Origin of the sequence: Spirosoma liriopis (genome assembly GCF_023196085.1) — a bacterium.
In the GTDB taxonomy this organism is placed as follows: Bacteria; Bacteroidota; Bacteroidia; order Cytophagales; family Spirosomataceae; genus Spirosoma; species Spirosoma oryzicola.
Genome location: NZ_JALPRF010000001.1, coordinates 2,133,435 through 2,176,857 on the forward strand (window position 1 = coordinate 2,133,435; position 43,423 = coordinate 2,176,857).

Consider the following 43,423-nt stretch of genomic DNA (forward strand, 5'->3'; position numbering starts at 1 on the left):
ACCGACTGGTATGATCCCGTTGTTGGTGGGCATCAAATGCAGGATACCAAAGGGTACGGTCGTATCTATCGTATAACGCCAAAGAGTAAACGCCTAAGAACGCCAAAAATCGATCTTAAAACGACGCAAGGACAGATCGCGGCTTTATTAAACCCCGCCGTTAACGTACGGACGCTCGGCTTCGACGCGTTGCAGGAGCAGGGTGACAAGGTCGTTGAGCCAGTGCTCGCGTTACTGACTTCGCCAAACCCGTATCATCGGGCACGGGCCATTTTTCTGCTGGCTCAGCTCGGTCCTGAAGGACAGTTTGAAGTGGAACGTCTGCTAAAAGCACCGGATGCACCCGTACGTATTACGGCATTGCGGGCATTGCGGAGCATTACACCCGAAAATTCAAAATCAAACCCAACGCTCACCGCTTCCCAACAAGCCCTTTTACCCTTGCTGGGCAACCTGTCAAGTGATCCAAGCGCAGCTGTTCGGCGCGAAGTTGCGGTTGCCCTGCGCGACATTCCCTACAATGAGTGTCGGTTAACACTCCTTAATCTGGTCAAGGGTTACGATGGACGAGATCGTTTTTACCTGACAGCGCTAGGGGAGGCCGCCGATGGCAAAGAAGAAGCTTTATTTGCTGATATGCTCCAGACAATGCCCAAAGATCCGCTCGAATGGGATCAGCGTACGGCCAATTTGGTTTGGGAACTTCACCCCGCTTCGGCAGTTGCATTGCTAAAAAAACGAGCTGAAGCACAAACGCTCACAACAGAAGCCCGTCGGCAAGCCATTACCACGCTTGGCTTCATCAAGACCCAGGCAGCCGCTAACACAATGGTCGAACTGACAAAATCATCCGATAAAGCAATTGCTGACGAAGCTACGTATTGGGTCGGTTTTCGGCGAAGCAATGATTGGGCAACGTTCCTCAATTGGAAAGAATCGGCACCCGTAGTAGCGGCTTCAACGACATCAGACCAGAAACTGCTTGATAAACGGCAGCAGCTACTTAGTGATAATGTTTCGGAGAATGAAAAGCGGAAGATCGCCGTCGAACTGTCACGGGATGCAGAGGGAGCCAGAATCTTAATCGACCTGGCAGCGGAGAAAAAACTGTCAGAAGAGTTGATCAAAGCAGCCGGGCCCGGTATTCGGACCAACAAGGATCAGGAAGTTCGGACACTTGGTAAAGTAGATTTCCCTTGGAAGCGGCCAACGACAACCACGTCAACACCGAAATCGATTTCGCAGCCGGTTTCGGAACAAGCCACATCGACCAAACCTACCTCTCAGGTAGCGGTTGAACCGACCGTTTCAACAAAGGCAGTGGTTGAAGCCACTACCGAACGAAACGTATCGACCAAACCAGACACTCAACTAGTTGTGGAGCGTAGCGCACCAGCAAAGCCAGCAACTCGGCCTGTTGTAGAGCAACCTACATCGCCAAAACCCGCTCCGCCAGCCGTTGCTGAACAAACGGCGTCAACGAAGCCATCGGCTCCTGAACCGACGGCGGTTAAACCGGCTAAGGTAGCAACGGCGGATGCTTCGACCGCCAAAATAGCGATGCTCTCCGGCGATGCCAAGGCGGGCAAAAGTCTGTTTAAAGCGATGTGTGCAACTTGCCATCGGTACAGCCAGCAGGGTACCGACGTTGGCCCTGACCTGACGCAGGTTCACCAGAAATTCGACAAAAGTGGTTTGCTTGATGCCATCATTCACCCAAGCGCGGGCATTGCCTTTGGCTACGAGCCCTGGCTTATTACCACGAAAGGCGGGCAAACGTATTACGGTTTCCTGGTCAGCGATGGATCACAAGCCATCGTTATCAAAGGCATCAAAGGTCAGCAGCATACCATTCCGACCAATCAGGTGGCATCCCGCCGTCAATACAAAACCAGCCTGATGCCAGAACCTTCTTCAATGGGTTTAAGCGATCAGCAAGTTGCGGATATAACGGCTTTTTTGTTGAAGCAGTAAGTTTGGTGCAGGGTTCTTATACGCCATATCTTCGAGACATGGCGTATAAGAACCCTACACCAAACCCTCACCGCCAAACTTTTAACCCATCTCACTTCACTGCGTAGCCGAGCTTTTTCAATTCACCAGCTGTCAGGTTAATTACGTTGACATCAAGTTTTATCGGTGATAGTGGCGTATTTGTCGAGTCGGTCTTCACGGCGACAATCGCGTCTACCACGTCCATTCCTTTGAAAACCTGCCCAAAAACCGTGTACTTATCGTCGAGACGGTGTTCGCCTTTTTTGTTCTGTACAATGTAGAACTGGCAACCCGCCGATAGCATTTCCGGGTTATCGTCGCGTCCGGCTCCCACCGCTCCGTAAACGTGCCGGATCGTTGGTCGAAATTCTGGTTTCAGTAAGTATGGCGAATCAGCAAAACCAGCCGGTGTATCCGGGCAACCACCCTGCGCGACAAAATTCTTGATCACCCGGTTAAACGTCAGCGTATCCCAATAATTCTGGTTAGCTAGCTTAACAAAACTGGCTTTGTGAGTGGGTGTTTCGTCGTACAGCCAAAAGAGAATTTCGCCCATACTGGTTTTAATCTGCCCGACCGGATAGGTCTTTGGTGGCTTCGGCGGTGCGGAAAATGACAGGATGTAGGCGATTAGAAGAACGAACGTTGGCATTGGAGTAAAAGAAGAGAAGTTAGCGAATCACAATGGCTTTAAATGTACGCAACTAAAAACAGCTATTAAACCATTTGACTTAAATCAGAATCATAGTTACAAATGTTGTGGAAAGACAACCGGATTTTCATCAATCCCAACGACCCACTTACGCTGTAAACTATGAATCCCATTCTGACATTGTTTTTTGTCTTCATTGCTCTGGCTGCTTCCGCCCAGAAGAATTCAAACACTCCTGCTAACCCTCCAGACTACGCCCGCGACTGGAAACGGGCTGATTCACTGGCGGCTAAAGGGTTACCCAAATCAGCACTCAGCATTGCGAACCGAATCTATAAGGAGGCTAAAACTACGCGTAACTATCCGCAGCTAGCCAAAGCCGCTATGCACCGGATGATCTTTCGCAGCTATTCGGATGAAGACGCTTATGTCGAACTCGTTCAATCCATCGAGGCTGACATTCGTGATACACCCGAGCCGTCGAAGTCGGTATTGGAATCAGTATTAGCCGATGTTTACTGGCAATATTTCCAGCAAAACCGTTATAAATTTTATACCCGGACTCCGATTGGTCAGCCTACGAGCAAGCGGGGTAAACAAGGTTCGGTATCAGCAACGACAACAAAAACCACCGACACTACCGCTGATTTCAGGATCTGGGATGCGCAGCGGCTCGTCGGTGCTGTAACCCAGTCGTATCTAGCTTCAGTGCAGCAAAAAACCCTCTTGCAAAAGACGCCGATAGCGGCTTTCGATGCCCTGTTGGAAAAAGGAGATGCTGATACGCGTCCGCTTCGGCCAACCCTATACGACCTGCTGGCGCACCGGGCCATTTCTTTTTTTGAGAATACAGAGCCTGATCTGCTGAAGCCGATTTTCAAATTCGAGTTGAATCAGCCTGACTACTTCGCCAGTGCCGATGCGTTCGCGAAGCTGACTATTCAAAGTCGTGACTCATTATCGGGCCGTTATCAAGCCCTGCGTTTGTACCAGCACTTATTGGCGTTCCACCTAACAGACGCAAACCCAATCGCGCTGGCCGATGCTGACGCCTTGCGGTTGGCCTTCGTCTATCAGCATAGCGTTGTACCCAATAAAGATTCGCTGTACCGCCAAACGCTCGATCAACAAATCGTTCGTTACAAGAATCAACCAGCAGAGGCCATCTACGGCTACCAGCTCGCACAATTTTTAGTAAACCAGGGACAATCGGTCCGTCCGTTAGACGATACTGATTCCGCCGGCGACTCAACTAACGAAAGCCCTTACCGTTGGAACAAAAAACAAGCCGCGGATATCTGCCGGGACCTCATCAAGCGCTTTCCAGCAACGACTTCTAGTCAGCAGGCAAGCGTACTACTAAACCGGCTTTTACAGTCTTCTTTTTCACTACAGGTAGAACAGGTAAACGCACCCGAGCAAGCTTTCCGAGCCCTTGTGAGCTACCAAAGCGCTTCTAAAATCACCTATCGGATTGTGCGGCTGAGCGTTACAGAACTCGAAACAAGTCGTATCAATATGGGTGAAGACAGCCAGCAAAAGAAATACACTGCCTGGTTAAAACGTCCTATTGTTGCTGAGAAATCCGTGATGCTACCCGACGACGGCGATCTGAACCAACATACCGTTGAAATTCCATTGGCGGGCTTACCAACCGGCCAATACGCGGTACTAGCGACCTCCGCTGATAAGTTCAGCGAGAAAACAGAATCGGTTCAGTACACCGTTTTTTCCGTTTCCAAACTCAGCTACTTGCTACAACCCATATACAGCGGAGGCTCTCGTCAGCAAGTCATAGTCACCAATCGACTGACGGGTGCGCCATTGCCGAACGTAGCCGTTACCGTAGTGGAAATCGAAAGACAGAAGGCTACCGGTAGCCTACAATCCCGCCGAACGGATGCAAATGGAATCGCTTCATTCGACAAAGCAGAAATGCCCGTTCAGAACGCTTTCGCTTATCAGCTTACAGACGGATCGGACACGCTGTTTTCGGATCGCCAGTACCATAATCGGTTTACGAACGAGCAAGCTCCAGCCCAATCGCAAACGTACACGAAGTTGTTTACCGACCGGGCTATTTATCGGCCAGGGCAGCTGATTTACGTGAAAGGACTGGTCTACGAAGGCAAACCAAACCAATACGGAGTTATTTCAAACCGGGAGGTTGCCATTGAGCTCATCGATCAAAATGGCGAACGAGTTTCGAAACAAACGCTGAAAACAAACGAGTTTGGTACGTTTGCGGGTAGCTTCACGGCCCCCGTGGGTAAACTGTCCGGTCAGATGTCGATTCAGACTGCTTTTGGCTCGGCTAGTATTCGTGTTGAGGAATATAAGCGGCCCACGTTCGAGGTTAAGATCGATCCAGTTAAGCAATCCTTCAAACTAGGCCAGACCGTCACGCTGACGGCGGACGCAAAAACATTTTCCGGAGCGGTCGTTGATGGCGCTGCCGTTCGCTATCGGGTTGTGCGGAAACTACAGCAACGTTGGCTGTGGTACGCCCGAATTGGTGGTCCACGCAATGAGAACCAAACTGAGATTGCCAACGGTACTGCTCAAACCGACGCAAACGGCAACGTAGCAATCACGTTCGACGCTACTCCCGACCGTGAAAAGTCCCGTCAGGATAATCCGGTTTTCGAGTTCGACGTTACCATCGATGTTACGGACCGGGCGGGCGAGACGCGCAGCGCAACGCAAACGCTTCGCATCGGCTATACCGCTTTGCAAGCCGAATTGACGGTTCCGGAACAGGTAGAAAAAGACAAGCCAGTGACGGTTCCCGTTAAAATCACCAACCAAGCCGGGCAAACTGTATCCGCGAAGGGCCAGCTGACGATTTACAAACTACAGTCGCCAACGAAGTTTCTCCGCAACCGGCTTTGGAATCGTCCGGATCGGCAGTTGTTGAGCCGAGCCGAGTTTGAACGGTTGTTTCCCAATGACCTGTATAGTAACGAAAATGATCCACGCTCCTGGAAAAAGGGGCCCGCTGTGCAACAACAGGCAATCACGACACCAACGGATTCACTCGTCAAACTCAGTCTGGCTAATTTTACTGCCGGGGAGTATGTAGCCGAACTGACCGTTACTGATTCGGCTGGCGAGGCCACAAAAGATCGATCCTTCTTCACCGTTATCGATGAAAAAAATCCGGTTGCCTCCGTACGACCAGAGGGCTGGTTGCAGGTGCGGAAAGCGACGGCGATACCGGGCGAAGAAGCTGTTTTCTGGGTGGGCACAGACCAAAGCTGGGTACGCATGATCGTCGAGCAGGACCATGCTGTCGTCCGGGAAGAATGGATTAAAACAGAGGGAGGCCCCCGACGGGTTGCTTTACCCGTAACGGAACAACAGCGCGGTGGATTTGCCGTACACTTCACCATGATACAAAACGGTCGGCTGTACCAGAAGTCGCAGGTAATTGCGGTTCCGTTTACCAACAAGCAGTTGACAATCGAAACACAAACGTTTCGTAACAAACTCAAACCCGGCCAACAGGAGGAATGGACGCTAAAAATTAACGGACTTGACAACGTACCTGCCGAACTGGTAGCTACGCTATACGACGCATCCCTGGATGCATTTGCCCCGCTGGAATGGCCAACGTCGTTTTATCAACCTTACTTTCCTGTGTTTTACGGCTGGCAATCGGGTGCGTTTAGCATTCAGTACAGTAACGGCCTGCGCTATCCTTCTCGTCTATTGGTGGATGACGTTATCAGGCATTACGATCAGCTAAGCTGGCTGGGTTACCAGTTCTCACCCAGCGGCAATCGTCCGTTCGTGCGTGTAACACCCGCTGAGTCAGAAATTATTCGAGCAACGGTTCGTCGAGTGGGTAAAGTCGTTAGTGGTACCGTAAAATTCAAAACGGGATCGGGCGTTCCGGGTGTCAACGTGTTGATAAAAGGGACAACTACCGGAGCCGTTACGGACGAAAAAGGCCAGTTCTCTATTTCAACCGATTCAGCCAGCCAAGACGTGACGCTGGTGTTTTCCACGGTTGGTTATGTAACGAACGAAGTAATCCTCAAGCAAAAAGCGGTATCATTCCAGATGAAGCCCGACGCGCGTTCACTAAATGAAGTGGCGGTAGTTGGTTACGGAAGAACACTAGCTAGAAAGGGAATGGTCGCTGGCGCACCGACAGAAGCTATGTTTGATGCTGCTGCGCCTGCATCCGCTGAACTCAAACGCAGCGATTTTTCTCAGAGCGCGGTCAGCGAGCCCACTACGAAGGCAGAGCCCGTCAACCCCCGCCGAAATTTCAACGAAACGGCTTTCTTTATTCCACAAGTAAAGACTGATGAACAGGGAAAGGTTGTGCTGAAGTTTACGATGCCCGAAGCGCTCACGCGTTGGCGTTTGCTGGCGTTTGCGCACACGAAAGACTTAAAAACGGGTACGTTAGAGCGGGAAATCATTACTCAAAAGGAATTGATGATTACGGCCAATGCACCCCGGTTTTTCCGGGAAGGTGATACCATCCGCGTAACGGCTCGTATCAATAACCTGACCGATAAGCCGATGTCGGTACTAGCAAGTCTTAACTTGTCCGACGCGTTAACGGGTGAGCCCATCACTCAGCAACTTATGCGTACCAGCCCACAAACATCGGTTAGCGTGGCGGCTGGTCAGGGGCAAGCGGTTGGCTGGACGCTTGTTGTTCCAAAGGGTCTGGAAACGGTAACCTGTCGCTTAACGGCTCAATCCGGTTCGTTTACCGATGGCGAAGAGTTTACGGTTCCTGTATTGCCCAACCGGATGCTTGTCACGGACACACAACCGTTCTGGGTGAATGGGTCGGAGACGAAGGAGTTTAAGCTTAAAGCGTTGACTAACCTCAATCCGGAGTTACCCGTTCAGCACGAGCGACTAACCGTAGAGGTTACCAGCAACCCAAGCTGGTATGCCCTACAAGCGTTACCTTATTTAATGGAATACAGCTACGAATGTGCCGAACAGTTGTTCAGTCGGTTGTACGCCAATAGTCTTGCGGTTCACATCGTCAACAGCAAGCCATCATTCAAGCAGGTCATAGCCGAGTGGCAGAAAAATCCGCCCAAAAATCCTTTACAGGCGAACGAAGAAATGCGGTCCATTGCGCTGGAGAACTCACCCTGGCTAGCCGACGCACGATCGGAAGCGGCTCGGCAGGCGCAACTAGGCCAACTCTTCGACCAAAACCGAATGACAACCGATCAGGAACAGACGCTCGAAAAGCTCCGTCAGTTGCAGACAAGTGAAGGCGGTTTCCGGTGGTTTGGCGGTATGGAACCCAGTCTGTCGATGACGCTGCATGTATTAGGTGGCTTTGGTCATTTGCAAAGATTAGGCGTTCGTTTTCCAGAAGCGCTCCAATCCGAGCTAAACGAGATGCAAATCAATGCAATCCGCTACGTCGATGTCGAGATGAAACGCTTGGTAGAGGAACAGAAGAAAACGAAAGCTAACCTGTCCTGGGACTTTTCAGCCGCTCAGTACCTCTACGCACGAAGCTTCTATATGGACAAGCCAGTAGACAAGGCCTTGCTGACTTATCTAAAACAGCGGGTAGCCGATAACTGGCTCAAACAAAGTCTGCAAGGACAGGCACTTTCCACCATGGCTTTGCATCGGTTTAGTGACACTCAAACGGCGGATAACATTCTGCGTTCGCTGCTCGAACGGACGCGCCATTCAGACGAACTCGGTACTTACTGGCCTGACAATAAAAGTGGTATGTTCTGGTACCAGACACCAATCGAAACGCAGGCGTACTTGATTGAGGCTTTTGACGAGATCAAGCAGGATCGTACCCTTGTGGATACCATGAAACGCTGGCTCCTGCGACAAAAGCAGACCCAGTCGTGGTCATCAACAAAAGCAACGACGGAAGCCGTCTACGCCTTGTTGCTGCGCGGCACCGACTGGCTCGATACAAAGCCCGGTACCCAGGTTAGTTTAGGTGGTCAGCCCATTGAAAATCGGGTTACTAAAACAGAAGCGATTACGGGTTATCAGAAAGTGACCTACGCTGCCGCTGAAATAAAACCCGAAATGGGCGTTATCCAGATCACAAAAAAAGCTGCCGGTCCAGCCTGGGGAGCTTTGTACTGGCAGCACTTCGAACCACTCGACCGGGTTATGCCGGGTAGTGCGGGGCTATCGGTTCAGAAAACGTTGTACGTACAGCATGATTCGCCAACGGGTCCAATCATCGACCCCGTGACACCCCAAACGTCGCTTAAGCCGGGCGATCTGATCAAGGTTCGACTGATTTTAAAAACGGACCGGGCAATGGAATACGTTCATTTGAAAGATGGTCGTGCCTCAGGTTTCGAACCGACTGCGGCTTTGTCAGGCTACAAGTACCAGAATGGATTGGGTTACTACGAATCGCCCCGTGATGCTAGTACCGACTTCTTTCTGAGCTATGTCCCGGTAGGAACTCACGTATTCGAATATGATTTGCGGGTAGCCCAAACCGGTGATTTCTCGGCAGGTGTAGCTACTGTTCAATGCTTCTACGCGCCTGAGTTTTCGGCCCACTCAGCGGGCGAGCGGGTTAAAGTGAAACCGTAGTAAACCATCGTGTTTTCATCAAACAAAAAAGCATGGCCTCTCACAAGGCCATGCTTTTTTGTTTAGTATGCTATTCTTATCTGGGTCCTCGACTACGTCCACCACCGCGATAACCACCATTATTAAAGCCACTACGCGCATTTGGACTATTATAACGGGGGGATGAATAGTAACGAGGAGACGAGTAACGCGGGCGAACGACAACCGGCGGTCTTGTGACCACTACAGGCGGACGGTAATAACCGTAGGGTCGGTAACCGTAGCCGTACCCATAGTTATAGTAAGGGCGAGGAGCATACCCCGGACCTGTGCTTACATAAGAAGGACCACAACTTGCCATCAGAACGACCAACAAACCAGCCGTCAGTAAAGGCATTCGTTTTATCGTTTTCATGATTTCTGTTTACTGTTTTGTTATTGAACCATCTGTTTATCATTTGGTTCGAAAAGCTTTATTGACAAAGAACCTTTCGAAACCATCGTCGGGTTACGCATCCACCTACCAACGACGCCAGCCGTGCCCAACCCATCCTCCGCGAGATCGATACCCATAACTAGGGTAGGGACGAACAATAACAGGCGCAGGTGACACCAAAACCGGTGGCGGAACGACGATAACACGTGGAGGCACCACCACTACCGGAGGCTGTACAACAACGGGTGGATAAGGCCGCCCATATTGGTCATAGCGACTATAAGGACTGGGAGCAGGACAATTTGGATCATAGCCATTCCTGTTCGGGTATGTTTGTCCATAGCCATTCGGATAATTTTGGTTAGGGTAATTTTGGCTATTAGGATACCCGTTTGGATAATTTTGGTCGTAACCGTTGTTCGGGTAGCTTCGATCATAACCAGGACCGTACCCTTGCCCAAAACTGACAGTAGCCATGCTTAACAAAAGCCCAGCTACTCCTGCAATCAACCTTGTTGTTTTCATCGCTATGGTAGGTTTTACCCAATTTACTCATTAGACTAAATTCACCTGCCAGCGTTTAATTGAAAACGGCTGGCATTCGGTTAAAGTATAATTAAAAAGCCTGACCGCATAGTTACGGTCAGGCTTTTTAGTGATCAGAAATACAACTTAGGCTTTCAATTTATTTTTCAGATAGCCCAGCGCCAGCTTGTACGCATCAGCGGCTGCTTCTTTGTTGTAAACTGGATTGCTTGGGTTGGCAAAACCGTGACCAGCATCGTACATTTTTACGGTTACTTTTTCACCCGCCTTCTCCATGTTTTTCTCGAATTCTTTTACCGATTCGGGCGAAATCCCTTTGTCCTGACTACCGAAAATACCCAATACATCAGTATCGAGCGTTTTTAGTTTGTCAACATCCTGCTCCGGACGACCGTAATACATCACGCATCCTTTAGCCCGATTGCCTTCCAGCATGGCCGATTGCAACGACAGCATACCCCCAAAGCACCAGCCGACGCTAGCGAACTCAGCTTTTGGACCTGCGTAGGCAATGGCGCCTTTCATAATGCTGCTAAGCCGGTCCTTGCTGGCTGCCTGCATCAGCTTTCCGGCTTCGGCGGGTTCGGTAGCCACTTTACCGTCATACATATCGACCGCCAGTACGTTCACGTCTTTGAGATCGTTGTAAAACGTTTCTGACTGCTGCTTAATATTGTCGTTCAGGCCCCACCACTCCTGATAAACCAGGAGCCATTTGTTGGAAGGCTTTTTTGATTTTAGCAGAAACCCATTAGCCGACTGACCGTCGGGTGTTGAGAATTTAATCATCTCGCCTGCACCCGTATACGTAAAGGGTAGGGGCGCTTCGTGCAACCGCTGGAAAGCTGGATCGGCAGCCATCGCCGACATATCATTCCCACTAGTGTGGCAGACAGGAATCGTTGCGGCTTCCTGCTTAGCCAATGGGAGCCCCGGAATAAACCAGGAATAGATCGACATAAAAAAGGAAAGTCCAGTAATGAAAACGATTTTCATGTGTTTGGTGATTGGTTATTGAAATTGTCGAGATAACGGAATGAGTAAGTGATTGGTTAGCACCCGATACACAAAAGGAGCAGATTGAGCGCTTAATGCGGCCAATTTACTCCTTTTGATTGTTTGATTGATTAAGCTTTGATTAACTCGAAGATCGTAATCTCGGGCAAAATACCTACCCGGCCTGGATAGCCGATGTATCCATACCCTCTGTTGACGTATAAGCGCTGGTCACCTTCCTGATAGAGTCCTGCCCATTGCTTGTAGAAATACTGCGCCGGACTCCAACGGACATCTCCCAGGTCAACGCCGAACTGCGCGCCATGCGTGTGACCGCTGAATTGAACGTCGATATCCGGATATTTAGGGCGCACCTCCGCATCCCAGTGGGTTGGATCGTGCGACAAAAGTAATTTGACCGGGTAATCTTCTACACCGCTATACGCTTTAGCGAGGTTACCAGCCCGCAGTGCCGCAGGACCAAAACCAAGGTTCTGAACACCAATCAATGCGATTTTATCGCCATTCTGTTCGAGAATCTTGTTCTCGTCCATCATAATATTCCAGCCCATCTGTTTGTGAGCAGCTACGACATTCAGCACGTTCTGTCGCTCCGCCTGTGCGCTCGGCCAGGCTACATATTTCCCGTAGTCGTGATTACCAAGCGTCGAATAAACGCCTAATGGTGCTTTGACCTTATCGAAAATATTGATGAACTCGTTTACTTCTTCGGCTCGGCTATTGACCAGATCACCGGTAAAAAAGACAAGATCCGGTTTCTGTTTCAGAAGCAAATCAACTCCTCCGCGCACTGCGGTCCGGTTAAAGAAACTTCCGGTGTGAATGTCCGAAATTTGAGCGATGGTCATACCGTTGAAACCCGAGGGTAGGTTTTTCATCGGTAATTTGATCCGGCGGACGCGGTAATCGTGAGCGCCCGACAAGATTCCCCACGTAAAGCCAACCAAGGGGACTGCTCCAACAACCAAGGCCGTTTTCATCAGGAAGTCAGACCGGGAAATCGCGTCGGAGGGCGTTGTTCCATTCGGTGCAATGGTTTCGCGCGTGTTTTCGACCACTGCTTCCCGAACTTCGGGTTTGTAAAAAAAGGAAACAACCCAGCGGAAAAGCCGGCCAAGATCATCGATAAAAAGGATGAGAACGGCGAAGATCTTCGAGAAGTACGGAATGGCAATACTTGCCCACAAAAACGTCCGTGTATTTTTTCCAATCGAATCGGGTGGCATGTACTGCAACACGACGTATAGCAGCAGCGAAAGCACGGTGAAGCCCCAGAAAATGATTGTGATAATTCGCTGGGTGCTTTCAGAAGCCGAACGGCTCAGCGTTTTAATGGCCTGCCATACGTACCAGTCGATCAACAGCATGAACGCTGGCAGGGCAAACAAGAAGGCAGCACGATTCATAAGATTGCTAATGGATATAGGTCAACTTGGTTGACGAGATAATAGTTTAAAAAAGAAACCAGCAACGAACACGCTTTGGCTTTGGTGTTCATTACTGGTTTGTTTCATAGAATCGAAAAGTTAGGCTAATTCCTCTTCCAACTGTGCTTTACGTTCCAGAGCAGGGTCTTTTTTGCCGAAGTACTTCATCCGGACGCGCTCATTGATCCAGTATAAACACGGTACAATCACGAGCGTAAGTACCGTTGAGAATGTTAGACCGTAAATAATCGTCCAGGCCAGAATATTCCAGAATACAGAGCTGTCGCCACCGATTACCAGATGCGGATTAAAGTCACGAAAAAGCGTCACAAAATCGACCGTCAAGCCGAACGCGAGCGGAATCAGACCAAGTACAGCGGCTGACGCAGTTAACAATACGGGCGTAAGACGAATCCCGCCCGCATCAATGATAGCTTCGCGCAGGGGAACGCCCCGACCGCGCAACTCTTCAATAAATTCGATGAGCAGAATCCCGTTTTTCACCACGATACCCGCCAGCGCGATAATACCAACGCCCGACATGATAACCGAGAAAGACTTACCTGTAATCACAAAGCCCAGCAACACACCAATTAGCGACAGCAGGATGGTTACGAAAATAATCAGCGGCTTGACGACGGAGTTAAACTGGGTTGCGAGAATCAGGTAGATTAGCAGAATAGCGATACCAAAAGCTGAAACCAGGAAGTTCATCGACTCCTGCTGATCTTCCTGTTCACCACCCATCTTAATGGTGTAGCCATTCGGTACTTCCATTTCCTGCACAACATTCTGAATCTGGGCCACGATCTCGTTCGCGTTGTAACCCGGCACTACATCGGAACTCAACGTAACGATCCGCTCCTGGTTTTTGCGGTTGATCTGGCTGAATGTTGTCGAATAGTTGATGTTTGCCACCGACGTGATCGGAACCTGCCGTAACTGTCCACCCGCTGCCATGTCGCGGTATACGATGTTCAAACTCAGGAGCCGGTCAATCTGGCTACGGTCATCCGGTTTCAGGCGAACCATGATTGGGTATTCGTCTTTCGCATCCCGAAACTTCGACACTTCCAGCCCGAATAACGCCGTACGAATCGCCAAAGCGACCTGACCCGACGAAATACCTTCCCGTTCGGCTTTGTCGCGATTGATATCGACGACAATTTCGGGCTTGTTCGTGATCAGATCCGATTTTAACTGATCAATTCCTTTGATACCCGCCTGACTGATTTTCTGCCGAACTTTCGTTTCCAGCGTTCTCAGTTCGTTGAAATCGTCACCGGCTATTTCGATAGCGATTGGCTTACCCGTTGGTGGTCCGTTGGCTTCGCGTTCTACCGAAATCTCCGTACCAGGAATGCCGTTCATCGCTACCCGGACTTTAGCCAACAGTGAATCCGTCGAAATGCCTTCTCGCTCTTCGTTACCTTTGAACGCAATGGTCACCTTCGATTTTTGTGGCGTAGCGGCCCGGTCGGGGTTTTGCGGATCACCCGCGTTTTTACCGACGTTGGAAATTACCGAGTTGACAATATCCGTCGCGTGGTTCTGGTCGAGGACTTTAAACACCCGTTTCTCGATTACTTTCGTTACCGAATCCGTTACGCGAGCGTCGGTACCTACCGGCATTACGTTATAGACGTAGATATAGTCCGGCTCTCCGCTAGGAAAGAAAATAACTTTGGGCTGCGCAATACCGGTGATAAAGAAAGTAGCAATCAGTAAACCGAAGGCCGCGAGTACCGCAAACACAGGCCGCCAACCCGTCAATACCCACGAAATAAGTCGGCGATAACCGTTTTTCAACGCGGGCAACAGCCGCTCCTGAAACGGTACGATCAGTCTTGGCGTCAGGACATAGTGGTTGAAGACGTACAGGATGATCAACAGAACGAACAAATTGCCGATACCCCGGTCTATGACGTAGCCGATACCGGCTAGTACGGTCATAATGATCAGTGGACGCTTAATTTCCGCAAAACTCTGCTTGTCTTCGTGGTTATCATCTTCGTGCCGTTTCATAAACGTGACGGCAAAAACGGGGTTGATCACATACGCCACGAACAACGATGCAAACAACGTCAGGATCAGCGTCAGGGGCAGAAACTTCATAAACTCACCGACAATGCCCGGCCAGAACAACAGCGGAAAGAAAGGCGCAATGGTCGTCAGCGTTCCCGAAAATACGGGCACAAACACTTCGCCCGCTGCCGCTTTCACCGCCTGTTTGATATCCCAGTCTTTATTGTCGTTAAACAACCGGTGCGAGTTTTCGATAACTACAATAGCGTCATCAACCACAAGCCCCAGACCAAGCAGGAAGGCAAACAGTACAATTGTGTTGAGCGTAAACGCCGTCCCGACTACAGGTCCAATTACCGGCATCAAGACGAAAGCGACCAGCGCCGACAAGGGTACCGATAGACCGACGAATATGGCGTCGCGTACACCCATGAAAAACATCAGGACAAGAACAACGAAGATAAATCCCAGGACAACCGTATTGATCAGGTCATTTACGTTTTCGCGGGTTGGCTCCGACTGATCGGCGGTGATTTTCACGTCCAGTCCCTGCGGAAAGCGGGTTTCTTTATATTCCTCAATCGTTTTCTCGATGTTATCGGCGGCAGAAATCAGGTTAGCACCCGCCCGTTTGATCACGTTCAGGGTAACAACCGATTTGTTGTTCAACCGGGCGAAATCCTGCTGCTCCTCAAAATTGTCCGTTACTTCGGCAATATCGCCGAGCCGAACGGTAGCACCCGTTGCCGTTCTGATTTGCAGATTCTGAAGTTGTGTTACGTCCGTAAATTCGCCCTTCACGCGGACCGTCCGACGAACGCCGTCAACGTTCAGATCGCCACCCGATACGTTAATATTTTCGCCCTGAACCGCCTGTTGAATATCCGAAAAAGCGAGTCCCGCCGATTGCATCCGGGGTAGATCGACGTTAATCTGAATTTCCCGTTCGAGCGCCCCAACGATATCGACACGACGAATTTCGGGCATCCCTTCGATTACATCCTGCAAATCTTCGGCGTATTCTTTCAGTTGCTTGAGCGAGAAGTTACCGGCCATGTTGATGTTCATAATCGGAAACTCCGAGAAGTTCACATCCTGCGCCGTTGGGCCTGCATCCAGTTTTTGGGGCAAATCCGGCTTTGCTTTGTCGATCGCATCCCGAACCCGCTGCAAGGCTTCTGCCGTCTGAACATCGGGATTGAACTCAACCAAGATAACCGATACGTCCTGCAAGGCATTCGACTTAATCCGCTTTACGCCCGAAATCGACTTGAGCTGCTTCTCGATCTGTTTATTGATCGTGTTCTCAATATCAGCAGGAGCCGTTCCAACGTACACCGTATTGATGTACACCTGCGGAATCTTGATATCCGGGAACTGCTCCTTGGGTAAGTTATTGTAAACGAACAGCCCACCCAGCGTAATCAGGATCGTGAAGATGTAAATCGCCGTCCGGTTCTCAACGCACCAGTTGGTGAATCCTAAAGTTTTATACTGTTCAAATTTCATGGGAAAATGAGTTTTCAGTTTTCAGTCTATCGCTCTCAGCCGAAGTACCGCATGGTCCGGCAGCCGAAAACAGTAAATTGAACGCTCACTTAAAAATTGATTGGTTGTCCATCAACTAAATCCTGGTAACCGACCGTAACGAGCTGATCACCGGCCTTGAGCCCCTCCGTAACCGCGATTTTACCACCGTACGATTCACCGGTTTTCACCGTCCGTGCTTTCGCTACTTTTTTACCACCTTCGTTCACGGCTACGTAAACCAACTGACCATTTTCCGTGCTCTGAATCAGATTTTGATTGATTACAATGGCATTGCCAACCGTTTTATCATTGATTTTCACCTGAGCCAGCATGTTCGGTTTCAGGCTATTGTCCGATGGGAGAGGGGCTTCGATGGTAAACGTCCGGCTCAACGGATCTACGGTAGTCGAAACGAAGCTAACGCGTGAGTTCAATTCCCGATTCAAATCCGGAAACCGGATCATAACGTCATCCCCTTTACGAACACTCCCTGAATACGTATCCGCTACTTTGGCAACAACTTTCAATTGCGACAGATTAACAACCCGAACCAGTCCGACGCCCGGCATAGCCGATTGGCCGATCTTTACGTTGACCTGATCAACAACGCCCGAAATGGGAGAGGTAACCGAGGATTGGCTCAATTGCGCATTAAGCGTCGAGAGACGACGTTCGAGCGTCTCTTTGTTGTTTTTAGCCTGTAAGTATTGAATCTCGGTACCGATCTGCTGTTTCCAGAGCGCAGCCTGTTTTTCGTACACAGTGCTGGCCAGCGATAACTGCGTTTTTACTTCGGCAATTGATTCGCGTAGAAGCTGGTCATCTACTTTAGCAATGACTGAACCAGCGCGCACATTATCGCCTTCTTTGACATACACCGCCGTAACGACTCCGCTCGATTTTGGCGAAACCTGTACGTTGTTTTTCGCGTCGATTGTGCCTTGTAGCTCAACAAAATGACGGAATGTCGTCGCGGTGACGGGCGCTACCGTCACATCTTTAACCCGCGTAACCTCTTCGTTTTTCGGCTCAAGTTTAGCCAGATCGCCTTCCAGCGTTTTGATCTTCGCGGTCAGCTCCGACTCCTGCTTTTTCAGTTCGGTAAGTTCGTCGCGCTTACTTTGTACATCCGATTTTTTTTCCTGCGAACAAGCCGCCAACAGGCTCGTTGTTAAGGCAATTGCGTAATATACTTTCATCGTAGATATTCTTTTGATAGCGTGTTATTGGGAGAGTGGGTGTAAAAATTACTGTTGTCCAGTGTATAGTTTACCGCTGGCTTTATCTGCGTCTACCTTGGTTTGCAGGAAGTTGTAGAGCGACACGAAATAGTTGTTCTGTGCCTGCCGGAACGAATTCTCGGCATCCAAAACTTCAATATTAGAGCCGACGCCTTCCTGATATTTGATCTTGGCTACCCGCGCTACTTCCTTAGCCAGATCAACATTCCGTTGTTGGGTTCTTAAGGTTTGTAGGCTGTTTCGGAGCGTAACCGACGCCTGCCGGTTTTCCAGATCAATTGAGTTTTTCAGCAGGATGCTACTATTCTGTGCTTTCTGCAAGGCAAACCGTTTCTGCTGCGCCTGATACTTTTTCTGAAATCCATCGAAAACGGGCACAGAAAGATTAAGACCAACCGTTGCCAGATTAAACCAAGGCGAGGTAAACAGATGCTGTAACTGATTACGACCCGTATTGTAGCCGTAGTTGGCAAATGCCGACAGGTTTGGGTAATAGCGCTTGGCAACACTCTGGATGTCGAGATCGGCCAGTTGAATCTGCGACTGCAACGTCGAAAACTCAATCCGTTGATTATAATCAAACTGTTCCGTCGCGGGTTGCGCTGTTGTCCGTTCTACCTCTTCCAAGTTAATTTCCTGAATTTGCTCGGTCAAGGCGATGTTATCGTTGATACCAAGGCCCATCTGAAACTTTAGCAGGTAGTAGCTCAGCTCCGTCAGGTTCTGGACGTTCTGTCGTTCCGCTTTCAGGTTATTCACCTGAACTTCAAGCCGACTCACGTCAATTTTTTCGGCAAAACCCTGCTTGTTCAACCCAACCGTATTTTGGTAGAGTGTATCGACTCTGCCAATGTTCAGATCCAGCAGCTTCAATTGCTGTTCGTTTACGAGCACGCTGTAATAAGCTTTAGCAACTTGTTCTGCAACGCTTATTTTAGAGGCCATCACGTTCTTTTGTGCTAGTTGCCGATAGGTATCAGCCGCACGCAGGCCCAACCGGTACGATGCATCAAACAGAAGCTGATTGAGAGTGCCCGTAAGGCTTCCCGAATAATTGACACCAAATTGTACCGGAACGGCAGGTGCCTCTGGTGAAGCGTTTTGATCGAAAAAGATAGCGGGCAAAAAGACGCGCTGGATAATCAAGTTATCCGTCATCTGACCGGCAATATTGACCTGAGGTAACGCGGTACCCTTTACTTCCCGGATGCGTGCTTCGGCGCTCAGAGCGTCCAGTGCCGAGTTCTTGATGTTTATGTTATGATCGACGGCAAACCGAATGGCTTCATTCAGCGAAAATCCCTGTCGATCCTGAGCTACCAATGTACTCGAACTACTCAGCAGACTGAGCAGCCAGATCAGTATCGTCCGCCTGGTATTCGTTGTTATCATACTTATGGTGGTTAACGTAGTGGTTGTAATTGATAAATCCTTTTTCGGTTAGCATACCGCGCACAAAATGGTGCGTTAGTTCATGCTGTATTTCCAGCATACTGTACTGATCCGTTGGAAAGATGTCGCTGTTGAAGGCAAGTTCAATCTGCTCTACCCGAAGGCGAGCCATAATGACGGGATTGATGTCGGGTCTGTACAATCCCTGCGCAACACCTTTTTGAATATTTTCGAGTATGGATTGAATAATGCGCTGCTCTTTATACTGTCGAAAAAGCGTGAATGCCTGTGGATAATAGCGCTTAATATCGATCAGTAAGTTGGGGCTAACTTTATCGGCCTGCTTCTGCATCACCGTCAGCACGTGCAGAATTTCCTCGACGGGGTTGTCGGTTTGAATGGCCATACATTCCATTTCTGACTGATTTTTAACCATTTTATCAAGCATAACCTGGTATAGAATCTGTTCTTTGTCGGTGAAATGCTGGTAAATGGTCTTTTTAGAAATGCCAAGTTCTTTGGCTATATCTTCCATCGTCACAGAACGTACCCCGTATTTCCAAAACAATCGCTCGGCCTCCGCTTGAATCCGCTCCTTCATTATAAAAATTTGAACTTTTACGGGGTGAACTCTGGAAACTCAAATATAGTTCACAGTTTCCAAATTGGCTTTAGTTAAATGATGAACGGCCTAAACAGGGGAGTGAATTACTAAAAAAGCCCGACGAAATAGGTTTTCGTCGGGCTCGCTTATTAGAAACACTTGTTATTCAACCTTAAATAACGGCGAATACGATAGCGGAAAAGTCCTATTCACCGATCTGAAAAAAGCGCACATCAGCCTTAACGCTTGCTAACAATTCACGTGTACGCTCGGGTCGTGCGTCCGTGATAAACAATTGCCCAAAAGCACCTTCGTCCATCAATTGAATGAGCTTACCAATACGCCGATCATCGAGCTTGTCGAAAATATCATCGAGCAACAGGATGGGTTTGACGCCTTTTTCGGCTTGCAGATTATTGAATTGAGCCAGTTTTAGCGCAATGACGAATGTTTTCTGCTGACCTTGTGAGCCAAACTTTTTCAACGGTACCGACTCGCCGGAGGTGCTACCGATCATAAACGTGTAGTCATCCTTGTGAACGCCCATTGTTGTGCGCTGAAGCACCGTATCCCGACGACGAAAATGACGAAACTCCTTGGCAAAGTCGGGATTGCTTACTTCGGACTCGTAGATGATACTCACCGACTCGCGCTCCTCACTCAGGTACGCATAATGCGACCGAAAACCAGGAAGAAACTCGTCAACAAACTGCTTCCGTCGGTCATGAATCTTTTGACCAAGTTCTAGTAACGGCGCATCGTAAGTATCGAGCATGTCATTATCGACCTGATTTCGTTCGGCAAACAGCTTCAATAAACTATTCCGCTGCTTGAGCACCTGCTGGTACATCAAATAATTACGCAGGTAATCGGCATCGAGCTGCGACAATACCCCGTCGAAGAAATGGCGTCGATCTTCGCTGTGTTCGCGGACCAAATCGGTATCGTTCGGAGCAACCAGCACAACCGGAAAGCGCCCGATATGTTCGCTGATGCGCTCGTAAGGCTTTTTGTCAGCCATCAGCACCTTCCGTTGCCCCCGTTGGAGACTGATGGTGATTTGCACAGCGCGCTCGTGTTCTTCAAAAATCCCGTCGATGATGAAATAGTCAGCGTCGTGCAGAATACTGAAGGCATCCTGATTCTGAAACGCACTTTTGCTCAGGGCCAGAAAATAAACGGCATCCAGAAGGTTGGTTTTGCCGCTGCCATTGGGCCCAACAATCACATTCACCTGCCGTCCAAAGGCATACCGGCCGTCTTCGTAATTTTTAAAATTGGTCAGGCTCAGCTTTTCCAGGTGCATAGGTGTATCGCATAACGCTATATTGCGTAATTTCGCAGCAGTTAATTGCTCATCGTGTTTAACAAACGAAACGAGCAATTGATATTGGCAACAAAGATACGGTCGGTTTGTTAGGTAGATAGGCCTTCTATTGATTGCCAAAAGCGATTGCTGATTTACATTGAACTCATTCCTCATGGCAAGCGTCAAAGAGAAATCCGAGCGGACAGCCGCTACAGAAAACGACAATACTCCGGCAATGGAAAAAACCCAGCACCCTAAAGAGCGGTATATGTACTGGTACGAATCGATGCAATTACAGCGGAAATTCGAAGAGAAAGCCGGTCAGCTCTACGGACAACAGAAAATCCGGGGTTTCTGCCATTTATACATTGGTCAGGAAGCGGGTTCGTCGGGGGCGGTTTCGGCCTTAACAAAAGATGATAAGTGGATTACCGCTTACCGTGATCATGGTTTTCCGCTTGCACTGGGTTCCGACCCAAAGGCGGTGATGGCCGAATTATTCGCCAAACAAACCGGCTCTTCGAAAGGTAAAGGCGGCTCAATGCACATTTTCGACAAGTCGGTCAACTTCATGGGCGGTCACGGTATCGTTGGTGCTCAGATTCCGATGGGTGCTGGTATCGCTTTTGCTGAGAAATACAACAAGACCGGTAACCTGTGCATCTGCTTTATGGGCGATGGTGCCGTACGGCAAGGTGCCTTCCACGAAGCCTTCAACATGGCTATGCTCTGGAAATTACCCGTCATCTTCGTCGTTGAAAACAACGGTTATGCGATGGGAACATCGGTAGCGCGTACTTCGAACGTAACGGAATTGTACACGCTGGCTGAGGCTTACGATATGCCTGCTGAACCCGTAGACGCCATGAGCGTTGAAGCGGTTCACGAAGCGGTTAGCCGTGCTGCTGAACGTGCCCGCGCAAACGAAGGCCCTACCTTCCTGGAGTTCCGTACGTACCGATATCGTGGTCACTCGATGTCCGATCCGCAGAAATACCGTTCTAAGGATGAAGTTGAGCAATATAAGCAACGCGATCCTATCGAGCAGGTAAAAGCACATATTCTGGAGCAGGGCTTAGCCACAGAAGAGGATCTGGCTGCTATTGATAAAAAGATCAAAGGTATCGTAGACGAATCCGTCAAATTTGCGGAAGAATCGCCTTACCCAGCACCCGAAGAAGCGTACAAGGACGTTTACGTACAACAGGACTATCCATTCCTGATGGAGTAATCTCCTGATAGGTAGTACAGTCTTTTCAGAAAGCCCGAGCTAATCAGTTCGGGCTTCTTGTTTTGAACTATTTCTTATTTTTACATGTATATACATTAAATGTAACGACATCATAAAGGATTAAATAAAACAAATTAACCCATTTACCACTTTCAAAGCCATGGAAACGCTCATAAACGGTCTGCACCACGTCACTACCTTAGCTGGCGATACGCAACGCAATGTTGATTATTATACAGATATCTTAGGTCTTCGGCTGGTCAAAAAAACCGTCAACTTCGATGCACCGGATGTTTATCATTTATACTACGGTAATGAAACCGGCTCGCCAGGAACGATTCTTACGTTCTTTCCATACGGTAACTTGCCGCGTGGTCGTAAAGGTGTTGGGCAGTTGACGTATACGGCGTTTTCGGCACCGATAGCGTCGATGAGTTTCTGGATGGACCGGTTGCATGAACGCAACATTCCGTACGCAGGACCTTACAAACGGTATTCTGAAACGTATTTACGCTTTGAGGATTTTGACGGTATGGGCATTGAACTCGTGTTTACAAACGAAGACCAACGCCCAGGCTGGGACAACGGACGAATTTCGTCTGAATTCGCTATCCGAGGTTTCCATACGGTTACCTTGAATGAGTCGAACCCAGATCGTACGATTGAACTGCTGACCCAGCATATGCAACATACACTGGTAAGCGAGGAGGATGGACGGTTCCGGTTCAAAGCGGGCAATGGCGGTCCGGGTAATTACGTAGACGTGCTGCATTCGCCTAAAGACGTGCGGTCGTTGCAGGGTGCAGGGTCTGTACACCACGTAGCCTTCTCGACAGATTCGGACGAAACGCAGGCGATTATTCAGGATAAATTGCTGACGGCCGGTTACCACGTCACTCCCGTTCAGGATCGTAACTATTTCAACAGTATCTACTTCCGTGAACCCGGCGGTATTCTTTTCGAAGTTGCTACGAACCCACCAGGATTTGCCGTTGATGAACCGGTTGCGGAGTTAGGAACTGCGCTGAAATTGCCCCCCCAGTACGAAGCTCGTCGGGCTGCTCTGGAAGCGGAATTACCAACGATCGTTTTAAAATAAAGCTATAAACGTCGCTACACGGAGATCATAGACAGCTTATGTCTTATCGATCTACGTGTAGCGCTACAAACTCTTAGCTGTACTCATGATTCATAATCCAAACAACATTCGAACTGCCGGAAAACCGCTTGAAGAAGCGTCTAAAGTAATGGTGATGGTTCATGGCCGGGGCGGTTCAGCAAGTGATATTTTGTCGCTGTCCCAGTACATCGATGATACTGACTTTGCTTTCATCGCCCCGGAAGCGCAGGGTAATACGTGGTATCCTTACTCGTTTCTGCGCCCAATGGATGAAAACGAACCTTATTTATCCTCGGCTCTCGAAGTGCTGACAAGTCTGCGGGCACGATTGCAATCGGACTTCAATTTTAAATTACCCCAGATCTACTGGCTTGGTTTTTCGCAGGGTGCCTGTTTGCTACTAGAATTTTTGGCGCGCAATCCAGCCGGTTACGGTGGCATATTTGGTTTGAGTGGTGGCTTAATAGGCCCGCCGGATACGCCACGACTATACGAAGGATCATTCGATAAGACACTGGTTTTTCTGGGTTGTGGTGTTCCCGATACGCACGTACCCAAAGAGCGAGTACTGGAATCCGAGCAGGTTTTTCAGCGTATGGGCGCTGACGTGACGCTAAAATTATACCCAAATTTTCCGCACACCATTAACGAAGATGAGCTAAACATTGTTAATTTGCTATTAGCAGGTCCCAAATAGACTAGCTTACATTTAACAACAATGCCTATGAGCCAATATATGGTTGAATTTGACCTTCCGGCTGTAATGGACGAGGGGTTTACAAACCGGATTCCAGCCCAACGGCTCAAAGTGGAAGAATTAATGGAAAAAGGTTCTTTACTATCTTATTCGCTTTCGGTAGATCGGCAAAAGCTGTGGTGCATTTTCAAAGCCGATTCGGAGTTGGAAGTCATGGAATCGATTTCGGAGTTTCCCCTGATCAAATTCATGACGCCGATGATTACCGAGTTGATGTTTCATAATATGGTGGCGGCTCGGATTCCCCTTTTTTCGCTTAATTAGCACAAAAAAGCCCTCTGCAATGAGGGCTTTTTTGTGAGCCAATACTTTTTCGCAATTTTGGACCGTCATTTACTACGGTCATGATTCAATCTTTCTTTCGCACACTTTGGTACTTTAGCCTGTTTGTATTGCTGATACCAGCGTCTGTTGGTTGCCGGTCAGATCAGCAGGATAACAACCGGCAAAACACCTATCAGCAGGAGCAAAGCTATCCTCAAAAGCATCAGCGCCACAAACACCAACGACAGCGGGCACGCACTGACGAAAACAATCAGTATTCGACTTCATCAGAAGCGAACGTTCAAGCGGGCGAGATACCAGCTAAAGTACTTAAGGTATTGGACTACGTTCGGCGGTATGGCCGGGCACCCGATGGCTACGTAGGTGGTCGAACCTTTGGTAATTACGAAGGCCACCTGCCCAAACAGGATAATTCGGGCGATCGTGTCCGTTATCGGGAGTGGGACGTTAACCCTAAAATTCAGGGTCGTAACCGAGGCACTGAACGGTTGATCACGGGTTCCGACGAGCGGTCGTATTTCACCCAAGACCATTACAACTCATTTACCGAAATCAAATGAACCCAAACATTTTTATAAGCAAGGCCGAATACGAATTAGAAGCGCCATTCGGTAATGATTTTATCGCACACATCGAGGGTCAGAAAACAGCTACGCTACGCCAGTTCTATGAAGAAATCGCTGACCTGCTCGAAATTCCTGACTTTGGCTTTAATCTTGACGCACTCAACGATTCGCTCAACGATCTGCAATGGCTTGAAGACAAGCGGATAGTCCTGTATATTACAAATACCAACGACTTCATTAGCAAAGAGCGTGATCCGGCCAAGATTGGCAGCGTATTGAGCCTGCTCGATGCCACCGCCGAAGATTGGAAATGGGTTGACGATGAAGATGAGTTAACCGACCGTAAGGAGATCGTCATCGTGTTTGAAGACAGCCCCCGCATTCGGAAATTACTCGATCAGGAAGCGATTGATTATAACGAATTAGCCGAGTTGAAATAAGCCGCTAACCGCAACAAATTTCTGCTACATACTGTTAAATATAAGCCGCCGGAACGCCTTCCAGCGGCTTTTCGCGTTTGTTCATTACAATCTGAACGTCACTTGAAACCAGAAGAATTGATCGGTCTTTATACCGACGATAGTTATATAAAACTGCTGACCGAGCCTTTCAGCCGGAAGCAGACCAGCGAGCCGCAACGCTTGCAGATCAAGGGAATGGCGGGAAGCTTGGACGCCGTATTTGCATCGTCAATTTACAAATCGGTTGGCGGTAACCACCTGTACATCCTGACCGATCGCGACGAAGCAGCTTACTTCTTTAATGATTTGCAGAATCTGCTCGGTCGGGAGATTTTGCTGTTCCCGATGTCGTATAAAAAGCCGTATCAATACGAAGAGGTAGAAAATGCCAACGTGTTGATGCGCGCGGAGGTGCTCAACAAACTTAATCCGGCTCCCAAAGGTGGTTTGCTGATGGTAACCTATCCTGAAGCGCTGTCGGAGAAAGTAATCAACAAGCGGTCGTTGCAAGCCAATACGCTGACGATTCGGGTAGGAGAGAAGCTAGACACCAACTTCGTTTCTGAACTGCTCCAGAACTACGAGTTTGAGAAGACGGATTTCGTTTACGAAGCGGGACAGTTTTCGGTACGCGGGGGTATTATTGATGTTTTTTCCTTCGCCAGTGAATTTCCATTTCGGATTGACTTGTTCGACGACGAGGTAGAAAGCATCCGGAAGTTCAATCCAGAGACCCAGCTATCGACGGACCCGGTTGACTTTATCAACATCATTCCGAACATCCAGACAAAACTAGTTGAAGAAACCCGCGAACCGTTTTTCGACTTTCTGCCCGATAACACAACAGTTTGGGCAAAAGACGTTGAGTTTACGCTCGAAATCATTGAGAAATGCTACGAGAAAGCCGAACAAAGCTTTTCGTCGGTACTGGCGAGCAGCGGAGGTATTCAGATTGTATCCAATCCTGGCGACTTATTTGAAACGCGCCGTACGTTCCTGAACGAGCTGAAAAGCTTCCGAACAGTTGAGTTCGGTCGTAAATTCTACTTCAAAACTGACGGTCGTCAACAGTATAGTTCGAAACCGCAGCCATCGTTCAACAAAGATTTCAAACGACTGGTAGATACGCTCGGCGAGAATCAGTCCAAAGGATACACGAACGTCATTGCAGCCGAGTCGTTCAAGCAGCTAGACCGGCTACGAACCATTTTTGAAGAACTTGACCCATTCGTTAAGTTTCAGCCACTGAACATTGGCTTGCGGGAAGGATTTATTGACGACGCACTCAAGATCGTCTGCTTTACCGATCACCAGATTTTTGATCGTTATTATAAGTACCGGGTCCAGGATAAGTTCTCCAAATCAAAAGCGCTTACCCTACGCGAACTCAAGACATTACAGCCCGGCGATTACGTCACGCACGTCGATCACGGTATTGGCCGGTTTGCTGGTCTGGAAAAGGTCGATCATGCCGGTAACGAACAGGAAGCGATTCGGCTCATCTACCGCGACAACGACATTTTGCTGGTGAGTATCCACAGCTTGCATAAGATCGCAAAATACAGCGGTAGAGAAGGCGGTCCCCCAACCATGAGCAAGCTCGGCTCGCAGGAATGGGAGCAGAAAAAGTCGCGGATTCGGAAGCAAGTTAAAGACATTGCTCGTGAGCTCATTGCTCTGTACGCTAAACGCCGAAGTGCACCGGGCTACGCATATAGTCGCGACAGTTTCCTTCAAGCGGAACTTGAGTCATCATTCCTATACGAGGACACGCCCGATCAGGCTAAAGCGACCAATGACGTTAAAGACGACATGGAGCGACCACACCCTATGGACCGGCTTGTTTGTGGCGACGTAGGCTTTGGTAAGACCGAGATTGCGATTCGGGCTGCTTTTAAAGCCGTAACCGACAACAAGCAGGTAGCTTTGTTAGTCCCGACAACCGTTTTAGCCATGCAGCATTTCAGAACGTTCAGCGAACGCATGGCTGATTTCCCGGTAAAAATTTCGTATATCAATCGATTCCGGTCAGCTGCGCAGATCAAAGAAACGTTGAAAGGCGTCACGTCGGGTGAAATCGGTATCCTGATTGGAACGCACCGAATCGTCAACAAAGACGTTAAATTCAAAGACTTAGGTCTTCTAATTATCGATGAGGAGCAAAAGTTTGGCGTCAAAACGAAAGATCGCCTGAAAGAAATGCGCGTAGAAGTGGACGTACTGACGCTTACGGCTACGCCAATTCCGCGAACTTTGCATTTCTCACTGATGGGTGCGCGCGACCTGTCTGTCATTGCAACGCCACCGCCAAACCGACAACCGGTGACAACAGAAGTACATCCGTACAACGAAACCGTGATTCGCGACGCAATCAGCTACGAGATTCGTCGCGGTGGACAAGTCTTTTTTGTGCACAACCGCGTCAACGACATTGAGTCGATTGGTAATTTGATCCTCCGTCTCGTTCCCGAAGCCCGGATCGGCGTTGCGCACGGACAGATGGACGGTGACAAACTGGAAAAGGTGATGACCCGCTTCATCGAAGGGGAGTTCGACGTACTGGTGTCAACGAATATTATCGAATCCGGCCTGGACATTTCCAATGCCAATACGATCTTAATCAACAACGCCCATTACTTTGGCTTGTCCGATTTGCACCAGATGCGCGGTCGGGTAGGACGGTCGAACCGCAAAGCGTTCTGTTATTTGTTGACCCCTCCACCGTCAGTGCTTACATCCGATGCCCGGAAACGTCTGCAAACACTCGAAGACTTTTCTGACTTAGGGGAAGGATTCAAGATTGCGATGCGCGACCTCGACATTCGCGGTGCTGGTAACTTGCTGGGTGCCGAACAGAGTGGATTTGTTAATGACCTTGGCTTTGAAATGTACCACAAAGTGCTGGACGAAGCGGTGCAGGAGTTACGCGAAAACGAATTCAAAGATCTGTTCGAAACAAAGCCCGGCGATTTCAAGCTGGCCTTACCCGATACGGTTATCGAAACCGATCTGCAAGTCGTTATACCCGAACGGTACGTATCAAATATTTCGGAGCGACTAGCGCTTTATACCCGTTTAGACAGTATTCAAAACAACGAAGAACTACAGGCGTTTCGTCAGGAAATAGTCGATCGCTTTGGTCCAATGCCCGAAGAAGTCGAAAATCTCATTAAGATGGTGAACGTTCGATGGAAAGCAGAACGATTATACCTTGAAAAACTGACGCTTAAGAATAATATCCTGAAAGGATACTTCGTTTCTAACGGGAATGACAACTTCTTTAAATCCGACCAATTTGGCAAGGTAATTGAATACATCAAGCGAAAGCCTGCCTTGTGTTCGTTGAAGGATTCGAAAAGTCGCCTGATCTTTACGCATAACAACGTGTTTTCCGTTGATCAGCTTAATGAAATAATGGGCGAGATAAGTAATTAAATGTGTCAGTACAGTGGACGAAAACGTAAGACCTGATCAAAATTCTCCGGATTAGTTCAAGTAGCTATAATTAACGGGTACCGTGTCTTAAATCGTCCATCTTAAATTAATTTTGCATCTACGTTTTACACAAAAAAGAGCAATGATTCAAAAGTATCACCTGCAACGAGCGTTTTATGTGCTGCTGGCAACGGCGGCCCTTGCGTCTTGTAAGTCGAAGCACCCGACTAGCGTGCAGCCTGGCAAGAAGAGTACGGCGACGGGGATTGCTTACAACCAGAAAGACGGTTTTCAGGTAAAGAAATTTGCGGGACAGAAAGCAGGTCCGAACCTTGTTTTCATTGAGGGTGGCCGATTCACGATGGGCGCGCTCGAAGAGGACGTAATGAACAGCCGCGATAACCGCGAGCGTACCGTTTCGATTCAGTCGTTTTATATGGACGAAACCGAAATGGCAAACGTTCACTACCTCGAGTATCTGAACGCAATCACACGTGATTCGTCCGAAGAAGTGGTAAAAGCAGCGTTACCTGACACGACTGTTTGGGCTAACCCACTGTCATTCAATGACTCATATGTTACTCAGTACCTTCGTTATCCAGCTTTCCGCTACTATCCCGTTGTCGGTGTGTCGTGGGTACAAGCTAGTGATTATGCTGTTTGGCGGTCAAACGCTGTAAACAACGAACTGGCAAAAGGAGGAACGGCCAAGAAAAAAGGGGGTGGATTCTCCCTGAAGCGTAAATCAAAGCAGGCCGAAGATCCTGCTCTTGCCGAAGCGACCACATCGACCGCTCCGCCGAAACCAAGCCTGGAAAGTGGTATGATTCTTCCCGACTACCGGCTTCCAACCGAAGCGGAATGGGAATATGCTGCTAAAGCGTTGATTGGTACGCAGTACATGGACGAGAACCAGATCAATCAGCGGATCTATCCGTGGGATGGTTCTTCGGTTCGTAACCCGAAAAAAGGACGCAAGCAAGGTCAAATGCTGGCTAACTTCAAACGGGGTCGTGGTGACTACGCGGGTATTGCCGGTCGTTCAAACGATGGTGCTATCATCACAGCAGAAATTTACGCGTATCCTGCCAACGACTTCGGTCTGTACAACATGGCTGGTAACGTAAATGAATGGGTTTATGACGTATATCGTCCTTTGTCTTACCAAGATGTGAATGACCTGAACCCGATCCGTCGGAACGGTTATCTGGATGACGCCAAAAACTACGATACGAAAAATAAGCAGTCGCTGATTGACGATAGACTTCGTGTTTACAAAGGTGGTTCCTGGAATGACGTAGCTTACTGGCTATCACCGGGTACACGCCGGTTCCTGGATCAGGACTCAGCCACCGCGATGATCGGTTTCCGCTGCGCGATGATCGGCGTTGGTCGGAACAAATAAGAAATCGATTTAGAGTTTATACCAGCGGTCGTCCAGCAATGGATGACCGCTTTTTTATGCATCAATGTGCGGCAGCTAAGGTCAGTACGCCGACCGATTTGCAACCTGCCTGTAGCAATTCAATGGCGCACGCTTCGATGGTAGAGCCGGTTGTTAACACATCATCGACGATAACAATATTTTTGCCGATCACTTCGTCTGGATTCGGTACGGCAAATACAGTTTTTACATTTTGCCAGCGATCCATCCGGCTTTTTTGCGTTTGAGATTCTTTGAATTGCTTACGAATAAGAACGTCCGTTCGCATGGGTATATCTAGCGCTTCTGACAGCCCTTCCGCAATCCAATCGGCCTGATTATAGCCACGCTGTTGTAATCGGCTTTTATGCAACGGAACGCCAATTAGTACGTCTATGCCATTAATCAGCTCACTTTCCTGTTTCAGTTGATAGCCATACCAAGCCGCCATTTCCTTGGCCGCTTCTTTTTTGCCTTTATACTTAACCTGATGGATTAGTTTTTGTACGATACCTGACTTTGAGAAGTAAACAAACGAAGCAACAAATTGAATAGGTACTTTGCCGCCGAACTTGTTGAGCAGGCTTTCACTATACGGCGACCGATGCTGACCTGTTTCGGGTAAACTGATTCGGCAGTGCGTACAGAGAATGTTCTCGTTACTACCCAGCGCTCGGTTACAACCAAGGCATAGCGAAGGAAATAAAAGGTCTGTAAAATCAGTTACGAGCAGCCGAATAAACCGAAACATGGTGATTGTTCGTTAGTTAATAGAAATCATTGTAAATTAGAAAGAACAATAACTTTCTCTATCGTTGTGAATACAAAAAGCATAGATGAGGCCTGGGAGCAGTTACTTGACCAACTAGAAGCGTTGGTTGGGAAACGTCCGGCTGACCTCAACGCCGTTCTATTTTTAATTGGTGTCCAGGAGCTGGGAAAAGGTCCCAGACGCTTCTCAAAAGAAGCGAAACAAGACTTGATGCATATCGCGGTTTGTCGAATACTAAGCCAATCCGGTTATTATACGTTTGACGGTTATGATAACGATGGTTGGCCACAGTGGACTATGACCAAGCAGATTCCTCACGCTGATTTATTAAGTCAGGAGACTTTTTTAAAAGAACACGTTATTTCTTATTTCCAGTCTGAATTAGTTTAACTGCTCAACCCGAATCTTTATGCACTCGTCAAACGCCTACACGATGTTAGTGCAACGCATCGAAGAATACAAAAAACGTTACTTCCAAAATCAGTTGGTAAAGGGCAGTTTGTTCTTCATTGCTTTGCTGGGAAGTGGATACCTGCTTGTTAATACCGCAGAATTTATTGGGCGTTTCAACTCAGTTGGCCGTGGCATTTTGTTTTTCGGATTTTTGCTCACAGTCTTAGCTGGCCTATACTTATTGGTAGTTCGGCCTTTGATGAGTTTATACGGCCTTAACAAACCTTTATCAAACGATGAGGCAGCTCGTCAGATCGGCTTGTATTTTCCGGAAGTAGGGGATAAGCTACTTAATACCCTACAGTTACAGCGCATTTCGTCAGACCAAAGTGATTTGCTCCAGGCGAGCTTGAATCAGCGGTCACAGCAACTGCTTATCAATCGCTTTGCCAGTGCTATTCAAATCAGTCGGAATCGGCAATTTCTTAAGTACGCCATTCCACCGCTTGCGCTGATCTTATTGATTCTGGTGATTAACCCAGCTTTTTTTACGAGATCGTCGACGCGCTTAGTAAACTACAACGAAGAGTTCGTTGATGAAGCACCTTTCCAATTTGTTGTTCAAAACAAATCGATGAAAGCGTTTCGTAACGAGGATTTCCCGCTTTCTGTCAAACTCACAGGTGATGCCTTACCTCAGGCTGTCTACGTGGTAACGAATGGAACCCGCTTCAAACTTGATCAGTCTGGGGATCGGTTTACGTATAATTTCGATAACCTACAGCGGGATTTAGATTTTCATCTTGAAGCGTCAGGCTACAATTCACCTACGTACAAAGTCACGCTTGTTGACCGACCCGCTGTACTTTCCTTCAACGTTCGTCTCGATTATCCAGCTTATCTTAACAAGCCAACCGAGCAATTAGCCAACGTGGGTAATCTGTTGGTACCGCAGGGAACTGTAGTTAATTGGGAATTTGCGGCTGACCATACAGACTCGTTATTGTTACGGTTTAATACCGATGCAAAACCAACCCCGGCACGTCTAGCAGAGGAAAACCTATTCACAGTAAACCGGCGGTTGATGCAAAATGCAACGTATACGGTCTCGTTGAAGAACGGACAAATTGCGGCTCCTTCAACTATTCAATACAACGTTCAGGTCATCCCGGATCGTTATCCGCAAATATCGGTTGACCGTATTCAGGATACTGTGACGTATAATTACATTGCTTTGTCGGGGCTGGTATCCGATGATTACGGTTTCTCGAAACTGCGGCTGAACTACAAAATCAACCGTAGTGGGAAGTCTACTCCACTGTACAGCAAAGACATTCCCGTCAATCGATCAACAACGTCTCAAAACTTTGTTTACAACTGGTCACTTGACAGTTTGAAACTTGGTCAGGAAGATCGACTAGAATATTTCGTTCAGGTTTGGGACAATGACGGTGTAAATGGTCCTAAATCTAGCCGGTCGAATCAGTTGAATTTTGTTGTTCCTTCCAACGCTGAAATTCAAAAGCAAGTCGATCAGTCGGCAGAAAAAACTGAGCAGCAGATTGACAACGCGCTGAGTAAAACGCAAGCCATTAAGAAGGAGCTTAGCACGATGGAAGATCGGATGCGCACCAAAAAATCGTCCGACTTTCAAGATAAAAAGCAGCTTCAGGATATCCTGCAAAAGCGCGAGGAACTGATGCGTGAGGTGCAAAAACTTCAGGAACAGTTTCAAAAAACAAATGATACGCAGCAGCGCTTTGCGGAGAAAAATCAGGCAATGCAGGACAAACTTGAGCAGTTGCAGAAGTTGTTCAATGAGTTGCTTGATCCAGAGTCAAAGCAATTGTACGAGCAATTAAAACAGCTTCTTGAGCGCAAGCAGGACGAAAAAGCGTCTGAAATGCTTGATAAACTCAGCCGTAAAGAGCGTAACATGGAGCGCGATCTGGATCGGGCGTTGAAACTTTTCAAGCAAATGCAACTAGAGCAAAAGGTAAATAACATTGCCGAAAGCCTCGAAAAGCAAGCCAATGAATTAGACAAACAGGCCGAAGAAAATCAGAAGAAGAATGAGACGTCGCAGGAGCAACAACAGCAGCAGCAGAAGTCTCAGGAAGATTTCAAGAAAACGGAGGAGCAATTAAAAGAGCTCGAAAAGCAAGCGGAGAAAGACGACCTGAATAAGCCTGAATCTTCGGAGAAGGAGCAGCAGGACATTGAAAAGGACATGGAAGAAGCGATGCAGCAAATGAAGCAGAACCAAGGCAAAAAGGCGGCTTCTTCACAGAGTAAATCCGCCAAGTCAATGCGTGCTATGAGCAAGTCCATGAAGGAATCAATGGAATCGTCCGAGATGCAGGAGATGCAGGAGAATATGGATGACCTTCGGAACATCCTCGAAAATCTAATTACACTGTCCTTCGGTCAGGAACGTATAATGAAAGATTTTCGTGGAATGAGCCTTCAGGACCCTCGGGTTACGAAGCTTTCTCAGGATCAGCTGAAGCTACAAGATGATGCCAAAATCATTGAAGACAGTCTTAATGCACTGGCTAGTCGGGTTGTCCAAATTCAACCCTTCGTTACTCGGGAGCTAACGAACATGAAGTCGTACATGGACGAAAGCGTTCAGCAGTTGCGCGACCGTCGACTGAGCATGGCATCATCAAAACAGCAGTTTGCTATGACCTCGATCAATAACCTTGCGCTTATGCTGAGCGATGTTTTGAAGAACATGCAGCAGCAAATGAACGCGATGGCAATGCCTGGAAAAGGGAAGGGGAGCAAGAAAGGAAACAATCCGGGTGGCAGCATGGGTGAAATGCAGAAGCAGCTTAATGCGCGAATGCAACAAATGCAAAAAGGAGGTAAATCAGGCCGGGGCCTTTCTGAGGAGCTATCTCAGATGGCCGCTGAGCAAGCGATGATCCGCAGTATGTTAAAGAAGCTCGAGGAAAATGCCAAGGGCACCGAAGCGGGTAAGCAGCAGGAAAAACAGGTAAAAGAGCTGATGGAGAAAATGGATGAGACGGAAACGGATCTTGTAAACAAGCGAGTGAATCCAAACACGATCAACCGTCAGAATGAAATCTTAACTCGTTTGCTTGAATCTGAAAAGGCATTGAAGCAACAGGAAGAAGATCCTAAACGCCAGGCCGAAGCGGCCAAATCAACCAAGCGAAGTACTCCTTCTTTCTTTGATTCAACGAATCTACAAAACAAGACAAAGCAAGTTGAGGTATTACGGTCCGTTACGCCGAATTACAATCTCTTTTATAAAAAGGAAGCAAATGACTATTTACAAAAAGTAAGTAAGTAGACGCTGCTCATCTTTTAACCGTCGGCTTGGCACAAAGGCCGACGGTTTTTTGTTGCCTTACTATTAACACATTGCGTTGCTACTTTTCAACAACTTTTGTCAATTTTGTGAAAAGTTTCCACGTGAAACATTTTTTCAAAACACTCAAAAATGTTTTCTTCTTACGATGTCATTGTAGTTGGAGCAGGACATGCCGGTTGTGAAGCGGCAAGTGCTGCTGCCACGATGGGTTCACGGGTACTGCTTATCACAATGAATATGCAGACTATCGCGCAAATGTCTTGCAACCCCGCCATGGGCGGTGTGGCCAAAGGACAAATTGTTCGTGAAGTAGATGCGCTCGGCGGCTTATCCGGTATTATTAGTGATAAGAGCATGATCCAATTCCGGATGCTCAACCGCTCGAAAGGGCCTGCGATGTGGAGTCCACGTTGCCAAAGCGACCGCAATGTCTTTGCTTGGGAGTGGCGAAAAGCGTTAGAAGAGAACCGAAATATTGATTTCTGGCAAGATACCGTTACGGAAGTACTCGTAAAAGATGGTCATGCCAGCGGAGTTAAAACCGGTTTGGGCGTAGAGTTTTCGGCAAAAGCAGTTGTCTTAACGAATGGTACATTCTTAAATGGACAAATGTTTATTGGCGAAAAAGTCTTTGGAGGTGGTCGAACTGCTGAGCGAGCGGCAACGGGTTTAACTGAACAATTGGTGAGCCTCGGCTTTGAATCGGGCCGGATGAAAACAGGTACTCCTCCGCGCGTAGACGGCAGAAGCCTTAATTACGATGTGATGGAAGAGCAGCTCGGCGACGAAAAACCAGGCAAGTTTTCTTACACAGACACACAGACGCTTGCCAAACAACGGAGTTGCTGGATTACGTATACCAATCAGGCCGTTCACGACGAACTCAAAAATGGCTTTGAAAAATCACCGATGTTCACGGGACGAATCAAAGGCTTGGGGCCTCGGTACTGTCCATCCGTGGAAGATAAAATTAACCGTTTCGCCGATAAAGATCGTCACCAGATTTTCGTAGAACCTGAAGGATGGGATACCGTAGAGGTGTACGTGAACGGGTTCTCAACGTCCTTGCCTGAAACGGTTCAGTACAATGCACTCCGTAAAATACCCGGTTTTGAAAATGTACGTATGTTCCGTCCAGGCTATGCAGTTGAGTATGATTTCTTTCCGCCTACTCAATTAAAGCCGACGCTTGAAACACAATTAGTCAAGAATTTATTTTTTGCGGGTCAGATAAACGGTACAACAGGCTACGAAGAAGCGGCTTGTCAAGGACTGATGGCTGGTATTAACGCTCATCGGAATTCGAACGAAGAAGCGGAGTTTACCATCAAACGGTCTGAAGGATATATCGGCGTATTGATCGATGACCTGATCACAAAAGGTACGGAAGAACCTTACCGGATGTTTACATCGAGAGCCGAATACCGTACGTTGCTGCGCCAGGATAATGCCGATCTTCGGCTTACGGAGAAAGGGTATGCGATTGGATTAGCGTCGCAAGAGCGGTATGAAACGATGGTCGCGAAGCGCACTGGCGTAGCTCAATTGACGGAAGCCATTCGGTCCGCGAAGGTGAAACCAGACGAGATAAACGGCTGGCTGGAAACCAAAGGCAGTGCACAGTTGCGCGAAAAGAACAGCTTATATACACTAGTCAAACGACCAGAGATTGACCAGTCGGATGTGCAGGAATTGCTGGCTTTTATACCTGATCTGGGTAGGGTAGGGGAGGAGGTACTTGAACAAACGGTTATTGAAATCAAGTATGAGGATTATCTGAACCGTGAAAAACAGAATGCGGAGAAACTGGACAAGTGGGAAAACTTGACAATAAATCCGACGTTTGATTACGATCGTTTAAAAGCACTCTCGTTTGAAGGAAAAGAAAAGTTAAAGCGTCTGAAACCGACAACCATTGGACAGGCATCCCGAATCAGTGGTGTTAGTCCATCCGACGTTTCAATTCTCTTGGTCTACATGGGCCGTTAATTTTATTGGCCCTGATTACTCACGTCGGTAATCAGGGCCTTTTTGTATTCAAACTATTCATCGCACAATTTTGGAAACTGTTAGCGCGTGCCCAGTTTGCGGCAACCAATTATTTATTCCTTTCTTAGTTTGTAAAGATTATTTAGTAAGCAACCAAAACTTTACCATTGAACAATGTAAAGAATGTGGCTTTCGGCTTACTAATCCCAGGCCCGATGCAGCTTCTATTGGTTCGTACTATAAATCGGATCAATACATTTCTCATAACGACGAAAGTAGCGGGCTGGTTAGTACTGCTTATCGGTTGGTTCGAAATTACACATTACAGTCAAAGCTTAAGCTGATCAACGAGCTAAGCGGTGGGCAGGGGCGCTTGCTGGATGTTGGTTGTGGAACGGGAGCTTTTTTGGATACCTGCAAGCAGGGCGGATGGCAGGTTGCAGGTATGGAGCCAGACCCGGATGCCAGGGCTATAGCAGAGAAGAAATTAGCAACTACGATCCAGCCAAATCTAGGTGCGCTCGAAGGAACCCAACCATTCGATAGCATAAGCCTCTGGCATGTACTCGAACATATACCCGATTTAAACGAGACGATACCACAGCTTGATAGGCTACTTACTCAAAGCGGTACACTTTTAATTGCCGTTCCAAATTCAAATTCTTACGACGCAAATTACTTCAAGGAATACTGGGCTGCCTACGATGTACCCAGGCATTTGCATCACTTTACGCCATCGACAATCAAGCAGCTATTTCAAAAGCACGGCTTAAGATTAGTTGGACAGAGACCGATGGTTTTTGATGCTTTCTACATAGCTATGCTCAGCACCCGTTACATCGCTGGTAAGACTGATTATCTCAAAAGCGTTCAGGTCGGTCTTAAGTCAAACGCCCAAGCTAAACAAACCGGTAATAGCTCTAGTTTAATCTACCTGTTCAAAAAAGCGTAAGCGTTGCTTTGTCAACACAGGGCTCTCTGTTTTCCACCGTTCCGGTAAAGGTCTATTCTAAATTAAAAATGTTAAAATTTTATGTGTATAACCTTGTGCATAACTAAGGGGTATACGTGGATAAGTTGTTTATAAACCTCAGAAGCGATGTGTAAAACTTGTCAAGTAATCCACATCGCTTTCTTATTGGCCAAAGATTGTGGAGAAATAATTAATTATCCCAAACAAGTCCACACGATTTCCCCAAAAAAAAATGTGGACAAAACTTATCAACAAATCCACACCGCTTTTACAGTAAAAATGTGGATAAAATGTTATTTACTTAGTGATAAGCTTATTACAAGTGGATAACTTAATTAGTCTAAGTGGATAAGTTGCGGTTGTTATCCACATAATGTAAATTGAATAGTGGACAACTTATTTGTTCACATATCCACATAGCTAATGATTATAATAACGTTTCTTTTAAAAAGCTTTTATATAAAATGTTAATAAGGTCAAAAGTCGTTATTGGGCTGATGTGTGTGTTGTCAGTGGGGTTTGCTTGGGGGCAGACCGGGACGACGTTGGCCGAGGAATATTATAAAGCTGGCGAATTTGAGAAGGCGGCCAACGAATACGCCAAGCTCCTGAAAACGGACGTTACCTGGGTTCGCTTGGCGCGCTACGTAAACAGCCTTCAGAAAAGCAACAAAGGAGAAGATGCCGCTAAGTACCTACGCAAGCAACAGCGTAGTGACGAGCTCAACCGCGCCTACTACGAATTGCTCATAGGACAGCTGGCTACGCAACAGGGTGACACCGTACAGGCAAGTACACAGTTCAATGCAGCTCTACAATCGAGTAAGTCATCGGTCAATAAGCTGGAGCGTATTGCTAGCGCCTTCAACGAAGCAGGAGAAGCCCGCTGGGCGGTCCGCGCGCTCGAAACGGCCCGAGAGGTCAGTAAAGAGCCTACGGCCTACAGCGAGGATTTAATGAGCTTGTACAAGGCAACCGGACAAACGGAGAAAGCCATCAACGAAATCATTACAACCAGCAAACAGTCTGATAAGAAAGAGCAAGTACTGGCGGCACTTCAGGGGTTTATCAACACAAAGGAAGAGCCACTTGTGGAAAAAGCGCTGTACACCAAAATTCAACAGGAGCCAAACGAGTTGGCGTATAACGAATTGTTGATTTGGTATTTTGTGCAGAAGCAAAAGTTTAGCCGGGCTTTGTTGCAGGAAAAAGCAACAGATAAGCGGATGAAGCTAAACGGCAGCCGCGTGTACGATCTGGGTATGCTGGCCATGAACAACAAAGAATACAAATCAGCCGCTGAGGCTTTTGAGTATATAACCACAACATATCCACAAGGGCAGCTATATCCATTCGCGCGTCGATTGGTAATCCAGGCTCGCGAGGAGCAGGTGAAAAACACGTACCCAGTTGATAAAGCAGAAATTCGCAAGTTGATTGCTGACTACCAGAAAATGCTTCAGGAGGTTGGTACAAACGTTAAGACGCTTGAGGCACTACGGAGCACAGCGAACCTCTACGGGAATTACCTCGACAGCAAGGATACGGCGCTTACCGTTCTGGACCTGGCTATCGAGATGGGCAAAACGGACAAGAACTTTGTAGACCATTGTAAGCTCGATAAAGGCGATATCTATCTTTTGAAGGGAGAACCCTGGGAGTCTACATTGCTGTATTCGCAAGTTGAAAAATCGCAGAAGGAAGAATTGTTAGGTTATGAGGCAAAATTGAAGAATGCAAAACTTCACTATTACCGAGGAAACCTAGCCGTAGCCAAAGATATTCTGGATGTGCTTAAGCTGGCAACTTCCCGTGAGATTGCCAACGATGCTGAACAGCTGAGTTTATTGATTGTGGATAACACAGGCATGGACAGTACGGAAGCCGCCATGCGCGAATACGCGAGTATCGATCTGCTACTATTCCAGAATAAAACGGACGAAGCAATAGAGGCTTTGAACGGTATGTGGAAAAAGTACGCTGAGCATCCGTTAGCCGATGAGATTCTATGGCTACGAGCAAACACATTTCTGAAACAGGGCAAAAACGCTGAAGCAATGGAAGACCTCAAAAAAATATCGCTTAGCTATGCCACTGATATTTTAGGCGATGATGCGTTATTTACCCAGGCAAAAATCTACGAAGAGCGGCTGAAGGATAAGACAGCAGCTATGGAAGCTTACCAAAAGGTGTTAACGCAGTACCCTGGTAGTATTTATGGGGCCGAATCGCGTAAACGCTTTAGAGCTTTGCGCGGAGATACCGTTAATTAGAAAGGAATAAGTAAAAGTTATCCACAAAAAAGGCTAGAAAAATGTGGATTTCTAGCCTTTTTTGTGGATAACTAACTTTATTAGGAGACAGTCTGCAAGAACGAGTCTTTGAACGCTTCGAACTGGGCTGGTATTTGAATACTCTGTTTAAGCCGGTCCGCTAAATTGGCCAGTCGCTCAGGAACCTCAACCGGTTGTCCAAGCACTTCTTCGACTAAAGGCTTAAACTTTGATGGGTGAGCCGTGGCTAAAGCTACTCCCACGTAATCATGGTTACTATCGCTCAAATAAGCTTGTAAACCCAGTATGCCAATAGCGGTATGTGGACAAGTTACGTAGCTATATTGACTATAGATCTGTTGCATTGCTGCCCGTGTCTGATCGTCATCATAAAAATAGCCAGAGACATTCTCTTTAAAGCGATCATAGGAATCACCATACAGATGAGCCAGACGAACGAAATTGCTTGGGCTACCAACATCCATGGCGTTTGAAATGGTAGCAACAGACGCTTTGGGTGAGTAGACTCCTGTTTTCAGGTAGGAAGGTACCACCTGATTTAAATTGGTAGCTGCCACAAAATGGGCTACTGGTAATCCCATCTGTTGAACCATCGCACCAGCGCTCAAATTCCCAAAGTTGCCGCTCGGTGTCGAAAACACAACCGGCTTTCCATGATGACGTACCTGACCGTACGCACGAACGTAGTAAAAGCCCTGTGGAATCAATCGAAAAATGTTGATTGAGTTCGCCGATGATAATGATAGGTGTGTGTTTAGCTCTGGATCGACAAAGGCTTGCTTAACGATAGCCTGACAATCATCGAAGGAACCGTCTACCTCAAAAGCCTGAATGTTAACACCAAGTGTAGTCAACTGCTTTTCCTGTAGTTCGCTGACACGACCGGTAGGGTATAAAATAGAAACGCGAACACCGGGAACGTTATGGAAACCCATAGCCACTGCGCCACCCGTATCGCCCGATGTAGCCACCAGAATGTTTACCTCTTTATCGTTACGAGCAGAATAGTAAGACATCAATGCCGCCATATAACGGGCTCCAACGTCTTTGAAAGCCAAAGAAGGACCATGAAACAATTCCAGAACGCCGGTTTGTCCTGGCTCTAACTCAACGACTGGCGTGTCGAAGTGTAAAGCGTTATGGGTTATAGTTTCCAGATTCGCCTTACTAATTTCATCACCAAACAAAGCCTTACTAATTTCAAAACCGATATCAGCGAGCGATTGATCAGCGATTTTCTCAAAAAAATCAGTCCCCAATACCGGCAAAGGAGTAGGCATATATAGACCCTTATCGGCAGGCATACTGTGGAAAAGGGCTTGCTCAGCAGAAACGGTGTTTTGAGGACTATTTGTGCTATAGAAACGCATAGGAAAAAGTCAAAATAAAAACGCAAAGTACGGTAAATCAGTCTAATTCACTGACGATATCCACTGAAATGTGGAAAACTAATGTTGATTAGTGGATAAGTAAGGCAAAGTATACCTTTGTGACTGGGAATACTTCACAGCAACCAAGGATCGATTTGACGCCAAAACAAGTTATACTGCTATAAAACTCAGATCGCTCCGTAATCAGCAAATTATTATGTCTTTTGGATTTTTCAACGTTCCAGCTCCATTGAATGAGCCCGTTAAAGAGTATCGGCCCGGTTCACCGGAACGTCAGGCTTTGAAGCAGGCTATACAGGATTTTCGCTCAACAGAAACGGACATACCGATGTACATAGGTGGTGAGGAAATCCGGACTGAACGTAAACTTCGTGTGGCTCCTCCTCACGACCATCAGCATACCCTTGGCTACTTTTACGAAGGGGACGCGCAGCATGTCAAACAAGCCATTGAGGCAGCTCTAACGGCTAAAGAAAAATGGGCCAACCTAGCGTGGGAGCACCGGGTAAGTATTTTTTTAAAAGCCGCTGATCTTATTGCTGGTCCTTATCGGGCACGAATCAATGCGGCTACGATGCTGGGTCAGTCGAAAAACGCTTTTCAGGCCGAAATCGATTCCGCCTGCGAGCTGATCGATTTTCTGCGCTTCAATGTGCATTTTGCAACGGACATCTACCGGCAGCAGCCAAACTCATCTCCTGGCGTGTGGAACCAGCTGGAGTACCGACCGCTGGAAGGATTTGTCTTTGCGTTGACTCCGTTCAATTTTACGGCCATTGCTGGAAACTTGCCGACGTCCGCAGCGATGATGGGGAATACAGTTGTATGGAAGCCAGCCTACACGCAAGTATTGGCCGCCAAAGTAATTATGGAAGTCCTGAAAGAAGCGGGCTTACCTGACGGGGTAATCAATCTGATTTACGTGGACGGTCCTGTCGCTGGGGATATCATTTTCAATCATCCCGATTTTGCCGGTATTCACTTTACAGGAAGCACAGGGGTATTCCAAGCCATCTGGTCTACAATCGGAACGAATATCCATAAGTACAAATCGTATCCGCGTATAGTTGGCGAAACGGGCGGAAAAGACTTTGTACTTGTCCATGAGTCGGCAGATAGCGACGAAGTAGCCACTGGTTTGGTGCGCGGTGCGTTTGAATACCAAGGGCAAAAATGCTCCGCAGCTTCACGAGCCTACATTCCATCGACACTTTGGCCGGCGGTTGAAGCCAAGGTCAAGCAGTTCTTGAACGAAATAAAGATGGGTGGAGTGGAGGACTTCACTAACTTTATTAATGCTGTCATTGACGAACGTTCGTTTAAGAAAATTACAGCCTACATTGATGAAGCGAAACAGAATGACCAGATACAGATAATAGCAGGCGGAAATTACGACGGTTCAAAAGGTTACTTCATCGAGCCAACAGTTCTTCGGGTAAGCGATCCTAAATACAGAACTATGTGTGAAGAGATCTTTGGTCCTGTGCTATCTATATATGTTTACGAGCCTACAGAGTTCGATGCTATACTTCAGCTTATAGATACTACATCGCCTTATGCGCTGACAGGGTCTATTTTTGCCAAGGATAAATACGTTGTAGAACACGTAGCGAAAGCCCTGCAAAATGCTGCTGGAAATTTTTATATCAATGATAAACCAACCGGAGCAGTAGTGGGACAGCAACCCTTTGGTGGAGCACGCGCATCAGGTACAAATGATAAAGCTGGATCAGCATTGAACCTATACCGCTGGGTATCAGCCCGTACGATCAAGGAAACGTTTGTTTCACCGAAGCATTTTGCCTACCCATTCCTGCAGGCTGAATAATTTTTTAAATTTTTTCTGACAAACACTTGCATTAAGGAAAAAAGCCTCCTACTTTTGCACTCCCAAACACGGAAAGACGGTACGGCAAAATTGCTAAACGGCTTTTTATCAATAGATTGGTGAGTGGGAAATGAAAAAGAAGAAAAAATAAATTTCAACTTTTTCTTGACAATAAGAAACGAGTGTAGTACCTTTGCACTCCCAAATATAAGAAAGGCCAACAACGGTTGGCCACAATCTCGAAAGAGAGACAGTTCTTTGACATATTGACATCAAATAGGTTAGCACCTAATTAAGGCTAAAAAGACAGTGGCTAACGACTAGTCACGCAATTATTTACGATGGAGAGTTTGATCCTGGCTCAGGATGAACGCTAGCGGCAGGCCTAATACATGCAAGTCGAACGGGCCGCAAGGTCAGTGGCAAACGGGTGCGT

28 protein-coding genes and 1 rRNA gene (1 of these 29 running past the window's edge) are annotated in these 43,423 nt (G+C 47.7%); 17 read left to right on the forward strand and 12 right to left on the reverse strand.

The window, feature by feature from the left end; translation table 11 throughout:
* Positions 1-1,974, forward strand: the 3' portion of a protein-coding gene (locus tag M0L20_RS08955; protein WP_248476559.1) for a PVC-type heme-binding CxxCH protein. 1,320 nt of this gene lie to the left of the window's left edge; only the last 1,974 of its 3,294 coding nucleotides appear in the window; its start codon lies off the left edge, out of view; the stop codon is at positions 1,972-1,974.
* Positions 1,975-2,065: 91 nt separating this feature from the next.
* Here M0L20_RS08955 and M0L20_RS08960 read toward each other — a convergent pair whose 3' ends face one another.
* On the reverse strand, positions 2,066-2,647 hold the full coding sequence (locus M0L20_RS08960) for a peptidylprolyl isomerase (protein ID WP_248476561.1): 582 nt from the start codon (positions 2,645-2,647) through the stop codon (positions 2,066-2,068).
* Positions 2,648-2,809: 162 nt separating this feature from the next.
* On the opposite strand from M0L20_RS08960, the gene M0L20_RS08965 reads away from it, so the two are divergent.
* Positions 2,810-9,220: an alpha-2-macroglobulin family protein gene (locus M0L20_RS08965; protein ID WP_248476563.1), complete on the forward strand. Its 6,411-nt coding sequence runs from the start codon at positions 2,810-2,812 to the stop codon at positions 9,218-9,220.
* A 76-nt stretch (positions 9,221-9,296) separates the two neighbouring features.
* Here M0L20_RS08965 and M0L20_RS08970 read toward each other — a convergent pair whose 3' ends face one another.
* The 9 genes from M0L20_RS08970 to recF form a co-directional block, all read right to left on the reverse strand.
* Complete coding sequence (locus M0L20_RS08970; protein ID WP_232560468.1) at positions 9,297-9,614, reverse strand: hypothetical protein; 318 nt, start codon at positions 9,612-9,614, stop codon at positions 9,297-9,299.
* 105 nt (positions 9,615-9,719) lie between these two features.
* Positions 9,720-10,160: a hypothetical protein gene (locus M0L20_RS08975; protein WP_248476564.1), complete on the reverse strand. Its 441-nt coding sequence runs from the start codon at positions 10,158-10,160 to the stop codon at positions 9,720-9,722.
* Positions 10,161-10,307: 147 nt separating this feature from the next.
* Positions 10,308-11,177: a dienelactone hydrolase family protein gene (locus M0L20_RS08980; RefSeq protein ID WP_248476565.1), complete on the reverse strand. Its 870-nt coding sequence runs from the start codon at positions 11,175-11,177 to the stop codon at positions 10,308-10,310.
* Between the two features lie 131 nt (positions 11,178-11,308).
* Positions 11,309-12,604: a metallophosphoesterase gene (locus M0L20_RS08985; protein WP_248476566.1), complete on the reverse strand. Its 1,296-nt coding sequence runs from the start codon at positions 12,602-12,604 to the stop codon at positions 11,309-11,311.
* 120 nt (positions 12,605-12,724) lie between these two features.
* On the reverse strand, positions 12,725-16,159 hold the full coding sequence (locus M0L20_RS08990; protein WP_248476567.1) for an efflux RND transporter permease subunit: 3,435 nt from the start codon (positions 16,157-16,159) through the stop codon (positions 12,725-12,727).
* 89 nt (positions 16,160-16,248) lie between these two features.
* Positions 16,249-17,379 (reverse strand): efflux RND transporter periplasmic adaptor subunit, encoded by a 1,131-nt coding sequence (locus tag M0L20_RS08995; RefSeq protein WP_248476568.1) that lies wholly within the window; start codon positions 17,377-17,379, stop codon positions 16,249-16,251.
* A 48-nt stretch (positions 17,380-17,427) separates the two neighbouring features.
* On the reverse strand, positions 17,428-18,813 hold the full coding sequence (locus M0L20_RS09000; RefSeq protein WP_248476569.1) for a TolC family protein: 1,386 nt from the start codon (positions 18,811-18,813) through the stop codon (positions 17,428-17,430).
* Positions 18,755-19,414 (reverse strand): TetR/AcrR family transcriptional regulator, encoded by a 660-nt coding sequence (locus tag M0L20_RS09005; RefSeq protein WP_248476570.1) that lies wholly within the window; start codon positions 19,412-19,414, stop codon positions 18,755-18,757. The genes M0L20_RS09000 and M0L20_RS09005 overlap by 59 nt, the downstream gene beginning before the upstream one ends.
* 208 nt (positions 19,415-19,622) lie before the next feature.
* Positions 19,623-20,723: a DNA replication/repair protein RecF gene (recF, locus tag M0L20_RS09010; protein ID WP_248476571.1), complete on the reverse strand. Its 1,101-nt coding sequence runs from the start codon at positions 20,721-20,723 to the stop codon at positions 19,623-19,625.
* Between the two features lie 175 nt (positions 20,724-20,898).
* On the opposite strand from recF, the gene pdhA reads away from it, so the two are divergent.
* The 8 genes from pdhA to M0L20_RS09050 all read left to right on the forward strand — a co-directional run bounded on the left by pdhA (position 20,899) and on the right by M0L20_RS09050 (position 29,986).
* Positions 20,899-21,957, forward strand: coding sequence for a pyruvate dehydrogenase (acetyl-transferring) E1 component subunit alpha (gene pdhA / locus M0L20_RS09015; RefSeq protein ID WP_232560477.1), 1,059 nt, complete (start codon positions 20,899-20,901; stop codon positions 21,955-21,957).
* A gap of 160 nt (positions 21,958-22,117) precedes the next feature.
* Positions 22,118-23,056: a ring-cleaving dioxygenase gene (locus tag M0L20_RS09020; protein ID WP_248476572.1), complete on the forward strand. Its 939-nt coding sequence runs from the start codon at positions 22,118-22,120 to the stop codon at positions 23,054-23,056.
* Positions 23,057-23,141: 85 nt separating this feature from the next.
* Positions 23,142-23,774: an alpha/beta hydrolase gene (locus M0L20_RS09025; protein ID WP_248476573.1), complete on the forward strand. Its 633-nt coding sequence runs from the start codon at positions 23,142-23,144 to the stop codon at positions 23,772-23,774.
* Positions 23,775-23,801: 27 nt separating this feature from the next.
* Positions 23,802-24,098 carry a muconolactone Delta-isomerase family protein gene (locus M0L20_RS09030; protein WP_248476574.1) on the forward strand — a complete coding sequence of 99 codons (297 nt, stop codon included), beginning with the start codon at positions 23,802-23,804 and terminating at the stop codon, positions 24,096-24,098.
* Positions 24,099-24,178: 80 nt separating this feature from the next.
* A complete protein-coding gene (locus tag M0L20_RS09035) occupies positions 24,179-24,679 on the forward strand; it encodes a guanyl-specific ribonuclease (protein ID WP_248476575.1) in 501 nt (166 codons plus the stop codon).
* Positions 24,676-25,125 carry a barstar family protein gene (locus tag M0L20_RS09040; protein WP_248476576.1) on the forward strand — a complete coding sequence of 150 codons (450 nt, stop codon included), beginning with the start codon at positions 24,676-24,678 and terminating at the stop codon, positions 25,123-25,125. Before M0L20_RS09035 ends, M0L20_RS09040 begins: the two co-directional genes overlap by 4 nt.
* Positions 25,126-25,227: 102 nt before the next feature.
* On the forward strand, positions 25,228-28,581 hold the full coding sequence (gene mfd, locus M0L20_RS09045) for a transcription-repair coupling factor (protein ID WP_232560484.1): 3,354 nt from the start codon (positions 25,228-25,230) through the stop codon (positions 28,579-28,581).
* Between the two features lie 142 nt (positions 28,582-28,723).
* Positions 28,724-29,986 carry an SUMF1/EgtB/PvdO family nonheme iron enzyme gene (locus M0L20_RS09050; RefSeq protein ID WP_232560485.1) on the forward strand — a complete coding sequence of 421 codons (1,263 nt, stop codon included), beginning with the start codon at positions 28,724-28,726 and terminating at the stop codon, positions 29,984-29,986.
* Positions 29,987-30,047: 61 nt separating this feature from the next.
* Here M0L20_RS09050 and M0L20_RS09055 read toward each other — a convergent pair whose 3' ends face one another.
* Positions 30,048-30,755: a ComF family protein gene (locus M0L20_RS09055; protein ID WP_248476577.1), complete on the reverse strand. Its 708-nt coding sequence runs from the start codon at positions 30,753-30,755 to the stop codon at positions 30,048-30,050.
* Positions 30,756-30,821: 66 nt separating this feature from the next.
* Here M0L20_RS09055 and M0L20_RS09060 point away from each other — a divergent pair, with 66 nt between their 5' ends.
* From M0L20_RS09060 to M0L20_RS09080, 5 genes are all read left to right on the forward strand, one after another.
* Positions 30,822-31,166 (forward strand): hypothetical protein, encoded by a 345-nt coding sequence (locus tag M0L20_RS09060; RefSeq protein ID WP_248476579.1) that lies wholly within the window; start codon positions 30,822-30,824, stop codon positions 31,164-31,166.
* A 19-nt stretch (positions 31,167-31,185) separates the two neighbouring features.
* Positions 31,186-34,491 (forward strand): DUF4175 family protein, encoded by a 3,306-nt coding sequence (locus tag M0L20_RS09065; RefSeq protein WP_248476580.1) that lies wholly within the window; start codon positions 31,186-31,188, stop codon positions 34,489-34,491.
* A gap of 150 nt (positions 34,492-34,641) precedes the next feature.
* A complete protein-coding gene (gene mnmG, locus M0L20_RS09070; protein WP_248476581.1) occupies positions 34,642-36,501 on the forward strand; it encodes a tRNA uridine-5-carboxymethylaminomethyl(34) synthesis enzyme MnmG in 1,860 nt (619 codons plus the stop codon).
* Between the two features lie 70 nt (positions 36,502-36,571).
* Positions 36,572-37,453 carry a class I SAM-dependent methyltransferase gene (locus M0L20_RS09075; protein WP_248476582.1) on the forward strand — a complete coding sequence of 294 codons (882 nt, stop codon included), beginning with the start codon at positions 36,572-36,574 and terminating at the stop codon, positions 37,451-37,453.
* A gap of 485 nt (positions 37,454-37,938) precedes the next feature.
* Positions 37,939-39,747 carry a tetratricopeptide repeat protein gene (locus tag M0L20_RS09080; RefSeq protein ID WP_248476583.1) on the forward strand — a complete coding sequence of 603 codons (1,809 nt, stop codon included), beginning with the start codon at positions 37,939-37,941 and terminating at the stop codon, positions 39,745-39,747.
* A gap of 80 nt (positions 39,748-39,827) precedes the next feature.
* On the opposite strand, the gene thrC is transcribed toward M0L20_RS09080, so the two are convergent.
* Positions 39,828-41,138, reverse strand: coding sequence for a threonine synthase (gene thrC / locus M0L20_RS09085; RefSeq protein WP_248476584.1), 1,311 nt, complete (start codon positions 41,136-41,138; stop codon positions 39,828-39,830).
* Positions 41,139-41,355: 217 nt separating this feature from the next.
* Between thrC and pruA the strand changes: the two genes are divergently transcribed.
* Both pruA and M0L20_RS09095 read left to right on the forward strand, forming a co-directional pair.
* Entirely contained in the window at positions 41,356-42,987 is a 1,632-nt protein-coding gene (pruA, locus tag M0L20_RS09090) for an L-glutamate gamma-semialdehyde dehydrogenase (RefSeq protein WP_248476585.1), read from the forward strand.
* Positions 42,988-43,325: 338 nt separating this feature from the next.
* Positions 43,326-43,423: ribosomal RNA gene (locus tag M0L20_RS09095) — 16S ribosomal RNA — on the forward strand; the annotation flags it as partial.

Coding starts and splice junctions, on each gene's coding strand:
- M0L20_RS08960 (WP_248476561.1), bottom strand. CDS start 2,647: ATGCCAACGTTCGTTCTTCTAATCGCCTACATCCTGTCATTTTCCGCA.
- M0L20_RS08965 (WP_248476563.1), top strand. CDS start 2,810: ATGAATCCCATTCTGACATTGTTTTTTGTCTTCATTGCTCTGGCTGCT.
- M0L20_RS08970 (WP_232560468.1), bottom strand. CDS start 9,614: ATGAAAACGATAAAACGAATGCCTTTACTGACGGCTGGTTTGTTGGTC.
- M0L20_RS08975 (WP_248476564.1), bottom strand. CDS start 10,160: ATGAAAACAACAAGGTTGATTGCAGGAGTAGCTGGGCTTTTGTTAAGC.
- M0L20_RS08980 (WP_248476565.1), bottom strand. CDS start 11,177: ATGAAAATCGTTTTCATTACTGGACTTTCCTTTTTTATGTCGATCTAT.
- M0L20_RS08985 (WP_248476566.1), bottom strand. CDS start 12,604: ATGAATCGTGCTGCCTTCTTGTTTGCCCTGCCAGCGTTCATGCTGTTG.
- M0L20_RS08990 (WP_248476567.1), bottom strand. CDS start 16,159: ATGAAATTTGAACAGTATAAAACTTTAGGATTCACCAACTGGTGCGTT.
- M0L20_RS08995 (WP_248476568.1), bottom strand. CDS start 17,379: ATGAAAGTATATTACGCAATTGCCTTAACAACGAGCCTGTTGGCGGCT.
- M0L20_RS09000 (WP_248476569.1), bottom strand. CDS start 18,813: ATGATAACAACGAATACCAGGCGGACGATACTGATCTGGCTGCTCAGT.
- M0L20_RS09005 (WP_248476570.1), bottom strand. CDS start 19,414: ATGAAGGAGCGGATTCAAGCGGAGGCCGAGCGATTGTTTTGGAAATAC.
- recF (WP_248476571.1), bottom strand. CDS start 20,723: ATGCACCTGGAAAAGCTGAGCCTGACCAATTTTAAAAATTACGAAGAC.
- pdhA (WP_232560477.1), top strand. CDS start 20,899: ATGGCAAGCGTCAAAGAGAAATCCGAGCGGACAGCCGCTACAGAAAAC.
- M0L20_RS09020 (WP_248476572.1), top strand. CDS start 22,118: ATGGAAACGCTCATAAACGGTCTGCACCACGTCACTACCTTAGCTGGC.
- M0L20_RS09025 (WP_248476573.1), top strand. CDS start 23,142: ATGATTCATAATCCAAACAACATTCGAACTGCCGGAAAACCGCTTGAA.
- M0L20_RS09030 (WP_248476574.1), top strand. CDS start 23,802: ATGAGCCAATATATGGTTGAATTTGACCTTCCGGCTGTAATGGACGAG.
- M0L20_RS09035 (WP_248476575.1), top strand. CDS start 24,179: ATGATTCAATCTTTCTTTCGCACACTTTGGTACTTTAGCCTGTTTGTA.
- M0L20_RS09040 (WP_248476576.1), top strand. CDS start 24,676: ATGAACCCAAACATTTTTATAAGCAAGGCCGAATACGAATTAGAAGCG.
- M0L20_RS09050 (WP_232560485.1), top strand. CDS start 28,724: ATGATTCAAAAGTATCACCTGCAACGAGCGTTTTATGTGCTGCTGGCA.
- M0L20_RS09055 (WP_248476577.1), bottom strand. CDS start 30,755: ATGTTTCGGTTTATTCGGCTGCTCGTAACTGATTTTACAGACCTTTTA.
- M0L20_RS09065 (WP_248476580.1), top strand. CDS start 31,186: ATGCACTCGTCAAACGCCTACACGATGTTAGTGCAACGCATCGAAGAA.
- mnmG (WP_248476581.1), top strand. CDS start 34,642: ATGTTTTCTTCTTACGATGTCATTGTAGTTGGAGCAGGACATGCCGGT.
- M0L20_RS09080 (WP_248476583.1), top strand. CDS start 37,939: ATGTTAATAAGGTCAAAAGTCGTTATTGGGCTGATGTGTGTGTTGTCA.
- thrC (WP_248476584.1), bottom strand. CDS start 41,138: ATGCGTTTCTATAGCACAAATAGTCCTCAAAACACCGTTTCTGCTGAG.
- pruA (WP_248476585.1), top strand. CDS start 41,356: ATGTCTTTTGGATTTTTCAACGTTCCAGCTCCATTGAATGAGCCCGTT.